This is a genomic window from Synechococcus lacustris Maggiore-St4-Slac (assembly GCF_024345595.1).
GTDB lineage: Bacteria > Cyanobacteriota > Cyanobacteriia > PCC-6307 > Cyanobiaceae > Synechococcus_D > Synechococcus_D lacustris.
Map to the genome: position 1 here is coordinate 53,968 of NZ_JAGQBK010000008.1, position 40,965 is coordinate 94,932.

The 40,965-nt window shown below is 55.6% G+C and carries 57 protein-coding genes and 1 pseudogene (1 of these 58 only partly in view); 26 read left to right on the forward strand and 32 right to left on the reverse strand.

What is annotated here, in order from left to right:
• The 9 genes in view from KBY68_RS07555 to KBY68_RS07595 are tightly spaced (at most 47 nt apart) and all read right to left on the reverse strand, a layout consistent with a single transcriptional unit that may run on beyond the window.
• On the reverse strand, positions 1-157 hold the 5' portion of the coding sequence (locus tag KBY68_RS07555; protein WP_255096586.1) for a CYTH domain-containing protein. Its footprint begins 314 nt before the window's first position; the window shows 157 of its 471 coding nt (coding positions 1-157); its start codon is at positions 155-157; its stop codon lies beyond the left edge, outside the window.
• 15 nt (positions 158-172) lie between these two features.
• The gene (locus KBY68_RS07560; RefSeq protein ID WP_255096587.1) at positions 173-1,120 is read right to left on the reverse strand and encodes an NAD(+) kinase; all 948 of its coding nucleotides are present in this window, start codon (positions 1,118-1,120) and stop codon (positions 173-175) included.
• Positions 1,121-1,126: 6 nt separating this feature from the next.
• Complete coding sequence (gene nuoK, locus KBY68_RS07565; RefSeq protein ID WP_161955792.1) at positions 1,127-1,447, reverse strand: NADH-quinone oxidoreductase subunit NuoK; 321 nt, start codon at positions 1,445-1,447, stop codon at positions 1,127-1,129.
• Positions 1,444-2,064 carry an NADH-quinone oxidoreductase subunit J gene (locus tag KBY68_RS07570; RefSeq protein WP_106498862.1) on the reverse strand — a complete coding sequence of 207 codons (621 nt, stop codon included), beginning with the start codon at positions 2,062-2,064 and terminating at the stop codon, positions 1,444-1,446. Before KBY68_RS07570 ends, nuoK begins: the two co-directional genes overlap by 4 nt.
• Complete coding sequence (gene ndhI, locus KBY68_RS07575) at positions 2,064-2,663, reverse strand: NAD(P)H-quinone oxidoreductase subunit I (RefSeq protein WP_255096588.1); 600 nt, start codon at positions 2,661-2,663, stop codon at positions 2,064-2,066. Before ndhI ends, KBY68_RS07570 begins: the two co-directional genes overlap by 1 nt.
• A 47-nt stretch (positions 2,664-2,710) precedes the next feature.
• Complete coding sequence (gene nuoH / locus KBY68_RS07580; protein ID WP_106498860.1) at positions 2,711-3,844, reverse strand: NADH-quinone oxidoreductase subunit NuoH; 1,134 nt, start codon at positions 3,842-3,844, stop codon at positions 2,711-2,713.
• 23 nt (positions 3,845-3,867) lie between these two features.
• Positions 3,868-5,049: a citrate synthase gene (locus KBY68_RS07585; protein ID WP_255096589.1), complete on the reverse strand. Its 1,182-nt coding sequence runs from the start codon at positions 5,047-5,049 to the stop codon at positions 3,868-3,870.
• A 38-nt stretch (positions 5,050-5,087) separates the two neighbouring features.
• Complete coding sequence (locus KBY68_RS07590) at positions 5,088-5,585, reverse strand: SixA phosphatase family protein (protein WP_106498858.1); 498 nt, start codon at positions 5,583-5,585, stop codon at positions 5,088-5,090.
• A 4-nt stretch (positions 5,586-5,589) separates the two neighbouring features.
• Positions 5,590-7,116, reverse strand: a complete 1,527-nt coding sequence (locus KBY68_RS07595) for a DUF3352 domain-containing protein (protein WP_255096590.1) — start codon at positions 7,114-7,116, stop codon at positions 5,590-5,592.
• A 48-nt stretch (positions 7,117-7,164) separates the two neighbouring features.
• On the opposite strand from KBY68_RS07595, the gene KBY68_RS07600 reads away from it, so the two are divergent.
• Positions 7,165-7,506 carry a rhodanese-like domain-containing protein gene (locus KBY68_RS07600; protein ID WP_255096591.1) on the forward strand — a complete coding sequence of 114 codons (342 nt, stop codon included), beginning with the start codon at positions 7,165-7,167 and terminating at the stop codon, positions 7,504-7,506.
• A gap of 18 nt (positions 7,507-7,524) precedes the next feature.
• On the forward strand, positions 7,525-8,556 hold the full coding sequence (locus KBY68_RS07605) for an HrcA family transcriptional regulator (protein WP_106498855.1): 1,032 nt from the start codon (positions 7,525-7,527) through the stop codon (positions 8,554-8,556).
• Here the strand turns inward: KBY68_RS07605 and trpB are convergent.
• Together trpB and KBY68_RS07615 are read right to left on the reverse strand one after the other, a co-directional pair.
• The gene (gene trpB, locus KBY68_RS07610) at positions 8,536-9,783 is read right to left on the reverse strand and encodes a tryptophan synthase subunit beta (RefSeq protein ID WP_255096592.1); all 1,248 of its coding nucleotides are present in this window, start codon (positions 9,781-9,783) and stop codon (positions 8,536-8,538) included. The two genes, KBY68_RS07605 and trpB, sit on opposite strands and share 21 nt — an antisense overlap.
• A gap of 24 nt (positions 9,784-9,807) precedes the next feature.
• On the reverse strand, positions 9,808-10,011 hold the full coding sequence (locus tag KBY68_RS07615; RefSeq protein ID WP_133165136.1) for a hypothetical protein: 204 nt from the start codon (positions 10,009-10,011) through the stop codon (positions 9,808-9,810).
• A 38-nt stretch (positions 10,012-10,049) separates the two neighbouring features.
• Between KBY68_RS07615 and KBY68_RS07620 the strand changes: the two genes are divergently transcribed.
• Positions 10,050-10,382: a translation initiation factor gene (locus KBY68_RS07620; protein WP_255096593.1), complete on the forward strand. Its 333-nt coding sequence runs from the start codon at positions 10,050-10,052 to the stop codon at positions 10,380-10,382.
• On the opposite strand, the gene KBY68_RS07625 is transcribed toward KBY68_RS07620, so the two are convergent.
• Positions 10,379-10,801, reverse strand: coding sequence for a hypothetical protein (locus KBY68_RS07625; RefSeq protein ID WP_255096595.1), 423 nt, complete (start codon positions 10,799-10,801; stop codon positions 10,379-10,381). The genes KBY68_RS07620 and KBY68_RS07625 overlap by 4 nt on opposite strands.
• Before the next feature lie 27 nt (positions 10,802-10,828).
• Here KBY68_RS07625 and cysC point away from each other — a divergent pair, with 27 nt between their 5' ends.
• Both cysC and KBY68_RS12365 read left to right on the forward strand, forming a co-directional pair.
• Entirely contained in the window at positions 10,829-11,440 is a 612-nt protein-coding gene (cysC, locus tag KBY68_RS07630; RefSeq protein ID WP_255096596.1) for an adenylyl-sulfate kinase, read from the forward strand.
• Positions 11,441-11,454: 14 nt separating this feature from the next.
• Entirely contained in the window at positions 11,455-12,069 is a 615-nt protein-coding gene (locus tag KBY68_RS12365; RefSeq protein ID WP_353091681.1) for a TIGR02466 family protein, read from the forward strand.
• A gap of 99 nt (positions 12,070-12,168) precedes the next feature.
• On the opposite strand, the gene KBY68_RS07635 is transcribed toward KBY68_RS12365, so the two are convergent.
• Positions 12,169-13,227: an AI-2E family transporter gene (locus KBY68_RS07635; RefSeq protein ID WP_255096597.1), complete on the reverse strand. Its 1,059-nt coding sequence runs from the start codon at positions 13,225-13,227 to the stop codon at positions 12,169-12,171.
• 1 nt (position 13,228) lies between these two features.
• The gene (purE, locus tag KBY68_RS07640; protein ID WP_255096599.1) at positions 13,229-13,753 is read right to left on the reverse strand and encodes a 5-(carboxyamino)imidazole ribonucleotide mutase; all 525 of its coding nucleotides are present in this window, start codon (positions 13,751-13,753) and stop codon (positions 13,229-13,231) included.
• Positions 13,754-13,791: 38 nt separating this feature from the next.
• On the opposite strand from purE, the gene KBY68_RS07645 reads away from it, so the two are divergent.
• From KBY68_RS07645 to KBY68_RS07660, 4 genes are read left to right on the forward strand one after another with little or no spacing between them, the layout of a single operon-like run.
• Complete coding sequence (locus KBY68_RS07645) at positions 13,792-14,958, forward strand: N-acetylglucosamine-6-phosphate deacetylase (protein ID WP_255096600.1); 1,167 nt, start codon at positions 13,792-13,794, stop codon at positions 14,956-14,958.
• Positions 14,959-14,969: 11 nt separating this feature from the next.
• Positions 14,970-15,674, forward strand: a complete 705-nt coding sequence (bchM, locus tag KBY68_RS07650; RefSeq protein ID WP_255096601.1) for a magnesium protoporphyrin IX methyltransferase — start codon at positions 14,970-14,972, stop codon at positions 15,672-15,674.
• A 54-nt stretch (positions 15,675-15,728) separates the two neighbouring features.
• On the forward strand, positions 15,729-15,935 hold the full coding sequence (locus KBY68_RS07655; protein ID WP_255096602.1) for a 2-oxoisovalerate dehydrogenase E1 subunit beta: 207 nt from the start codon (positions 15,729-15,731) through the stop codon (positions 15,933-15,935).
• The gene (locus KBY68_RS07660) at positions 15,911-16,183 is read left to right on the forward strand and encodes a type II toxin-antitoxin system HicA family toxin (RefSeq protein WP_255096603.1); all 273 of its coding nucleotides are present in this window, start codon (positions 15,911-15,913) and stop codon (positions 16,181-16,183) included. Before KBY68_RS07655 ends, KBY68_RS07660 begins: the two co-directional genes overlap by 25 nt.
• A gap of 3 nt (positions 16,184-16,186) precedes the next feature.
• Here the strand turns inward: KBY68_RS07660 and KBY68_RS07665 are convergent, their stop codons facing one another.
• The 3 genes from KBY68_RS07665 to KBY68_RS07675 are packed head-to-tail and all read right to left on the reverse strand — an operon-like array spanning position 16,187 to position 18,422.
• Positions 16,187-17,158: an RluA family pseudouridine synthase gene (locus tag KBY68_RS07665; RefSeq protein ID WP_255096604.1), complete on the reverse strand. Its 972-nt coding sequence runs from the start codon at positions 17,156-17,158 to the stop codon at positions 16,187-16,189.
• A complete protein-coding gene (locus KBY68_RS07670) occupies positions 17,155-17,919 on the reverse strand; it encodes a response regulator transcription factor (RefSeq protein WP_255096605.1) in 765 nt (254 codons plus the stop codon). The genes KBY68_RS07665 and KBY68_RS07670 overlap by 4 nt, the downstream gene beginning before the upstream one ends.
• A gap of 5 nt (positions 17,920-17,924) precedes the next feature.
• The gene (locus tag KBY68_RS07675) at positions 17,925-18,422 is read right to left on the reverse strand and encodes a hypothetical protein (protein WP_133165135.1); all 498 of its coding nucleotides are present in this window, start codon (positions 18,420-18,422) and stop codon (positions 17,925-17,927) included.
• Positions 18,423-18,481: 59 nt separating this feature from the next.
• On the opposite strand from KBY68_RS07675, the gene KBY68_RS07680 reads away from it, so the two are divergent.
• Positions 18,482-19,621: a cysteine desulfurase family protein gene (locus tag KBY68_RS07680; protein WP_255096607.1), complete on the forward strand. Its 1,140-nt coding sequence runs from the start codon at positions 18,482-18,484 to the stop codon at positions 19,619-19,621.
• 10 nt (positions 19,622-19,631) lie between these two features.
• On the opposite strand, the gene rsmH is transcribed toward KBY68_RS07680, so the two are convergent.
• Complete coding sequence (rsmH, locus tag KBY68_RS07685) at positions 19,632-20,519, reverse strand: 16S rRNA (cytosine(1402)-N(4))-methyltransferase RsmH (protein ID WP_255096608.1); 888 nt, start codon at positions 20,517-20,519, stop codon at positions 19,632-19,634.
• A gap of 94 nt (positions 20,520-20,613) precedes the next feature.
• Between rsmH and KBY68_RS07690 the strand changes: the two genes are divergently transcribed.
• Positions 20,614-21,798, forward strand: coding sequence for an NAD(P)H-quinone oxidoreductase subunit H (locus tag KBY68_RS07690; RefSeq protein ID WP_255096609.1), 1,185 nt, complete (start codon positions 20,614-20,616; stop codon positions 21,796-21,798).
• A gap of 106 nt (positions 21,799-21,904) precedes the next feature.
• The gene (locus KBY68_RS07695; protein WP_255096611.1) at positions 21,905-22,216 is read left to right on the forward strand and encodes a DUF2752 domain-containing protein; all 312 of its coding nucleotides are present in this window, start codon (positions 21,905-21,907) and stop codon (positions 22,214-22,216) included.
• A 6-nt stretch (positions 22,217-22,222) separates the two neighbouring features.
• Here KBY68_RS07695 and KBY68_RS07700 read toward each other — a convergent pair whose 3' ends face one another.
• Positions 22,223-22,897 (reverse strand): hypothetical protein, encoded by a 675-nt coding sequence (locus KBY68_RS07700; RefSeq protein WP_255096612.1) that lies wholly within the window; start codon positions 22,895-22,897, stop codon positions 22,223-22,225.
• An 85-nt stretch (positions 22,898-22,982) separates the two neighbouring features.
• Here KBY68_RS07700 and KBY68_RS07705 point away from each other — a divergent pair, with 85 nt between their 5' ends.
• Genes KBY68_RS07705 through KBY68_RS07715 form a run of 3 tightly spaced genes read left to right on the forward strand, consistent with a single transcriptional unit; the run spans position 22,983 to position 24,157 of the window.
• On the forward strand, positions 22,983-23,417 hold the full coding sequence (locus tag KBY68_RS07705) for an acyl-CoA thioesterase (protein WP_106498836.1): 435 nt from the start codon (positions 22,983-22,985) through the stop codon (positions 23,415-23,417).
• Positions 23,418-23,426: 9 nt separating this feature from the next.
• Positions 23,427-23,765: a nucleotidyltransferase domain-containing protein gene (locus tag KBY68_RS07710; protein ID WP_255096614.1), complete on the forward strand. Its 339-nt coding sequence runs from the start codon at positions 23,427-23,429 to the stop codon at positions 23,763-23,765.
• A gap of 20 nt (positions 23,766-23,785) precedes the next feature.
• Positions 23,786-24,157 carry a HEPN domain-containing protein gene (locus KBY68_RS07715; RefSeq protein ID WP_255096615.1) on the forward strand — a complete coding sequence of 124 codons (372 nt, stop codon included), beginning with the start codon at positions 23,786-23,788 and terminating at the stop codon, positions 24,155-24,157.
• Here KBY68_RS07715 and KBY68_RS07720 read toward each other — a convergent pair.
• Together KBY68_RS07720 and KBY68_RS07725 are read right to left on the reverse strand one after the other, a co-directional pair.
• Complete coding sequence (locus KBY68_RS07720) at positions 24,141-24,281, reverse strand: hypothetical protein (RefSeq protein WP_255096616.1); 141 nt, start codon at positions 24,279-24,281, stop codon at positions 24,141-24,143. The genes KBY68_RS07715 and KBY68_RS07720 overlap by 17 nt on opposite strands.
• Positions 24,274-24,540: a hypothetical protein gene (locus KBY68_RS07725; protein WP_255096618.1), complete on the reverse strand. Its 267-nt coding sequence runs from the start codon at positions 24,538-24,540 to the stop codon at positions 24,274-24,276. The genes KBY68_RS07720 and KBY68_RS07725 overlap by 8 nt, the downstream gene beginning before the upstream one ends.
• A 141-nt stretch (positions 24,541-24,681) precedes the next feature.
• On the opposite strand from KBY68_RS07725, the gene KBY68_RS07730 reads away from it, so the two are divergent.
• On the forward strand, positions 24,682-24,981 hold the full coding sequence (locus KBY68_RS07730) for a nucleotidyltransferase family protein (protein WP_106498832.1): 300 nt from the start codon (positions 24,682-24,684) through the stop codon (positions 24,979-24,981).
• Positions 24,982-25,133: 152 nt separating this feature from the next.
• Positions 25,134-25,304, forward strand: coding sequence for a HepT-like ribonuclease domain-containing protein (locus KBY68_RS12370; RefSeq protein WP_390634985.1), 171 nt, complete (start codon positions 25,134-25,136; stop codon positions 25,302-25,304).
• A gap of 7 nt (positions 25,305-25,311) precedes the next feature.
• Here KBY68_RS12370 and KBY68_RS07735 read toward each other — a convergent pair whose 3' ends face one another.
• Together KBY68_RS07735 and KBY68_RS07740 are read right to left on the reverse strand one after the other, a co-directional pair.
• Positions 25,312-25,506, reverse strand: a complete 195-nt coding sequence (locus tag KBY68_RS07735; RefSeq protein ID WP_255096619.1) for a hypothetical protein — start codon at positions 25,504-25,506, stop codon at positions 25,312-25,314.
• 89 nt (positions 25,507-25,595) lie between these two features.
• Positions 25,596-25,838: an AMP-binding enzyme gene (locus KBY68_RS07740; protein ID WP_255096620.1), complete on the reverse strand. Its 243-nt coding sequence runs from the start codon at positions 25,836-25,838 to the stop codon at positions 25,596-25,598.
• Between the two features lie 276 nt (positions 25,839-26,114).
• Here KBY68_RS07740 and KBY68_RS07745 point away from each other — a divergent pair, with 276 nt between their 5' ends.
• Together KBY68_RS07745 and KBY68_RS07750 are read left to right on the forward strand one after the other, a co-directional pair.
• Positions 26,115-26,369, forward strand: coding sequence for a type II toxin-antitoxin system HicA family toxin (locus KBY68_RS07745; RefSeq protein ID WP_193913882.1), 255 nt, complete (start codon positions 26,115-26,117; stop codon positions 26,367-26,369).
• The gene (locus KBY68_RS07750) at positions 26,366-26,698 is read left to right on the forward strand and encodes a type II toxin-antitoxin system HicB family antitoxin (RefSeq protein ID WP_255096621.1); all 333 of its coding nucleotides are present in this window, start codon (positions 26,366-26,368) and stop codon (positions 26,696-26,698) included. Before KBY68_RS07745 ends, KBY68_RS07750 begins: the two co-directional genes overlap by 4 nt.
• A 164-nt stretch (positions 26,699-26,862) precedes the next feature.
• Here KBY68_RS07750 and KBY68_RS07755 read toward each other — a convergent pair whose 3' ends face one another.
• Complete coding sequence (locus KBY68_RS07755) at positions 26,863-27,858, reverse strand: linear amide C-N hydrolase (protein WP_255096622.1); 996 nt, start codon at positions 27,856-27,858, stop codon at positions 26,863-26,865.
• Between the two features lie 487 nt (positions 27,859-28,345).
• Here KBY68_RS07755 and KBY68_RS07760 point away from each other — a divergent pair, with 487 nt between their 5' ends.
• Complete coding sequence (locus tag KBY68_RS07760) at positions 28,346-28,990, forward strand: class I SAM-dependent methyltransferase (RefSeq protein WP_255096623.1); 645 nt, start codon at positions 28,346-28,348, stop codon at positions 28,988-28,990.
• Between the two features lie 181 nt (positions 28,991-29,171).
• Here KBY68_RS07760 and KBY68_RS07765 read toward each other — a convergent pair whose 3' ends face one another.
• Positions 29,172-29,891: a class I SAM-dependent methyltransferase gene (locus KBY68_RS07765; protein WP_255096624.1), complete on the reverse strand. Its 720-nt coding sequence runs from the start codon at positions 29,889-29,891 to the stop codon at positions 29,172-29,174.
• Positions 29,892-30,091: 200 nt separating this feature from the next.
• On the opposite strand from KBY68_RS07765, the gene KBY68_RS07770 reads away from it, so the two are divergent.
• A complete protein-coding gene (locus KBY68_RS07770; RefSeq protein ID WP_255096625.1) occupies positions 30,092-30,652 on the forward strand; it encodes a hypothetical protein in 561 nt (186 codons plus the stop codon).
• Positions 30,653-30,723: 71 nt separating this feature from the next.
• Here the strand turns inward: KBY68_RS07770 and KBY68_RS07775 are convergent, their stop codons facing one another.
• Both KBY68_RS07775 and KBY68_RS12315 read right to left on the reverse strand, forming a co-directional pair.
• Positions 30,724-31,803 (reverse strand): hypothetical protein, encoded by a 1,080-nt coding sequence (locus KBY68_RS07775; protein WP_255096626.1) that lies wholly within the window; start codon positions 31,801-31,803, stop codon positions 30,724-30,726.
• An 8-nt stretch (positions 31,804-31,811) separates the two neighbouring features.
• Entirely contained in the window at positions 31,812-32,357 is a 546-nt protein-coding gene (locus KBY68_RS12315; RefSeq protein WP_255096627.1) for a DnaJ domain-containing protein, read from the reverse strand.
• A 287-nt stretch (positions 32,358-32,644) separates the two neighbouring features.
• Here KBY68_RS12315 and KBY68_RS07785 point away from each other — a divergent pair, with 287 nt between their 5' ends.
• From KBY68_RS07785 to KBY68_RS07795, 3 genes are read left to right on the forward strand one after another with little or no spacing between them, the layout of a single operon-like run.
• On the forward strand, positions 32,645-32,905 hold the full coding sequence (locus KBY68_RS07785) for an AbrB/MazE/SpoVT family DNA-binding domain-containing protein (protein ID WP_255096628.1): 261 nt from the start codon (positions 32,645-32,647) through the stop codon (positions 32,903-32,905).
• Between the two features lie 44 nt (positions 32,906-32,949).
• Positions 32,950-33,285 (forward strand): type II toxin-antitoxin system PemK/MazF family toxin, encoded by a 336-nt coding sequence (locus KBY68_RS07790; protein WP_255096642.1) that lies wholly within the window; start codon positions 32,950-32,952, stop codon positions 33,283-33,285.
• Between the two features lie 3 nt (positions 33,286-33,288).
• Positions 33,289-35,052, forward strand: coding sequence for a protein adenylyltransferase SelO family protein (locus KBY68_RS07795; protein ID WP_390634984.1), 1,764 nt, complete (start codon positions 33,289-33,291; stop codon positions 35,050-35,052).
• Here the strand turns inward: KBY68_RS07795 and KBY68_RS07800 are convergent.
• The 3 genes from KBY68_RS07800 to KBY68_RS07810 form a co-directional block, all read right to left on the reverse strand.
• Entirely contained in the window at positions 35,012-36,346 is a 1,335-nt protein-coding gene (locus KBY68_RS07800) for an MFS transporter (RefSeq protein ID WP_255096631.1), read from the reverse strand. The genes KBY68_RS07795 and KBY68_RS07800 overlap by 41 nt on opposite strands.
• Positions 36,347-36,482: 136 nt before the next feature.
• Complete coding sequence (locus KBY68_RS07805) at positions 36,483-37,139, reverse strand: L,D-transpeptidase family protein (RefSeq protein ID WP_255096632.1); 657 nt, start codon at positions 37,137-37,139, stop codon at positions 36,483-36,485.
• A gap of 19 nt (positions 37,140-37,158) precedes the next feature.
• Complete coding sequence (locus tag KBY68_RS07810) at positions 37,159-37,578, reverse strand: nuclear transport factor 2 family protein (RefSeq protein WP_255096634.1); 420 nt, start codon at positions 37,576-37,578, stop codon at positions 37,159-37,161.
• A 246-nt stretch (positions 37,579-37,824) separates the two neighbouring features.
• Between KBY68_RS07810 and KBY68_RS07815 the strand changes: the two genes are divergently transcribed.
• Together KBY68_RS07815 and KBY68_RS07820 are read left to right on the forward strand one after the other, a co-directional pair.
• Positions 37,825-38,580, forward strand: a complete 756-nt coding sequence (locus tag KBY68_RS07815; protein ID WP_153062442.1) for a glycosyltransferase — start codon at positions 37,825-37,827, stop codon at positions 38,578-38,580.
• Between the two features lie 13 nt (positions 38,581-38,593).
• Positions 38,594-40,045, forward strand: a complete 1,452-nt coding sequence (locus KBY68_RS07820; protein ID WP_255096643.1) for a polysaccharide deacetylase family protein — start codon at positions 38,594-38,596, stop codon at positions 40,043-40,045.
• 6 nt (positions 40,046-40,051) lie between these two features.
• On the opposite strand, the gene KBY68_RS07825 is transcribed toward KBY68_RS07820, so the two are convergent.
• Positions 40,052-40,717: an SDR family oxidoreductase gene (locus KBY68_RS07825; protein WP_255096635.1), complete on the reverse strand. Its 666-nt coding sequence runs from the start codon at positions 40,715-40,717 to the stop codon at positions 40,052-40,054.
• Positions 40,718-40,762: 45 nt separating this feature from the next.
• Positions 40,763-40,882, reverse strand: a pseudogene (locus KBY68_RS07830) (prohibitin family protein); the annotation flags it as partial.
• Positions 40,883-40,965 lie beyond the last annotated feature (83 nt).

A 40,965-nucleotide genomic window follows, 5' to 3' on the forward strand; every position in this document is an offset into this window, starting at 1 on the left:
ATGTGAGCCAGGCTTCCTCTGCGCTGCAGCGCACCCTTACGGTGAAACCACTGCTGCCTTGGCTGAGGTAGCCCTGCTGCAAGGGTTCTGACCGTTGCACCAATGGTTGCCAGCCATCATTAATAACAAAAAATCGCCGTTCAATTTCTAAGCCCATGGTTGGATTAGTTGCTTAGTTTTGAGATGGCATCGCATCACTGAGGCTGCCGGCCCAATGCAGCTTGTGGCTGAGATTACTGAAATAGGAGGGTTGTTGATCCAACGACACCAAGAGCGCGTGGTGATCAGCCTGACGAATCACACAGCGATCACCGGGTTCCAATACGGAAGCAAGGGCACCATCTTTCCAAAGCTTCACCCGCCGATTGCTTTCCCCTAGGGGCCAAATCGCCAACACCGAGCGGGGGGGCACCACCACCGGCCTGCTGGAGAGGCTCATCGGACAAATTGGGTTAACAACGATCGCATCAATTGAAGGATGCAGGATCGGCCCACCCGCTGCCATGGCATAGCCGGTGGAACCCGTGGGTGTGGCAATGATCAAGCCATCACCTTGGTATTGACCAACCACTTCCGCATCAATTTCTAGTTCCAACCTGCAGGTGGGCGACGACTCCTCCTGGGCCGGACGCATATAGAAATCATTCAAAGCCAGATGACAGGGTTGGCCTTGGCTGTCTTGATGGTCGCCACTATCAGGTATGCCATCGCCACGATCGATACTGGCCTGCAACATCAAACGGCGTTCGAGGGCGTAATGACAATCGAGCAGCCGTTGGCAAAGGCCATTGCCATCTTCCGCCAGCAGGTTGCTGAGCAAACTGCTTTCGTGGGTGAGAAAACCAAGGTGCCCGCCAACGTTGAAGCTGAGTAGTGGCACCCCCAAGGGCCCCATGTAGCGGGCGGCCCCCAGCACCGTGCCATCGCCCCCCAAAACAAGCACCAAATTTGGTAATTCCCCTTCGGCCAGTAGGCCTGGAAAGGGATTGGCATTTAAGCCACTCATGGCAATGGTTACTTGGGAACCGCGCAGCCGCAGCAGTTCAGCGCAACGGCGGGCCATGCGTTCAGCGCTTTGGCTACCGCTGCGAAACACCACCCAAACGTGGTTTAGTTCCATGCGGAATTACCAGCGCAGCAGGTTGAATTGCTCCATATCCACCGTGTCGCGGTTGCGATATAGGGAAAGCAAAATCGCCAAGCCCACCGCCGCCTCTGCTGCCGCCACTGTGATTACGAAAATTGCATAAACTTGGCCGCGAATTTCATTGCCATCTAGGTAGCTGGAGAAAGCCATTAAATTAATATTTACTCCGTTCAACATCAGTTCAATACTCATCAATACCCGCACCGCATTGCGGCTATTGATTAAGCCCCATACCCCTATGCAAAACAACAGTGCTGCCACCGTTAGATAGGCCTCTAGTGGCACTGAGAGGTTTGTCATCGTGTTGATTGCTCCATGGTTGTTTTTTCTACTAATAGGGGGCTGCGGGCTTTTTCAATTAGGGCTTGATCAACCGCTTCTCCAGTGCCCACATCGGTGGCAAACACATCCCTGCGGGCCAACACAATCGCGCCAATCATCGCCATCAGCAGCAGCACTGATGCAAGTTCAAATGGCAGTAGGTAGTCGCTAAAGAAATGCTCACCTAAGCGAATAACCGCATCTTCACCGATGGATTGGGGTCCGGGTGTTGCCCAAGGGGTGGTGAATGCCACCCGCAGCAGCAGAGTTAGTAAGCCAAGGCAAACACCACTTGAAAGCAAGCGCCTTAAGCCCATGCCAGGGGATGCAGCCATGGCTTCTTTTTTGTTAACGAGCATGATCGCAAACAGGATCAACACATTAACGGCGCCCACATAAATGAGCACCTGAGCTGCTGCAATAAAGCTGGCATTAAGCATTAAATAGAGCCCGGCCACCGCCAGGAACACACCACCCAGTAAAAAGGCGGCATACACAATATTGGGTAGCAGCACCACCCCTAAAGCACCAATAACAACGGCGCCAGCGAGCAGAACAAAAACAATTAGTTCTGTGATTTCAGCAATGGGTGGCATCAGCTTTGATCCTCAGATTTAGCCATGCCGGCTAGCAATTCAGCCGGTAGTTTGCCTGCCCTGGGGCGGCTTGGATCCACTCCATGGGGATCCATTTCACCTTTGGGCAGGTAGGCCAGTTCCCTAAGGGCTTGCACTGCCGGGTCGCTGGTAACGCTGGTGGGCAGCCTGCCAAGGGCCACGTTGTCGTAATTGAGGCTATGGCGATCAAAGGCGGCCATTTCGTATTCCTCAGTCATCGATAAACAATTAGTGGGGCAATATTCCACGCAATTTCCACAAAAAATACACACACCAAAATCAATTGAATAATTGCGCAGTTCTTTTTTCTTAGTGGCCTTATTCATCACCCAATCCACCACGGGCAGGTTGATTGGGCACACCCTTACACAAACCTCACAGGCAATGCACTTATCAAATTCAAAGTGAATCCTGCCCCGATAGCGCTCAGAGGGAATCAGTTTTTCGTAGGGGTATTGCACAGTTATCGGCCTGCGGCGCAGGTGATCGAAGGTTACCGATAACCCCTGGGCGATGTTTTTGCTAGCGCTCACCGCATCACGGGTGTAGTCGCCCACCTGTTTAAGAAAGCCGAACATGGAGTGGCAGCAAAGGGAAGGGGCTTAAAAGGAAGTGTGGTGAGGCCTTAGGAACTAATTCCACCCATGATGCCTGGAAAGGCTAATTTCAGGGCAGCTGTTAGCAGCAGATTCACAAGTGAAATTGGTAGCAGGAATTTCCAGCCAAAATTAAGCAGTTGGTCGATCCTCACCCTGGGCACTGTCCAGCGCAGCAGGATTGCTATAAACACCAGCAGATAGGCCTTTAATACTGTCATCACGATGCCAAGGGCTCCCGTGAATACCTGCAGCACGGGGTTATCAACCGATTGGCCAAGCCAATCAGCCAGGGTTTCAACCGGAATCGGGAAGCCCCAGCCGCCCAGGTAAAGCACCACCACCAGTAGGGCGGAAAGTACCAAGTTGATGTAGCTACCCAGGTAAAAAAGGGCGAATTTCATGCCGGCATATTCGGTTTGGTAACCAGCCACCAATTCCTCTTCCGCCTCTGGTAAATCGAAGGGCAAGCGTTCACATTCCGCTAGGGCGCAGATCCAAAACACCAGGAAACCCACCGGTTGGCGCCAGATATTCCAGCTCAAAATTCCAGCGGTGTTTTGTTGATCAACGATTGCAACGGTGCTGAGCGAATTGCTCATCATCACCACCGCAAGCACTGCAAGAGCAAGCGGAATTTCATAGCTGATCGATTGGGCTGCAGCCCTTAGGCCACCGAGTAAGGAATATTTGTTGTTGCTGGCATAGCCGCTCATCAACAGCCCAATCGGTTGGATGCTGCTGAGGGAGATCCAAAGAAATATGCCAACGCCCACATTGCTGATCAACAGGTGTTGGCCAAAGGGCACCACCAACCAGGAAAGGATCACAGGAACTACCACCAGCACAGGCCCGAGGCTGAAAAGCAGCCCGTCGGCCCTAGCGGGGATCACATCTTCTTTAAACAGCAACTTGAGGCCATCGGCCATCGGTTGCAGGATGCCTAGGGCGCCTGCGTATTCAGGGCCAATGCGTTGCTGGGCAGCGGCGGAAATTTTGCGTTCCAACCAAACGGTTACAAGCACCCCCACCACCGCTGAAATAAGCACCAGCAGCATCGGTAGGGGCAGCCAGAGCAAACGGCTGGCAGCAGGGCTCAGGCCCGCAGTTTCCAGCAGGCTGCGGAAGCCAGATTCCAGATCAAGTGTGAGGGCAGGGGCCATAGCGCCGATCCGATGGGGGCAACCTACCCAGGAGTAGGCCCAAGTGCTTCACCATTGTTGCTGCTCCGCTGCTCTAAAGGCAGCCAAGCGCGGTTGGCAACACCTGTATAAATCTGGGTTGGTCGATAGATACGGTTGGCCCCCAGCTGTTCTCGCCAGTGGGCTAGCCAGCCGGCAGCTCGGGCGATGGCAAAAACAGGGGTGAATAAATCGGTTGGGATGCCGAGCTTGCGATAAACCAAACCGGAATAGAAATCCACATTTGGAAAAATTCCTTTGGGGCCGAGGCGCTCGGTGGCCAAGTTTTCAAAGCGGCGTGCCACGTCATACATCCTGTCGTGGCCAAAGCGATCAAACAGCTGTTCCGCCAGTTTTTGCAGAATCGTGGCGCGGGGATCCTTCACCCGATATTCGCGGTGGCCAAAACCCATCACTTTGCGTTTTTCAGCAATCGCTTTGTTGAGATAGGCCTCAACGCGATCCTCAGTGCCAATCTCCTCAAGCATTAACAGCACATCCTCGTTTGCCCCGCCGTGCAGGGGCCCCGCCAAGGTGCCAACGGCGGATGCCACCACCGCATAGGGATCGGTAAGGGTGCTGGCTGTTACCCGGGCGCTAAAGGTGCTGGCATTAAGGGTGTGTTCGGCATGCAACACGAGGCAGGCATCAAAGATGCGGGCGGCAAGGGGATCCGGCTCCTGTTCCGTGAGCATGTATAGAAAATTTGAGGCATAGGGCAGATCTTCCCTGGGCTGGATTGGATCTTGGCCGCGGCGAATCAGTTGAAAGGCAGCCAGCATTGTGGGGATTTTGGCCAGCAGCCGCACCACTGCTTCGCTGATGTAATCGGGATCATCTAAGGCGCGATTTGAATAAAACAACCCCAAGGATGCTGCGCTTGCCTGCAGGGCATCCATGGGATGGCCGCTGGCGGGAAAGCACTTCATCATGTCGCGGATGCGAAAGCTCACCCGCCGGTGCATTTGCACGTTGTGTTGAAAGCTCCGCAAGCTTTCTGGATCGGGCAGGGTGCCCCAAATCAAGAGGTATGCGGTTTCTAAAAAACTGCTATTTGCAGCCAGATCGGCGATGTTGTAGCCGCGATAGCTAAGTATTCCCAACGTGCCATCGATGTTGCTGATGGCCGATTGGGTTGCGGGGATACCCTCTAGGCCTGGGCGGAAGCCAATGCTTTCCAAAGTCATTGCCAAAGGCTAGGCCGAACTTGGAAAAATAATTTGTGTTAGCCCTTACCGTCTAGCAGCACCTTGGGACTTAGCAGCAGCCGCAATTGGCCTGAGCCGGGTTCAAGCAGTGGTTCATCAAGGGCAAGAAGGGCAACACCCGCTTTTTTAAGTTGGAGGCCAAGGGTTTGGCAGCCCAGCAGGTGGCTGGCTAACTGACCCATGTCGGGTTCATGGCCAATCAGGCCCACACGCTCCCATGGCTCCTCCCACAGTTCCCGCAAAAGGGGCATCGGGTTTTGGCCAGGCGCAAGCGCTTCACTAAAAGAGAGGCTTTTGCCCAGTTTGCGCTCGAGGGCAAGTTCGGCCGTTTGACGGGCCCTCACCAAGGGGCTACTAACCAGTGGACCGCAGGCCAGCCCCAAGCGTTCAAGCCGCTCCAGCACCCGGCGGGTGCGGGCCCTGCCCTCTGAGGTGAGGGCACGCTCCTCATCGGTGGCGGTGCTGCCCCTTTCCACCGCGATGCCGTGGCGGATCAGTAGTAATTCACGGGCCATGGGTTTAGCTAAAGCGCAAGGTGGCCTTGAGGCCAAGGTTGGTTTGGTCCTCTTCCAAGGAATACTCCAATGCCCCTAGGGCTGGGCTAAGGGGACGGGCGGCCACCAATTGCAAGCCTTGCCAAAACGACCAGCTACCCAGCAGCTTTCTGGTTGGTTTTACACCCAGTTGAACTACAGCAACTGTGTTGCCAGCAAGTTGACCATTGTTTTTATTGCCGGCATTGGCTTCCAGCTGGTTTTGCAGCGCATCAAGATTGTTGCTCCACCAGCGCAGATCCGCTTTGCTGCCGCTGGCCCCAGCCAAAATTGCCTTCAGTTTGCCGTCGCGGTCGCTTTGGCCTGATAGGCGGCTCCAAACCTGGAGCTTATCGATGCTGGTGGGATCAAAGCCGGCTCGATGCAGCGGTTCATCAAGGGCAGCTGGGCTGGGCTGGGCTTCTGGTGTGGCCGCAAGCCATTGATCTTGGTTATCAAGCAATGCAAGTAACAGAGGTGTTTGGCCTTGGTTTTGCAGTTCAGTGAGCAGGGGGCCTGGTTGTTCAACCACCACAGGTAGGAAAGATTTCAGGCTGTTGTTGCTGATGCTGAGTTTGTTGAAGCTGGGTTTGAGCTGTTGCAGTAAATGGGTTGCTTGATTGCCTAAGGGCAGATCAGCGCGTTCTAGGCCTGTGCTGATTTCGGCTGTTAGCTGTAAACCCCTGCCCTTAAGGGCAATTGAGCCCACCAATTCCTCTAACTGTTCTGCCGCCACCAGCTGGGCTGGCAGGCCAAGCAATTCGCTGATGCCGGTGGCATCACTGCGCAGTAGGGCTACGCCTTTGCGTTGCTGTTGCAACCAACCTTGAAGTTTGGGGTCGCTGGCTTGATTTAGGGCATCAACCTGGGAGCTATCGAGGGCATCCTCAAGGGCTTCCCGCTGGGAGGCCAGCAACACCAGTTGATCGTTGATTAAGGCGGTTGCCAGCGGCGCCTTTGGATCGCTGCTGCTGATTAGGCCGAGTCCCCTGTAGCTGCTGATTTCAAGATCACCGCCAGCAAGGCTGCGGTTTTGCCAGAACCGCTGCAGAAATTCCCTTGCACCCATGGGGGTGCGGCTGGAGAGGGCAAGTATCCAATTCGGTTGCTCCTGGGGGTTGCTGTTAGCAAGCAGGGCTAATGCCGTTTCAGAACCGAGCCAATCGCTTAGTTCGCTGTTGTAGTTGAGCCCCGTAATGGCAAAAAGGTTGTTGCGTAATTCAGCCAAAGCCAGCGCGGCGTTTTTACGTTGCTTTGCAGTGGCAATGGCCCGGCCATAGGCAGGCAGTTGGTTGGGATCTAATTGCAGATAGATGCTGAGATTTGCTTTGCGGGGCAGAAACTTTGCTGCCGCTGGTGTGTGCAGTAGTTCAGCTTGAATATTTAGGGGGCTATTGCGCTGCAACCACCACCAACCCCCCAGGCCAATGGCGGCAAGGGCAATGGTGATGGCCAAAAGGATGGCCCCAAATTTGCTGCTGAAGTTTGGTAGCTGCAAGCGGAAATTATTCATAACCCGTTGTTGCCGTGATCATCCTGGAAGATCACTTACAACGATGCTATGGCCCAGCCCGAAACGATTTCAGCCAAGCAGCTGGCGCAGCGCTTAGCAACGGGAGAAGAATTTGTGTTGCTGGATGTGCGCGAGGCAGAGGAGTTGGCCTTGGCAGCCCTACCGGGGGTTATTCATCTGCCGCTCAGCCGTTCCCAAGAATGGTTGGAAACCTTGCCAGAACTCCTAAGCCAAGAAAAAAACCTAGTGGTGATCTGCCATGGCGGCATTCGCAGCTGGCATTTTGGCTGCTGGTTAATCGACACCCACGGCTACACAAAAGTGTGGAATCTGGAAGGCGGGATTGATGCTTGGAGTGTGCAGGTGGATCCAAGCCTGCCGCGCTATTGATGGCGCGGCGTAGCATCAATGGCGGTTGAATATCCCCTTGTGAAACCACTGCCTCGCCGCCAGCAGCAGGTGTTGCAGGCCACGGTGAGGCACTACGTAGACACGGTTGAACCGGTTGGCAGTCAAACCCTGGTGCGACGGTTTGGCTTGGATGCCAGCCCCGCCACGGTGCGTTCCGCCATGGGTGCCCTAGAGCAACAGGGTTTGTTAACCCAGCCCCACACCTCAGCAGGCCGGGTGCCAAGCCCAAAGGGTTATCGCCACTACGTTGATTGCCTATTACCTGCCCCGGGGCCAGCGGCGCAACAGTTGGATCGGGAATTGGCGGAACTCAGCCTGCAGTGGGCTGCCTTTGAGGATTTATTGCAACACCTGGCCCGCCGGCTGGCTGATTTCACCGGTTTGATGAGCCTGATCACCCGTCCGCAAAGGATTGAACCAAGGCTCAAGGCGATGCGTTTGGTTTCTAGTGGCGATCGCTTGCTGGTGTTTTTGGTGGAGAGTGCAGCTGTTACCAGCAGCCTCAACCTGCGCTTACCAGAGGTGGGAGCGGGCCAATTGGAAGCATTAGAGCGCTGGCTTGCCGAGCAGCTTGAACATCCAGCTGGTTTGCCGGGCAGTTCAATTCCTTGGAAAGCTCTGCCACCTCAATTGCAACCGAGTGGGGCACCGCTGCGGCGCGCTTTAGATGGTCATAACCGCAGCCGCAATCGCTCTGCGGAGGGTGCCCTAACCATGGGTTTAGCCGGGCTGCTGGGCCAACCTGAATTCAGCCAAACCGCCAGCTTGCGGCCCCTGTTGCAACTGGTGGAACAACGGCCTCATGAATTACTCAACCCCCCGGATTTGATGGCACCTGGGGGTGTGTGGATCGGCGCCGAACATCCAGATCCCGCCCTAGGTAGTTGCGCGGTGGTGCAGGCCCCCTATCGCGCTAAGGGCGGCGCTGAGGGCAGGGTTGCCTTGATTGGCCCGATGCGAATGGCCTATGCCACGGCCCAGGCGGCGGTGCGCAGCGTGGCGGCCCGTCTAGAGCGCTTGCTTTCCTAAGGCATCAGCAACGGTGTTTACGTCTTTATCGCCACGGCCGGAGCAGTTGATCACCACTTCACTGCCTGGGGCCAGCGTTGGGCAGAGCTGTTCAAGCCAAGCAAAGGCATGGGCTGTTTCAAGGGCGGGGATGATCCCCTCTAATTGGCTCACAAGTTGCAGGGCCGTTAGTGCCTCGCTGTCCGTTACGGCGGCATATTCGGCCCGGCCGATCTCATTGAAATAGCTGTGTTCGGGGCCCACGCCGGGGTAATCAAGGCCAGCGCTGATCGAATGGGCTTCGATTACTTGGCCTTCGCTGTTTTGTAGCAGCAAGCTCATGGCACCGTGCAGTACCCCCACCCGCCCTTCAGTGATGGTGGCGGCATGGCGACCGCTGGCAACGCCATCACCGGCGGCTTCCACGCCGATCATTCGCACGCTGGTGTTGCCCACGAAGGGATGAAATAGGCCCATGGCATTGGAGCCACCGCCCACACAGGCCAAAAGCACATCGGGCAGGCGGCCAAAGGCTTCAGCGCATTGACGTTTGGTTTCTTCACCGATTACGGCATGGAAATCCCTCACCAACATCGGATAGGGGTGGGGGCCAGCTACGGAACCAAGGATGTAGTGGGTGGTTTCCACATTGGTTACCCAATCGCGGATCGCTTCACTGGTGGCGTCTTTGAGGGTGGCGCTGCCGGCGGTAACAGCTTCTACCTTGGCGCCTAACAGGCGCATGCGAAATACGTTTAATGATTGGCGCCGCATGTCTTCAGCGCCCATATAGATCACGCATTCGAGGCCAAAGCGCGCGCATACGGTTGCTGTGGCAACGCCGTGTTGACCAGCCCCGGTTTCAGCGATTATTCGCTTCTTGCCCATGCGCAGGGCGAGCAACGCCTGGCCAAGGGCATTGTTGATCTTGTGGGCACCGGTGTGATTTAGGTCTTCCCGTTTCAACCAAATGCGTGGTCCCCCTTCGGGCCTGCGGTAGTGGGCGCTGAGGCGCTCTGCCTCGTATAGGGGGGTTGCCCTACCCACATAGGTTTTAAGAAGGTGATTTAAACGGTTTGTAAAAGCCGGATCAGCCCAGGCTTCAGCAGCTGCCTGTTCCAGTTCGGCCAGGGCTGGCATCAAAGTTTCTGGCACATATTGGCCGCCAAACCTGCCGAAACGACCCAGGGCATCTGGCCGCACCGAACGATCTAATTGGGCCGCAGATAACAATTCGGTAGGGGTCATTTTTATAAAAGCTCTTAGCGCAGCCTAAGGAGCGGGTGGGGTTAGGGGTGGCCAGCCATAGGGTTCAACGATGCGAATGCCGCCTTTACCTTGGCGGCAAGTGCTCGTGGCCTTTGGGCCGATGGGGGCATTATTTAGTTTCAGGCCCACTTCAGCGCAACTCTCAGGGCCATGGGGATCTGCAAAACGCAGATTCACCACATTTAGGTTCATCGGGGGCATGTCCATAGCCAATATTAGCTGGGGTTTGCAATAGGGAGAAGCGGATGGAACCCAAATCCCGCAAAGGGCCATGGCAGGAATTCAGCAGCGATATGGGCGCCCTGCAGCGGCCTGATATCGAACCTTTGCCAAAGGCCCAACAGGTAGTTCGGGTGCAGCGCACAAAAGCGGGTAAAGGCGGCAAGCTTGTAACGCTGATCAAGGGTTTGGCAGCTCCTGAAGCAGAGCTAAAACAGCTGTTAAAGCAGCTCAAGGCAGTTGCTGGCACTGGCGGCACCCTGAAAGAGGGAGTAATTGAGCTGCAGGGCGATCAAATAGCAGTGGCGCTAGCAGCACTGGAAAAAGCCGGCTACCGGCCAAAACAAGCTGGCGGCTAGGTTTTACAGCGTTGCCGCAATAGTTTCACAAGAATTGAAGGGGCAGTGGTTTGGCCTTGCAAGCTGAAGGCTTCCTGTTCCAAAACCCGATCTTTTACGTGGTAGTTACTAAAAAGAATTGAGATGATTTCCTGGGCGATTAAGGGGCTAACAGGCGCAGCAATGCCAAGCCTGGTGAGGTTGCCTTGGGGGCAACTTTGGGCTGCATGCACCGCCTCGTGCAGGAGCGTTTGACGGCTAATGCCAAGCTCAAAAGTGATTGGATGCACCCAAAGTGTGCGGCTGCGCGCCTCGAATAAGCCATAAACCCCAATTTTTGGAGGTTGCTCAAAGCGAACCTTGAAACCATGGGCTTTAAGTTCCCGCAATAGGGGCTGCAGATTTGCTGCGATTGGTTGGGGTGGTGCTGGTTGATCCACAATGGCGTTCCGTTTTCGCAGAGAGCTATGGGTGCCGCCACCAATATTGTTTGGCATGAGGCCTCCGTTGATCGGGGTGCCCGGGCCCAGCAGCGGGGCCACCGCAGCGCGATTTTGTGGTTCACGGGGCTTTCCGGCTCCGGTAAAAGCAGCCTTGCAAATGCCGTGAATGCGGTGCTGTTTGAGCGGGGCTTAGCCACCTATGTGCTCGATGGCGACAACGTGCGCCATGGCCTCTGCAAAGACCTTGGTTTTAGTGATGCTGATCGAGAAGAAAACATTCGCCGCATCGGCGAGGTGGCAAAGCTGTTTTTAGATGCCGGCGTAATCACCCTCACCGCATTTGTGTCGCCATTTCAAGCCGATCGAGCCCAGGCCAGAGCCCTGGTGGCAGAGGGTGATTTTATTGAGATCTACTGCGCTGCTGATCTTGCTGTGTGCGAGGGCCGAGATCCAAAGGGTCTCTATGCCAAGGCGCGGGCTGGGGTAATTAAAGACTTCACCGGAATTTCAAGCCCCTATGAGCAGCCGGAAGCGCCTGAGCTGCGTGTTGATACCGGCAGCCAAACCCTGCAGGAAAGTGTTGCCGAGGTGGTTGATTATTTGGTAAGACATGGTTACATAACCAATGCTTCTTAAAAATTGCTGGAATGATGGCTTCCGATATTATTTTTCCGACGCTCTTATGGTCATTTAAATACCCTGATACAGGCCAGCTGGCGGGGTATGGCTCCCGGGTGATTGAGCTGAGAAAAGGTGACCCCCAAGGCATTTCAATTACCAATTTGGGGGGTTGGCATAGTAAGACTAATTTGCTTGATGACCAGGCTTTTTCACCGTTATTTCAGTGGATTGCAGCTTGTTGCCAGCAAGCATTTACGGAAATCGGTTGGGATTTTAGCGTGGCTGCGCCCACATTTAATAATGCTTGGGCAATGGTGAATGAGCCGGGCAATAGCACCCGCGCCCACATTCACCCTAATTCGCTTTTTAGTGGGGTATTGTATCTCCAAGCTAATTCTCAATCGGGGGCAATCGCTTTTCTTGATCCTCGGGCTGGGGCCCAGATGTTGACCCCGCCACTGGGGGATGGGGCTTCAGAAGCCTTGGGGGGGCGAGTGCTAAGGCAGCCTTCTCCAGGGTTGCTATTGATATTTCCATCCTGGCTTTGGCATGAGGTGGAGCCAGGACCTGCAGGCTCGGAGCCAAGAATTTGCATTTCCTTTAATGTGGGTTTAAGGAAAATTGTTGGCACCGGAGATGCTTAAATTAAAAATATTAACTGATTGATTCTAAGGAGGCTTGATTGTCATGCTACTGAGGTTTTGATTACTTAATAATTGAATAGGCTATTCCAAGTTTTTGGTCTACTTGTCGACTGGTTCTGTGGAGATCTGTGTATACAACTCATCAAAAAAGGTTTTAAGCACGCTGGCAACCGGCACCGCTAGTAATAAGCCCAACAGTTCTCCAAGCCCCAATAAGTTGCCAGCGCGGGCGCCTAGCGGTAAGCAAAATAACAACCAGGCTGGTTGCAAACCCACAATGCTACCCATCAAACGGGGGCTGATTAGTTGATCCACTACTTGGCCCACACTTATGGCTGCGGCGAGCACTTCAAGGCCCGTGCGGGGATCCTCCACTGCCAACACAGCGCTCACCAGGATGATCGTGAGTGCACTGGCATAGGGCACCAGGGTGGTGAAACCAATAAGTAGTGCAAACACCACCCCGTAGGGAATTTGCAGCAGGGTAAAAACCACCAACTGCAAGCCGCTAAGGATTAAGGCAATCAAAACTTGGCCGGCAAAGTAACCACGAAAGGTGCGATTAATAGTGCTTGTTACCAATTCACGCCAATCGCTCGGCAGCCAACGGGCAAGGCCAGCGGCAATACTTTCGCCACCTAATAATAAAAATACCGCTAAAACCAACACGATCACTGTATTCACGGTGAGGCCAAGGGTGGCGCTAAGCAAGCTAAGTAGTTGTTGGCTCACACTCCGTGCTACGCGGCTACTGCGGGCTAATAAATCATCGCTAAGGGGGCTGAAATCCGTGGGCCAGCCCCTAGCTTCTGCCAAGGATTGCAGTTGGTTTAATAGCTCTTGGGCCTGCACTAACCAGCTGGGTATTGCATTTACTAGTTCTGCTAATTGTTCGATTAAACGGGGCACTAACCATGTGGCGGCCAGGCTTACGCCCCCCAGGGTTATGCCTAATACCAAGCTGAAACTTAGCGGACGCGCTAAGCCCCGTTGCTGCAGCCAGCGGCTTGGCAGATCTAGTAGAAATGCAATTAAAGCTGCAGTAACAAATAGGGCTGGAAATGGTGCTAAAGGCAACAATAATTGCCGCAAAACAAATAAATTAAGCACCACCAGAGGTAGGGCAAGGCTTAGGCGCAACCAACGGGGAGGCCACATTTTAATTGCGCTCAGCTAAGTAGCTGCTACTGCCCAATTGCTGCAGCCTTAGATCTTTTGCTTCCACATTGGTTTGTAATTCCCGCCTATGGGTTTGCAGGGCTTCAGCTAGGGCCTGATCTTGCAAAGCAAGGATTTGCAAGGCCAAGAGGCCCGCATTGCAGGCATTGCCGATTGCAACTGTGGCAACGGGTATGCCGGCTGGCATTTGCACAATTGAATAGAGGGAATCGAGGCCGTTTAGGGCTTTGCTCGCCACGGGTACACCGATTACCGGCAGGGTGGTGAGGCTCGCCACCATCCCAGGCAGGTGGGCAGCACCGCCGGCCCCGGCGATCAACACCTGCAGGCCCCGCCCTCGGGCGGATTCGGCATAGCTAACCATTGCCTTTGGGGTGCGATGGGCAGAGAGCACCCTCACCTCATGGGTAACGCCAAATTCCTCTAAAACATCAACCGCTGCCTGCATACAGGGCAGATCTGAATCACTGCCCATCAACACCCCTACCCGCGGATCCCTAGCCATCGGCAGACTGCCACTGTGTGCATTTTCACCTTGATTCCATGCAGACGCCCACAAACAGCAATTGGCACACGAATCTGCGCCTGCCAAGCGCTTGCAGTGGGCAGGATCAACGTTGGCGTTTGTTGATTGATCAAAGCGGCAGGATTAGTTGCCTAGAGCCTTTGGCAAGCCAGGCCGCTGGTGCTGGTTTGAATTGGCATGGGGCCTGGTTAAGCCCGCCAGGGGTGGATTTACAAATCAATGGCGGCCTTGGCTTGGCTTTCCCTGAATTGAAAACAGAGCATCTGCCCAAGCTGCTGGAGCTGTTGGATTTGCTCTGGCGTGATGGCGTAGAAGCGATCTGTCCAACTTTTGTTACCTGCGCTGTGGCGCCCCTACGCGAGGCCCTTGCCGTATTGAGGCAAGCCAGGGAAATGCATCAACCTGGGCGCTGTGCCCTGCTGGGGGCCCACCTGGAAGGCCCATTTTTGGCTCCAGAACGGCGCGGTGCCCATCCCCTGGAGCATTTATGTGCCCCATCGATTGCCGCCCTCCATGAACGCATAGGCGGTTTTGAGCGGGAAATTGCCCTAGTAACCCTGGCACCGGAGCTGGAGGGTGCCCCAGAGGTAATAGGAGCCCTAAGGCAATTGGGCATTCTTGTGAGCCTTGGCCACAGCCGTGCCGATGAAGATCAGGCCGCAAAGGCCTATGGCGATGGGGTGGGGATGCTCACCCATGCTTTTAATGCCATGGCTGGTTTGCACCACCGCGCCCCGGGGCCGATTGGAGCGGTGTTGGCCGCGCCCCATGTGGGCTTGGGTTTAATTGCAGATGGCATCCATGTGGCACCCACCATGGCGGTGTTGCTACAGCGGCTTTTGCCGGAGCAGGTGTTGCTTGTGAGTGATGCCTTAGCTCCCTATGGCCTAAGGGATGGCAACTACCCCTGGGATGAACGGCTTATCAATGTGGAGGCAGGCACCTGCCGCCTAAGTGATGGCACCTTGGCGGGCACCAGTTTGCCCCTATTGGAGGGCGTTAAGCGCCTAGCGGCTTGGGGTGCCATGCCGGCCGCGGCAATTCGGTCGGCCACGGTGTTACCCAGGCGTCAGCTTGGTGATTTGCGCCCTGTGGAGCAACAGCTATTGGGAATGGCCTGGGTTGACACGTTGAAATGGCAATTAGATGCTGATAACAAGCTCAGTTGGCAGCGAAACGGGTAGGGTCCCCGGCAATGAGATCCAAACCGATGGGAAATCAAGAAAAAGCTGAAGTGAAGGGTTACTTCGAAACCACTGGCTTTGAACGTTGGAATCGCATCTACAGCACCAGTGATGATGTGAATCGGGTGCAGCGCAATATCCGCATTGGCCATCAAAAAACCGTAGATAACGTGTTGGCTTGGTTGCAAGAAGATGGCGATCTGGCTAGCCGCAGCTTCTGTGATGCCGGTTGCGGCGTGGGCAGCCTCAGCCTTCCCTTAGCCCAATTGGGTGCGGCGAGCATTGCCGCCAGCGATATTTCTGAGGCAATGGTGAAGGAAGCCACCAGGCGGGCAACCGAGGCAGGCCTCGAGGTTGCCCGTGTGCAATTCAGCGCCTCCGATTTGGAAAGCCTTGGCGGCACCTTCAACACAGTTATCTGCCTTGATGTGTTTATTCACTATCCCCAGCCCCAGGCGGAGGCGATGGTTAAACATTTGGCAGCGTTAGCCCAGCGGCGCCTAATTGTGAGTTTTGCGCCCTACACACCATTACTGGCATTGCTTAAAAGCATTGGTTCTTTGTTCCCAGGGCCAAGCAAAGCAACCCGCGCCTACACACTTAAGGAAAGTGGCATCATTGCGGCGGCGGCTCAAGCCGGTTTTAAACCACTGCGGCGCAGCCTCAACCAAGCACCTTTTTACTTCTCTCGATTGATTGAATTTGAAAGGATTTAGCTTGTATTAGCTTGGTTTACATTGGAAGTGACTTCTACCCTATTGAGCAAACCTATGAATGAAATCTTGTTTGTTGTTGAAGAGGCCGATGATGGTACCTTTCGTGCAAGTGCTGTTGGGGAATCAATCCATACCGAGGCTGAGAATTTGGAAATTTTGCATCAAGAGATTCGTGATGCTGTGCACTGCCATTTTGAAGATGGTAGAGCCCCAGCCTTGATAAGACTTCATCACGTTTGGCAAGAATTGATAGCGCTGTGAAGATTCCAAGAAATCTGAATGGATTAGAGCTTGCTAAAAAATTGGAGTTCTTTGGGTATGCAATTACCCGTCAAAGTGGTAGTCATATGAGGCTTAGTCGAAAGGTTAATAATATTACTCAACATCTCACTATTCCTGCGCACAAGCCGTTGCGTATTGGAACTTTGCGACAAATATTAAAAGATGTATCTGGCCAAATCGGGATCGATCTGCATGAATTGATTGAAATGTTGGTTGACACTATTTAGTTTCTAAGCCTGCAATATTTTTGGTAGTGGCGCCTCCAAGTTGAGCTGTTCGCCATTTGCAAGGGGTATTTGCAGTTGGTGGGCGTGGAGCTGATAGCCGCCATCGCCTGGCAGTGCTTGATCGCAGGCTTGGCCCCCCAGTTTGTAGAGGGGGTCCCCCACTAATGGGGCGCCGGCAGCGGCGCAATGTATGCGGATTTGATGGGGGCGTCCGGTGGCAATCGTTAACTGCACCAGCCAGCCAGCAGCTTGCTTTTCTATTAATTTCAGCTGGCTGGAGGCAGGCAGCGCTCCCTGTTGCTGAGGGCTTGCGGCGGCCCAAATAGTGCCAAGGCGGCCATGGGGCCGCAGGCCGATTGGGGTGTTGAGCTGGCATTCGATCCCAGGCTTTAATTGCAGCAATGGCGAACCCTCTGCTGGCTGTTGCAGTAGCGCCCGATAGATCTTGATGCAGCCATTGGCGCTTTGGTGATTGCGCAAAAGGGCACTAAGCCAGGCGCGACTCTCACTTGAGCGGGCGCACACCAGCAGCCCTGAAGTGAAGCGTCCAAGGCGATGCACGGGTTTGGGCAGCCCATTGGGATCAGCTCGATATTGTTTTTTGAGTAATTCGAGCAGGGTGTGTTCAAGAAAGCCGCCGGCTGGTAATACGGGTAGGCCGCTGGGTTTATTAATTACTAGCAAATCATTATTATCATAAATAACATCCCATTTATCCGGCACCGCCTCCTCAAGCCACGGCGGCCGCCGCCATTCCAAATAAAAGCCATTGCATCGGATTTCACCATTGCTCAGCCGTTGTTGCCAATCCTCTATTGAGCTATGGGGCCAACGGCTTGCGTAGAAATTGCAAATTAAATCTGCATAAGCACCAAGGTTATTGTTAATATCTATGTGATGATTTATGCCACTTTTTATCCCTAGATGCGTTAGGCGATCCCTGTATGTGTGACCTTGATTGTAGGCAGCTTTCACTCCACCAAGGCATTTTCAAGGGCATAGCGAACAAGTTCAGTGCGACTCGATGTGCCAGTTTTGGCAAATAGCCTGCTCACATACTTCTCCACATTGCGGATTGATGTTTCTAGCTGCCGGGCAATTTCTTTATTCATTAATCCTTCAGCCACCAATTGCAGAACGCTCGCTTCCCTTGGGGTGAAGGAATGGTTGGCCGGTGCAATCCCTTTCTTGTTATTTCCCCCCTGGAGCATTGAACGAATTTCTGTTATTTGTTTAGCCATTTGCCCCATATCTGTGTCGGCATATCGGGCGGCTTCCCGCAATAGCCGCTCCTGCCGTTGCACCACATTGCGCACCCGTGCCACTAATTCATCGGGGTCGAACGGTTTGGGGATGTAGTCGTCTACGCCGGCTCGAAAACCAGCGATGCGATCGGAGGTCATCCCTTTGGCGGTTAGAAAAATCACCGGAGTGCCACCTAGCCGTTCATCTTCCCGCAGGCGTTTGAGCAGGCCAAAGCCATCCATGCGCGGCATCATTACGTCGCTTAACACCACATCAGGCATCTCCGCCTGGGCCTTTTGCCAACCCTCTTCCCCATCGCTTGCGGTGCTAACGGCAAAACCTTCATCTTCGAAGTAGGCCTGCACAGCTGTGCGAATGCCGGGTTCATCGTCTACCAAAAGCACCCGCGCTGGCCCTGTGATTAGGGATTCAACGGGATCAGGGCTTGGGTTTTGACTGGGGTTTGGATTTGGGGGATTTGAATTTTGCATTGGATTTAGCGGGGATTCCCCGGTAGGAGATGTTCCCGTTCGATGAGATTGCCACTAAAGCCCAATTTGCGCGCCACCGCTTGCAAACTATTGGGGTCTTTACCGGCCTGTTCCGGTACGCAGGCTGCCCACCAGATCAAATGGGATAGGCGGTTATGGCTGCCAACAAATCCGCCAGGATTTAGTTCCAGCATCATCAATTGGCTGCCATTACTGGTAACGCGGGCGGGGGCTGTGGTGTCGCAGCGCAAGGTTTCATTGCGCACTTTTACGTCGTTTACCAGTTCTTGCCACACCTTCAGGCGCTTGCCCCCTGGGATGTCGCTGGCGGGGCGGATTGCATAGATGCCGATCACCTCTTTGCCATAGGGAATCGTGCGCTCCTGCAGGATCAGCATTCCTGGAGGGCGATAGTTTTCTGGTTTTTGCAGGTCGAGGCTTTGCGCTTGGCAGGAGCCTGCCAACAGCAACGCTGCCAGCTGGGGCCGCAAGAAAGGGGCCATCAAACAAACCAGCAAGTTGTTGCCAGCATGGAGCCAACATGAACCCCTGGGTGTTGTAAGTGGCCGCTGCGCCGATCTACCTCGACCATCAGGCCAGCACCCCCTGTGATCCAGCGGTGGTGGCAGCCATGGCGCCCCTGTGGGGTGAGGATTTTGCTAACCCCTCCAGCCGCGGCCATCGGCCTGGCCTTAATGCAGCCCTGTTGGTGGATCAGGCCAGGGAAAGTTTGGCTGCTGCTTTAGCGATCCCGCCCCACACCCTGGTGTTTACCAGTGGTGCCACCGAAGCAAACAACTTGGCCATTAAGGGTTTATGTGAAGCGCGGCTGGCCAGGGGCCGTCATGTGATCACGGTGGCAACTGAACACCGGGCGGTGTTAGATCCCTGCCGCTACCTGGAGCGCCTCGGTTTCAGTCTCACGGTGCTACCGGTGGCAGCCGATGGACTTTTGGATCCTGCCCAGCTCGAGGCGGCCATGGGGCCTAGCACCGTGTTGGTGAGTGTGATGGCAGCCAACAATGAAATAGGTGTGCTTCAGCCCCTGGAGGCCATTGCTGCCATCTGCCGCCGCCATGGAGCCGCCTTCCATTGCGATGCAGCCCAATTAGTGGGCCATCAATTAATCAAACCCTTGGAATTAGGCATTGATCTATTTAGCTTTAGTGGCCACAAGTTCTATGGCCCAAAGGGCATTGGTGCCCTTGTGGTGGCAGAGGATTTGGAATTAGCAGCCCAGATCCATGGCGGCGGCCAGGAGGGGGGGCGCCGCAGCGGCAGTTTGAGCACGCCACTGATTGTGGGTTTGGCAACCGCCCTTGATTTAGCCCTTGCTGATGCCCCTGGCCGCGCCCAGCGCTTGGGGCAGCTGCGGGATCAACTTTGGAGCGGCCTCGAGCAGCTGGGGGGCATTTGCGTGAATGGTGCCCTAGAGCCTCGCCTAGCCCACAACCTCAATGTTTCTGTGGCTGGGGTAGACGGTTCCCGGCTGCACAGTGGTTTAAGGCGTGGCTTAGCCGTTAGTGGTGGTTCGGCCTGTAGCAGCGCCTCCGGGGAGCCGTCCCATGTGCTGATCGCTTTGGGCCGCAGTCGCCAGGAGGCAGCAGCTTCGGTGCGTTTTGGCTTGGGGCGCTCCACCACGGAGGAGCAGATCAAAGAAACCTTGGCTTTTATCAACCAGCTACTGGCAAAGCTGCGCTGAAAAGTGAATGCTATTCAGGGCCCAATAACTTCTCGCTAACGCGCAATTTGGCAGACCTGGAGCGGCTATTGCTGGCTTCCTCTGCCTCATCTGCCACCAGGGGTTTTCGGGTAATTACCCGCAGGGCAGGGTTGCTTTTAAAGCTGTTTTTTACCAAGCGATCCTCTAAGGAATGAAAACTGATCACAGCAAAGCGGCCGCCGGCTTGCAGCCAATGGGGCGCTTGCTTCAACAATTGCTCAAGTACCCCGAGTTCATTGTTCACAGCAATGCGCAGGGCTTGAAAACTGCGGGTGGCAGCATGGATGCGGCCATGGCGCTGTTTAGGTGGATAGCAACCGGCGATTGCATAGGCCAGGGCGGCAGTGCCCCGTTCGCCGTTATCCCACGGACCCTCCGCCACCAACTTGCGGGCAATGCGCCTGGCTAGTTTTTCTTCTCCGTAGTGAAACAGCAGATCAGCCAGTTCCGTTTCGCTGAGTCGATCGATTAAGGCCGCTGCCGTTTCCCCTAATCCCTCAGGATTCATGCGCATATCGAGGGGTCCATCGCTGCGGAAGCTGAAACCCCGCTCCGCCTGATTTAACTGGTGGCTGCTAACGCCTAAATCAGCAAGCACTGCCACCACTGGGCTGGTTGCTTGATAGCTGGCGAAATTGGTGGCAATTATTTGTACCCGTTCGCCAAAAGGGGCCAATTTTGTAGCGGCAGCCTTGCGGGCCTCTGGATCTTGATCAAGGCCGATCAGCTGCCAGCCGGGGTGGGCCTCGAGCAATAGGGAGCTGTGGCCCCCTCCCCCCAAGGTGCAATCGAGCAAAACCCCCTCCGCTGGTAAGGAGGCAAAGGCTTCAAGCACCTGGTGGGCTAGCACCGGTTCATGGTTAAAGCCAGGCTGCAACTGGGGGATCGAACTATCCAGGGATTTTGATTTTGGTTAATGCAATGAATGCTCCCACCCCTTCCTAGGATCAGCACAGCAAAGCCTTCGGCCCATGACGCAGCTGGAAACGCGCACCGAGCCGATGGTGCTCAATTTTGGGCCCCACCACCCCTCTATGCATGGGGTGTTGAGGTTGGTGGTAACCCTGGATGGGGAGGACGTGGTGGATTGCGAGCCGGTGATCGGCTACCTGCACCGCGGCATGGAAAAGATCGCTGAAAGCCGCACAAATGTGATGTTTGTGCCTTATGTGAGCCGCTGGGATTATGCGGCTGGCATGTTTAATGAGGCGATCACAGTAAATGCGCCAGAGCGTTTGGCTGATGTGAAAGTACCCCGGCGGGCCAGTTATATCCGGGTGTTGATGTTAGAGCTGAATCGTATTGCTAATCACCTGCTTTGGCTTGGACCATTTCTGGCTGATGTGGGTGCCCAAACGCCATTTTTCTACATCTTCCGCGAGCGGGAGATGATCTACGACCTCTGGGAGGCGGCCACCGGTCAGCGGATGGTAAATAATAATTATTTCCGTATCGGCGGAGTTGCTGCTGATCTTCCCTACGGATGGCTGGAAAAATGTGAGGATTTTTGTGATTGGTTTGGCCCTAAGGTTGATGAATATGAAAAATTAATTACCAATAATCCAATCTTTAAGCGCCGCATAGAAGGGCTCGGTCGCATCAGCCGTGAGCAGGCGATTAATTGGAGCCTTTCGGGGCCGATGTTGAGGGCTTCTGGGGTGGAATGGGACCTGCGCCGCGTAGACAAATATGAGTGCTATCACGAATTTGATTGGCAGGTGGTAACAGCACAGGAAGGTTGCTGCTATGCCCGTTATCGAGTGCGCATTCAGGAGATGCGTGAATCATTGAAGATTTTGCGCCAAGCCTGCCGCCAAATTCCTGGTGGGCCCACCGAAAATCTCGAAGCCCGCAGGCAGCTGGAAGGTAAAACCAGCGAGTTCTATGGATTTGATTATCAAATAGTTGCTAAAAAAGTGGCACCAACATTTAAAATTCCTGAAGGGCAGCTCTATACCAGGGTTGAATCTGGTAAAGGTGAATTGGGAGTGTTTATTATTGGTAATAACGATGTAACACCTTGGCGCTGGAAAATTAGAGCTGCAGACTTTAATAATCTACAAATTTTGCCCCATCTACTCAAGGGTGTGAAAGTCGCAGATATCATGGCAATCCTTGGCTCAATTGATGTGATTATGGGTTCCGTTGACCGTTGATTAGGGGGTTGATCTGAACCCTTTCCTAAGCCGCTTAAGGCAAGCCGGTTATTTATTACCCCTCGGCCTTAGTGGTTATTTAATCCTTAAAGGTGCCCACGGGCCATTGCTCGGTTGGCCCTGCCCCCTACGGGCCTTAACCGGTATTCCCTGCCCCACCTGTTTCCTAACCAGGGCAACGGTTGCCGCCTTACGTGGCAACCTCAGTGAATCAATCCAATTGCATGCTTTTGGACCCTTGGTGGCGGTTGCCCTGATCGCTTGGTGTTTTACGGCCATTAGCCAGCGGCGCTTAATTCCCAGGGAAATTCCCGCATGGCCATTGGCCGTGGGGGCTGTTGTTTTATTTGCCTATTGGTTAATGCGCCTAATGTTTAGTTATGGCTTAGGTTTTCGCGGTGCACCTGGCTTTCCCTAGCTGGGTTCAGCTAATTAAACCTTTGTGGTAGGCGGCATTTTGTAGATAAAAGCTGCTCACAGGCACTGCCACAAGGGCGCCAAGGCCGCAGGTGCAAATTGATACCAAAGCAACCAATAGCCACGCCAAAATTTCAATTCCAACGAAATTCATACCATTTGGTGAACGGTATACAGCTTGAAATGAACCGCTAAAGGCATCGAGGATTGGTTCATTGCCAAGGAAGATTCGGTTCACATATACGGGCATTGTAAGGGCGATAACAATGCCGGGAATAACACAAACTAGAAAACCGATAGTGGTGGCAGCAGAAAATAAAATACCCGCCAACAGATAACGCAAGGGCCTCTGTAATAATGCTGAGAAGGCAGCATTTATGGTGATCACTTCACCGCTGTTGTAGTAGAGGGCAGGCACAGCAACAAATAAAACACCAAGCAAACTTGAAATTATTAGAAACGGAAACTGCCCAGCTATTCCAAATAGGGAAGGCAATGCAGCATCGCTTGAATTTCCGCTTAGCCATGCTGTTGTAATTGTGATAGCCAGTGATGCAAGGAAGCCCAAAACCCCCACTGCAACGCTGGCGATCCAAATCAGCAGCATGGTGGGTATGTGGGCAATAAAGTCTTCCCAAGCTCTATTGATAGTGGGTTGTTCATAGGCCTGGGGCGATGCCATGGATGCTGGTTGAAATCAGTTCCATCTTGGCAACCTTTCCTTTTTTGTCTGCAGAATTAACTAGGAAATTAACTAGGATTGGCGGATGAAATCCAGTGATTTTTTACTGCTCTGCCGCAGCGTGCGTTTTGGCGACACCGATGCCGCAGGGGTTATGCATTTCCATCAGTTACTGCGCTGGTGCCATGAGGCCTATGAAGAAAGCCTCGAAAAGTTTGGCGTTAGCCCGGCTGATTTATTTCCGCGACCTGGCCTGAACCTTGAGCTGTTGCTTCCGATCGTGCATTGCAGCGCTGATTACCTTGCCCCCTTGAGTTGTGGCGACCCATTGGCGATTGCCCTGGTGCCCAAGGGGTTGAATGCCCATAGTTTTGAAGTGAGCTACAGCTTTAGCTCAAGGGGGGAAGCGGTGGCAAATGCTTGTATTCGTAGTGTGTGTATCACCGCTATTGATCGCAAGCGCGCGCCATTGCCTGCGCCGATCAGCCGATGGTTGGCAGCAGCAGCAGTTACGGATTAATTTGTTTTTATGGCAAGCCTTGCAGCTATTCGTGATCGCAGTTATCGCCTTCGATTGGCTGGCCTGCGCAGGGAGATTGCTGATTTAATGCGCCAGTTCCCGGCTGCCGAGGTGTGGTTATTTGGTTCGCTAGCCCGCGGTGACTGGGATGGATTTTCAGATGTTGATTTACTGGCAATCGCCCTCACTGCAAGCCAAGCAAATAATTTGGCTGATGCCCTTTTAGGCAATGGCATAGCCGATGATGTGATTGCACTAACTCAAGCTGATTGGCAGTGTTTTCGAAATAGTACTGATCCCTATTGGCGTTCTATTGGCAATGATGCTTTCAGATTGGATCAGCCATGACTCCGCGAGTTAAAGCTTGGATGCGTCAAGCGGAAAGTGATATGGCTGTGGCCAAGCTAAATGCAGAGCAAGGGTTTCATTCCCAGGCTTGTTATCACGCAGGCCAAGCGGCTGAAAAAGCTCTTAAAGCTTTGATTGTAGAAGCTGGCAATCCACCTCCCTATAGCCATTCACTCGATCGACTTGTTGAAACCCTTGTTGAATTGGGCTTCAATATGGAGGCGCTGCAGCAACTTCATCTCAAGGCTCTTAGCCGTATGAATACTGAAACCCGATACCCACGGGCAGACGAAGCTCCTACCGATTTATATGATGCAAGAGATAGCCAAACTTCGCTTGTAATAGCAAATAAAGTGCTTGAACATATAAAGTTGATTATTTCTGCAAATTAATTCTTATTTCATTAAGTATTGAATTTAAATAGGTAACAATTTTTCTGGCAATGGTGGTTACCAAATCAGCAATGCCACCTGTAGCTACGGTTTCAATTGCTGCGCTTATCTTTAACTCATCCATAGGGGATATCGTTTGAGGATTGCTGCCATTGCGGCCGCTTCAGCAAATATTTGCTCAATGCAATTGGTGCCATGACCCCCTCATACCCCCCGCGACGGTGCACCTCATACAGGAACTCGAGTCGCTGCTGCAGCGCCCCATTGACCTTGCGCGCTTTCATAAGCGTATGAACCCCTCCCTGCGTGCGGCCATCCTTCAGGAAGGCGTCACCGCGTGAGTTGCGATTTACTTCTGCTGCAAACGCCTCTTCGGCAGGCAATGAAGAGGATCAAACGAAGGGCACAGCCGCTCTTTCCTGTTCTGCGGGCGCCACGGCTACTGCCCCTTAAGAACTGAGGCAATTGCTGCTCACCACGTGCTAGTCGGTTTAGCCTAATTTTGTGCCCAGGTTGTTCTTTCTATGGCTACCCCCAATCGCCAAGAAGTGCTTAACCTGTTGCAGGAACGTAAGGATCTATGGCGGCAGCGCTATGGCATAACCCGTTTAGGACTTTTTGGTTCCCTTGCAAGGAACGAAGCTGGTCCAGATAGTGACATTGATCTTTGCATCAGCCTTGATCCGCCCAATCCCTTCTGCCTAGTGCATTTCAAACAGGAAGTGGAACAGGCACTACAGGTACCTGTTGATGTGATCAGCCTCTGGGATCGCATGAATCCAGCGCTACGCCGCAGGATTGATCAGGAGGGTATGTTTGTCTAACGAGAAACAATTTAGCCAGGATCTGTTAGAGCAAATTCTGAACCTTGTTGAATCGGTAATAAACCGAATGGCGGCACTTTAGATGCTGTGTGCGTGCAATATTTAGCTTTAGGTGAGACTATAAAACAACTCGATAAGCACACCCAGGGGGAATTACTTACACGTCACCCAAACCAGGATTGGAAAGGGATAATGGGTTTCGTGATGTACTTGCCCATCAATATTTTAGTGTTGATCCCGCTCAAGTTCTGTGGATCAGCCGCCAAGCCATGCCGCAATTGCGACTCGAAATCCTGCTGATGATCCAGCAATTAAATAACTAATAGCAGCTCATAGAGACGTTGGTGCAACGCCAGCTATATCTCCTAACCATTGCCGCAATGCCTGCACGCTGATAATTCCCTTCTCTTGCAGCTGCAACATTTCAGCTACTGTTGGAGATGGCTTTGGAGCAGGGGCCATTGGTGATATTTCAACCTCCACCGCCGCCGGAGGCTGCTGCACGATCAAGATGGGCTGAGCCATTAGAAGGGAAAGCATGAATATGTTGCCTTCAGCTATCATAAGCGCTGATTGTGTTGGCGTTAGGCAACATGAAATGATTTGTTCAGGATTTAATAAATCTCACAATCTTTCTTTTGGGCCCATTCAAGCCAGCGTTTGCGTTCCCATTTACCTTCACGGTTAGTTTCAAGTTGCGGTGATAAAAACCATTTTTTTGGCCGTTCTGCCGGCGGTAATTTGTTCGCCTCAATGCATAGCTCCTTGATCACCAGCTGCTGATCTGCTCCAGGTTTAATGCGCACTAATGCCACAAGTTTCTCACCCCATTCGGGATCTGGAAGGCCAACTATCAATCGTTAATGGTAATGGCATCTTTGCCGAGAGAGGAAGGAGCTATATTCTGTTGGCTTCAACATGATTTAGTTTGGATTGATAAGTTATTAGAGACATTAAAAATGAGCCTCCAAGCCATTAACGCAATAAGCATAAACACCTCCAAAAGGCCTCATCATTTTTGGCAGTTGTCGAGAATTGATTCATTGATGGTTGCGTGGAAGCTCTAAATGGCGTTATGCGGCACCTATTAACAGAAAGTCATGCCTGGTACTGGAATATAGTACTATGATTGGATGAAGCGGAAGCACCAGCGCACCCTTGAGCTGATCTTCTCCCGTCCCGTAAGCGGCAGCTTGCCTTGGAGGGACATCGAGGCCCTCTTTCAGGAGCTTGGTGGGGATGTCAGTGAGAGGGCGGGCAGCCGAGTTGCGGTCGTTCTGTTTGGCGAAGTTAGGGTTTTCCATAGACCCCACCCATCGCCTGATACAGACAAGGGTGCTGTTGCTTCGATCCGCAAATGGTTTGAAGAACACGGAGTAACACCATGAATCTCATGAATGTGGATGGCTACCACGCAAAAATTGACTACGACGAGGAGACGGATCAGTTTCGCGGGGAAATTCTTGGACTTTCTGGAGGAGCAGACTTTTATGGGTCTAGCTCTGAGGAACTTCGCCGAGAATTCAAAAAGTCATTGGACGTCTTTCTTGAGGTATGCAAGGAGCAAGGAATCGCCCCCCGTAGACACTATTCAGGTAAGTTCAATCTTCGGATTCCGCCTGAACTACACGAGAAATTGGCGATGACTGCGGAGGTGCAGGGAAAGAGTCTCAATACGCTCGCGCAAGAAGCACTCCAGAGAAGTGTCACGGCATAAAGGAACGGATAACAAGCCCCTGGAGTGGACAGGCCACCACCCTTTTTCCGTTTCGCAATTAGTCCTTGCCTGCCACTCAGGGGCAGCGTTCGAAGGATGGTCAGTGGAACTGGTGCGTGGAGAGAAGTAGCCGTTAGAAGTGAGTTGAACTTAGGGCCGCTGGCTTAGGGTTTTGGAGCCAGGAAAGAGATCGGGGGTGCAACTTTGAGCTGGGCGTTGAGATTGCCCTGAAGGGATGGATTGCTCTCGATAGCGATGGCGCGGACACCGCTGCCGGGGCTGAAATCGATTTGGCGCAGATTCAGCCAGACCATCTGTGGGGAGAGGGCTGAATCGAAGTAATAAACGCCGTTCTTCTGATCGAGCAGGGTGCGCCACCAAGTGGGAGATATGTTGGGGTGCTCGGGATCGGGGGTGCCCCAGGGAACGGAGATGTTGCGCATCACGCTCATTACGCCGGCCAGGGCTTGGCGTGGATCGGTGGTGGGCGGCAACTGCTCGTTGTAGTACATACCCCGCACAAAGCGGTCGGGTGACTGGATCGAGCCAGGAAGGTCGTGAGTACGATCCTTGGTAGCCCAGAAGGCATTAAGCTTCAACTGCTCGCTGTACACCGGGCTGTTCGTCATCACCTGATACTGTCGGCCATGGTGAATCACCGGTTTGCCACTGAGGTATTCGATCACCGCCGAATCACCGCTAGCATCCGATACCGCCATATGGACTGTGGCCTTTGCCTTTCCACCGGGCCCGAAGGGCACTGGAACGATCTGGATGCGGTCCTGTTGCACAGCCACCACTAGCTCCTTCACTGTGGCGTATTGGCTGAGCAGATAGAGGGTCCAGGCAGCAAAGGAGAGGCGAGGGCGTTTTGCCCCAGCAGTAGCGAGACCGAAGTCGTTCTCGGCCAAGTAAAGAAGGTTGGCGGCCAGTCCTTTCTCGTTCATGCCATCGAACACCGCATCCACGGCTCCGCCGGGCTCAGTGCTGCCACTCACCAGCACGGCACCATAGCGGCTGTTGAAGCGCAGGCTGTTGATGCCGCCGGCACCCTCGATTGCCTCGCCGCGGGGGATCACATGGAAGTGGGAGTTGAAGCCGTAGGGCCAATCCATCGACCGTCCTGTGATCACCTGCTGATTTGGGCCGGTCCAGGTCACCCGGGAGCAGGCCAAGGAAGCGGCAGGCGTGGCGGCTAGGACCAGGGTGGCGCCAATGGTCAAGGCCTGCCGAAAACGTTGGAGCGGCATAGGAGGAAGGCACTCTCCAGAATTATGACCAGTGCTGCAGGATCTGGCAACAAGAGTAATCACTTGCTTGAATTATCGATATCTTCAGCCAATAATGAGATTGCTCATTGCCTGAATTTATGCGGCTTGTCTACCCTTGGCAGACATAGAGAACCAAGTTGATAAAATAAGATAATAACAGAAGGTCTTTATTGTTCTAGCATAATTATGCTTCGCGGGTATGAAATAAAGAATGGACTGAAAGCACCTCAACGCATTTAAGACAGCCTAATTTATTGACCATGCTCCCTCCGAACAAGCCCCTCGAGTGGACAGGCCTCCATCAACCCTCTACTGCGCCACCCCAGGCTCCCTGCCTGCCACTCAGGGGCAGCGTTAGGCCATTTCGCGCATACACATGACGAGCACCCCTGATCTCAACGAATACGCAACAGCCGAGCACGCGCTTAAATATTTGGCGCGGGCCGATCACATTCCACATCGCACGGAAGGCGAGGCTGTTTTACTGGAGTTCATCCCGCATAAGGTCAAACGAATTCTCGATCTGGGAACCGGAGATGGTCGCTTGCTGGCGCTGCTCCGGATTGAGCGGCCCGACGCAGAGGGCATTGCACTCGACTTTTCTGCCAAGATGCTGGCGTCCGCAGGCGAGAGATTTCGCGGGGACCCCAAGATTCAGCTTGTAGAACATAACTTGGACGACCCCCTCCCTGATCTTGGCCGCTTCGACGCGATCGTATCCAGTTTTGCTATTCACCATTGCACAGATGATCGGAAGCGGACGCTTTATTCCGAGATATACGCCGCCTTATCGCCCGGCGGAGTTTTCTGCAATTTGGAGCATGTGGCACCACCGTCTGCCGAGCTTCACGTAAGATTTCTGCGTTTACTCGATATCACTGAGGCTGATGAGGACCCGTCTAACAAGCTCATCAGTGTAGAGGCCCAGGTTAGGTGGCTTCGCGAGATCGGATTTCAGGATGTTGACTGTCACTGGAAGTGGCTCGAACTGGCCCTTTTTGGAGGAACCAAGAAAAGATGACTTTGACGTGCCCTAACTATGCGCGGCAGCGAACCAGGCCATCACGTCCAGGTTGCAATCGAACGCCCTCGTGGGCCGGGTCGCTGAGCTTGGGTCGTTAGATGAAAGGATGCTGAGGCGGGTCAATTACTCCATCTCAGCTCGGGTTCACCTGCGGCTACGGATTTGGCAGCCGCGGGCGTCATTGCTTCGACCGGCACGTGGCGTAGAGGAAGTAGGCCGCCTCGTCTGGTCGGCGACTACTTGTTTCCCTTTCCGTCACCACGCTGATCTCGTCGAACCCCGCCGCTTCGAGGAGGCTCGTTAGTTCGTCCACCGTGAAGTGGTGGGTCAGGTAGAGCACCTTGCCACGGTCGTTTCGCGAGAGGTAAGTGTGTCGCTCGCCGGTCAGCGGAAGGTCTTCGGCGTAGAGCCGCGCGTAGCCGGCGTTGATCGTGTCGGAAACGCCCGAGGCCGACAGGAAGAGCTGACCACCTGGCCGGAGATTCTCTCGCGCATGCCGGAGGAGGTTTGCCCGATGGCGCACGTCGCCGATGATCGAGATCACAAGTTGGCAGACGACCACGTCGAACGGCCCGCCGTCGAGCTGCGGCGAGGCATCCTCGGCGAAGTCGGCCACCGCAAATCGCAGCGAGCGACCAACGGCATCGGCGGACGCTCCGTTGTGCTCTGCGGCATTAAGAGCGCCCGCATTGATGTCCACGCCGAGTACGGAGAACCCCTGCTCGAAGATCCTCCGACTCAGCCGCCCGCTGCCGCAGCCCACGTCGAGGAGCATGAGCGGCCGGCCCGCCGCTTCGGTCTTCACCTCGTGCAGGAACAAGTCGAGGTTCGGCGTGGATTCCTTGCTCGGAATCGCTGCGGCGTCGAAACGCCGCCAGTCGTCGCGAGGGTCGCGCATGACGGGCTTTTCTCGTAAAGGATATTGTCGGGGCGTTCATTGAGAACGCAGTCGCTTTAAGACTAACAACAATATTCAGAAGGCTGGAGCGAATGGAACTTTCTATGCAAACAAGCAATGCCCGCTTCTGATCTTGAGCGTTAGCCCTTTTCACTCCGGTACACTCGACAGCAACTACATCAACCAAGGAGCCATTGTTCATGCCAGAAATCATGATCAAAACAGAAAGACCTTTCGTCGAAGATCTATTCGCCCGATACGAGGTGTTGATTGGCAGAGATTTTCCCGGCTATCGCAACCATGTGTATCGCACCATCACTTATGCAATGCATTTTCTAGGCAATGCCAAAGAACATGAGAGGCTTGTCGAAGCTGCATTTGTCTATCACGACATCGGTCTTTGGACGGATCACGAATTAGCCTATCTAGAGCCATCCGAGGCTGTAGCAGTTTCCGACAATCAGAAGTTGGGGCTTGGGTTGGATCCTGATTTGCTTCGCGCCGCCATTCATTGGCACCACAAGATTTTTCCCTACACGGGTCCACATAGAGCAATCATTGAGGCCTGCCGTAAGGCTGACTGGATCGATGCTTCTAAAGGAATGCTCCGTAAGGGTATTAGCAGAGCTGCGATAGCAGAAGTCGAGTCGGAGTTCCCAAATTTAGGTTTTCATGACTCATTGATGCGCCTTGCAAAAGATTATGGAGGCTCAACACTTGTTGGTAGCATCAAGGTAACTCTTGGCATCGTAAAGTGGTGATCGTAGCCTTGATTTCGAGCTAACAATATATCTAAGCCGACGCCGCTTTGTGGCGCCGCTCGATTCAACCGTTAGTACAGCAAGTGATTTCCTTCAAATCTGGCCTGTAGCAGCTCAAGCCGATTCATCAGCTTTTGGAGCTTCTGCTCCTTCCTCTTTTTGACACTAGGTGACCCATCAAAATGGCTCATCTCATTGCCCAAGAGATAGTCAACAAAGTCTTTTGGCTCGCAAGGCTTGGCTCCCATCCACTTGTGGAAGTTTCGATGAATACTGCTGCTGATGGCGATAAGGTTTTCTTCATAGGCTGCCAAATCGGGGCGTGAGCTGGCATCGAACAGATGATGTGCTTCGAGTTCAACTGAATGCTGATCGGATTCAGATGGTTTGTGGCCGGAGACGGCACAGCCAGATCCATCTTTGCGTAGTGCCCTTTGACGAACCTTGTCCTTCGCTGCCTTAACCCTGGCTTCGTGGCTTTCGAGCAGCTTTCGCTGGACTTCAAAGCACTCTTCTGCCACATCGGCCACTGCTTTAACCCATGCCTTTCGTGCCTTGGTGATCCTGCCTTTATCCCTCATTGTCTTCGCCAGGCGAACGATTCCGCGCTGGCTCCAGTGCCGCTGGTCTTTGCCCTCAAAGCTATCAAAATGCACACCTATCTCTAATCCCTCAGCACCTTCTAGTCCAGAACTTTCTTCTTGAATTCTTGTAATTGTGCCAGCGATCCCTTTGCCGTTGGTGCCCAGTACCCTCACAACAGACCGCTGCTCCAGAAAAACCAGATCACCTCGAATCTGGATGGAGCTTCGATCTTGTGTGACTTGAATGATGCGCCGTTTAACGAGCGTGCGTGTCACCCGCGCTCGATGCTGGGTGAAGAACTCATAAATCTTGGCCAGTATGCTTCCACCTTCTTTTTCCTCCAGATACTTGGCGATAGCCATCACGCCTTCTTCGTAAAAGCGGCGGCTGCGAGCTTGGCCAGGTTCGTATTCAAAGAATTCACCTTCGATTAGCTCCCATTCATCATCAGCATCGGCATCAAAGAACTGGCAGATACCGCTGAGTTTCTTCGCGCTGATACCAAGTATTCTTGCTGTCTCCTGAAAGGAGAAGGCATCACGTGATCGGTTGGGTGTAGTCGTCATCTGCTTTTTTACAGGAAGGCAAGGAGGGAGTCACGCATTTTTTGGAGCCGCTCCATCACGCGCGGATCGCCGCCAACATCGGGATGGTGCTCCTTGGCAAGCCTGCGAAAGGCCTCTTTGATGTCTTCGGCGCTGGCTGTTGATGGATCAAGCGAGAACACATGCCACGGCCTAAAATTTTCCAAAACATCTACTCCGTTAATGGATGTTTTGCTCGTTTTGGCACGCTCGTTCTGGGGAACTCCAACCCACTCGCGATAGAGCTTGAGCCAATCAGCCTTTGTTTTTAGATCAAATGTTCGGCCCGCCATCGCAAGGTTGAATTCACTTGATTTGCGCAGCTCAGCAGCGTTCTTGCTACCAAATACCTTGCAGACTGATGCTTTGAGCTCGGTCAGTGTGATAACTGGTTCTGGGAAAGGCTTTCCGTTAATTAACTCTGCAAACGCCAACAGGCTTTTGGCATCCGGAGCCCCAGCCGAGAGTATCTCTTCGATCCTTGCTAAGACCGCAGTCCGATCGAGCTTCTTGCGCGTTGGCGTCTTGGTGGCCACGGCTCAGTAGGGCTGATTGCCTTTGATAACCCACCGAACGCCTCCACGGGGGGATTTGTCATCACCTGTTCGCCGGGGGATTAGAAGCCAATGCGCATGAAATACCGAATGCCCCGGCGCCTCGCCTGATCTCAGCCCCCCCCCCCTTGCGTAGAGCAAGCCTTCCCGTCGGCCTTATGACGACCCGGGATAGCCAGGCTGTGCCCCTCGCTCACCGGGTAGATGTCGCTGCTGTGCCGCCCCATCGAGCTGAGGCGTTTATCCTTTTGTTTATACGTCTGATTCTCATGGCCGCCACCCCTTCCCGGCAGGCCCTGCGCCGCTGGGGCAACAGCCTCGGTATCCGCTTGCCCGCATCCATCGCCCGGGAGGCTCAGCTGCAGGAGGATCAGGCCGTGGAACTCTCCGTTGTGGAGGGAGGCGTGATGATCAGGCCCGTGCAGCGACGCCTGTCTCTGGCAGAGAGGCTGGCAGCGTACGAGCCCATGTCTGGCGAACCCACCGAAGCAATGGCCTTCCATCCGCTCGGTGCTGAGGTCACCGAGTGAGTCCCCGCCAAGTGGTTCAGGGCTGGGTGCCCGATCGCGGCGACGTGATCTGGATCGACCACAACCCCCAGGCTGGTCGGGAGATGAACGATCACCATCCCTTTGCCGTCTTGTCCACAGCTTCCTTCCACACCAAGGTGGGCTTAGTGGTGGGCTGCGCCATGACTTCAGCGCCCTACAACCGTGGTTCTACCCTTGCTGTGGACCTGGGCCCCATCCCCGATCGGCCCGACTCCCACAGCTATGTGCTGTGCCAGCAACTCAAATCCTTCGACTGGCGCGCCAGGGGCGCTCGTCCCCATCCGATTGGGCGACTGCAGGACTCCCAGCTGGAGGAGGTGTTGGCGGTTGTTGGGCAAATCCTTGGGTTTGTCGTCTGATCCATGGGACGCCCAATCGCTCAAGCTGAACCCCCATCCCTAGCCTCCACTGATCCCTGCCGGCCAGAACCCGCGAGCCCTGTGAGCACCACTTCGATCACATCCTTCGCTGAGTTCGTGCAACGGGCTGATTATTCGCTGCTGGAGTCGCTGCAGCCGGATCCCCAGGCCACGCTGGATGGCCACGATCACCGCCCCCGCCAGGTGTTCTCAGGCCATTACGTGCCGGTCACACCCACGCCCCTGCCAGTACCTGCCTACCTGACGCACAGCTCCGCCCTGTTCAAGGAGCTGGGCCTGAGCGATTCCCTGGCCCACGACGAGGCCTTTCTGCGGCTGTTTTCCGGCGACATCAGCGTGGCGCGGCAGCCCATGCGCCCCTATGGCTGGGCCACCGGTTACGCCCTCTCCATCTACGGCGCTGAATACATCCAGCAGTGTCCGTTTGGCACCGGCAATGGCTACGGCGATGGCCGGGCCATTTCCGTGTTCGAGGGCGTGTTCAACGGTCAGCGCTGGGAGCTGCAGCTCAAGGGCGGCGGACCTACGCCCTACTGCCGCGGTGCAGATGGTCGGGCCGTGCTGCGCTCCAGCGTGCGCGAATTTCTGGCCCAGGAGTTCATGGAAGCCCTGGGCGTTCCCACCTCCCGCTCCTTGACCCTCTATGGGTCTGGCGCTGAAACCGTGCGCCGGCCCTGGTATGCGCCGGGGTCCACCTCCTTTGATCCCGACGTGCTGGTCGACAACCCAGCGGCGATTACAACCCGTGTGGCGCCGTCGTTTCTGCGGGTGGGCCAGCTGGAGCTATTTGCCCGCCGCGTGCGCCGCCAGGCTCATCCGGAGGCACTGAACGAGCTGCGCCTGATCGTGGCCCACCTGATTGAGCGCAACTACCGGCCAGAGATCGATCCGAGCCTGGCCTTCAGCGACCAGGTGCTGCAGCTGGCCGGCTTGTTTCGCACGCGGCTGATTGCCTTGGTGGCCCACTGGATGCGGGTGGGGTTTTGCCAGGGCAATTTCAACAGCGATAACTGCGCCGCCGGTGGCTACACCCTCGACTACGGCCCGTTTGGTTTCTGCGAACGGTTTGATCCCGGCTTCCAGCCCTGGACCGGTGGCGGCGAGCACTTCAGCTTCTTCAACCAACCCGTGGCCGCTGGAGCCAACTACCAGATGTTCTGGTCGGCCGTGCGGCCCCTGCTGGCTGACAACAGCGAGGCCCTGGCCCAGCTGGATCTCATCCGTGACGGCTTTGCCGGCGCGATGAACCAGGAGCTCGAGGCGATGTGGGCCCGCAAGCTGGGCCTGGCTGCCCCTGATGCCGCCTTGGTGAATGAGCTGCTGGAGTTGATGCTGCGCTCCCAGGCGGATTACACGATCTTCTTCCGAAGGTTGTCGGAGATTCCTGTCACCACCCCCGAGCACCTCTCAGCCCTGAAGCAGAGCTTCTATGAGCCGAGTTCGGAAGCCCTCGATGCGGCATGGAGCGGCTGGCTGGAGCGTTGGCGTGCCCAGATTGGCGACCTCGTCGAGACATCCGCAGCGATGAAACGCTGCAACCCAGCTATCACCTGGCGCGAGTGGCTGATTGCACCGGCCTATCAACAGGCGGAGCAGGGCGACACCGCCTTGCTTCAGGAGCTGCAAGCGGTGGTCAGCCATCCCTACGACGCGCCCTCAGCGGAGCTGGCGGCGACCTACGACCGCCTCAAGCCCAGGGAGTTCTTCAACGCCGGGGGGGTGTCGCATTACAGCTGTTCGTCTTGAGTTGATCAGCCATCCCCTGCGTGCGCGGCAGCAATAGAGCAAGCGCCGAGGCCAGCAACAGCACAACCGCTAGCCCAGCTAGCGCCAGGCTGTCTCCACCTGGCCTCATCATCAGCCGCCCCATCACGATCGGCGCCAGGAAGCCGCCGATATTGCCAACCGAGTTGATCCAGGCGATGCCGCCCGCCGCCGCTCGGCCACCTAGGAACTGCGACGGAATCGTCCAGAAAGGTCCCAGGCAAGAGAAGGTGGCGGCAGTGGACACGCTGATCATTGCCAGGCGCACCAGGCCGCTGCCGGCGATGGCCAGGCCCAGCGACACGGCCGCGACCGCCAGGGCCACCGCCACATGCATGCGCTGCTCTCCGGTCCGATCGGAGGAGGCTCCCACCAGGAGCATCGCGGCCACCGCCAGGGCATAGGGAACCGCACTCACCAAATTGGCCAGCACCGGTGAGCCCACCGCCGGTGACAGAGCCTCGGCCACGAAACGCGGGATCCAGAAGCTGAAGCCGTAGAACCCGGTGGCGATCGCCAGGTAGAGAATCCCCAGCAGCCAAAGCCGAGGTTGGCGCAGGCCCGCCAGCAGGCCATGCACCTGCCGGCCACTGCCCTGGAGTTGGATCTGCTCCTCCTGCAGCACCTGCTCCAGGGCTGAGGCCTCCTCAGCCGAAAGCCAGCGCGCCTGATGGGGGCGGTCGGGCAGCCGCCGCCAAACCACAAAAGCCAACACGATCGCCGGCAGGGCCTCCAGCAGGAATAGCCAGCGCCAGCCGGCGAATCCGCCCACACCATGCAGCGACAGCAATCCCGCCGAGATCGGACCACCCAGCAGGCCCGCCATCGGGATCGCCAGCATGAACCCCGCCAGGGTGCTGGAGCGCTGCGCGGCAGGCACCCACTGGCTGAGATACAGAACGATGCCGGGGAAGAAGCCAGCCTCCGCCACGCCGAGCAACAGCCGCAGGCCGTTGAACTGCTGGGCGCTGACTATGAAGGCCATCAGGCCAGCCACCACCCCCCAACTGAGCAGGATGCGGCTGATCCAGCGGCGCGCGCCCACCCGCTCGAGCATCAGATTGCTAGGGATTTCGAACAGCACATAGCCGAGGAAAAAGATGCCGGCGGCGACGCCATAGCTTGCGGTGGTCAGCCCCAGGTCTGCGCTCACACCGGCGGCGGCAAAGGAGATGTTCACCCGGTCGAGATAGGCGACTAGGTACAGCAGGAATAGAAACGGCAATAGGTGCCGGCGGATGCCGACTAGCGCGCGATCTAGGGGGGCGGAGGACAAGGAAGAGCGGCTGCAGATTGGAGCTCCCAGTCTCGCTGCGGCCTAAGGATTTGCCTACGGAGTGTGCAGGTGGCGCATCCACTCCAGGCCCATCAGCATCGAAGTAGAGCTCGAAGCGGCCGCGGGGAATCGCTCATCACGGTGTGCAGGGGCCTGCGGCGTTGATCAGCACCTCATCGCCGAGCTTCACGGCTGAGAGCAGGAGCTTCAAATCTGGTTCGGCCACGTTCACGCAGCCGCCGGTCACCTTCTGGCCGATGCGGTTGTCGTTGTTGCTGCCGTGAATGGCGAAGCTGTACCAGCGAAACTTGCCGTCGTAGGTGTTGAAATCGAAGGGCTGCTTGACGCTGCCTAACGGCTCCAGGCTTACGTAGCCGCTGCCGTATTCGCCCTTTTCGCCATCGACGTCGAAGTCGATGGCGTTCATGTTGCCAAAAAGCGTTTTGCGCAGCTCGGCCTCACTCTTGCCCGACTTGGCGATCAGGGCGGGATCCATCACGAAGGTGTTGCCGCTGAGGATGGCATTCACCCGGAAGCGGCCCAGGGGTGTGTAGCCCTCCTCGAAGCGGCTGCCCGCGCAGGTGATGCCGTTGCGGCCGAAACCCACCTTAAAAATGGTGCGGTCCTCGCCCCGTGGCAGCACCCCGAAGCTCCTGGAGGGATCCTTTGGGTCGAGCTCGATCCGGATGGGACCGGTAACGGCGGCCGCTCCTGGCTTGGGTTGCTTGTTGGCGGCGCAGCCGAACAGCCCCGTAGCCAGGGCGAGCAGAGCGAGTGTGGAGAAAGGGCGCATCACGGCTCCTGCAGCTGCCTCAGCCCACAAAGCGCTTGTAAAGCCAGCGCACAAAGCCGCCGAGCACAGGCACCGGTCCGAAGGTGGGGCCCACGAAGTCGAAGTAGTCGCGGTGGTCGCAGATTTTGCCCTCGCTGTTGAAAAGCAGCCGGGAGGTGCCTGGATACACAAACTCAATGCCCTTGATCTTCAGACCCATCTCCCACTCCACGAAGGCCGAATTTGCTTCGATCGCAATCGCGCCAGGGGTGAGGTAGGTGTCGTCACAGCGTTTCAGCAGGCCCTCCTGGGCTTTGATGTAGGCCGAAATGCCATCCCTCTCTTGAGTGGGATCGCTGAAGTGCACGTCCTCGGCGTAAAGCTGCCGCCATTGCGCCTCGCTCGGGCCGGGGGCGCCGTAGGGCTTGTTGAACAAGGCGCGCAGCTGGGCAGCGTCCACCGTGGGTAGATCAAGGGCTCAACCCAGGATGCCGCAGGCCTGGTGGTGCGCAAAGGTCCAGGGCGACATCCGTGCTGTGTGCCTTGCGCTCAAGGCTGGGCGCCTTTGCGCTCAAGTTTTGGAAAGTTTGATTTGATCAGTTTTCGTGGTCAAATCATTCGGATTTTGCCTATTTGATCATCGAGCAAAGGGCTTGGGGTCTCCAGGGTCGACTAGGATGGATGGGCTCGCAATAATTCAACTAATTTGACGACCGTTAGCGTCATTACTCCGACCAGGCTTTTGCCTGATCGATTGCCTATGCTGAGCAAGCTTAATCGTAGCCTGAACGAAAATAATTGCAGTATTGAACATGTGATTGTCGTTGATGGCAACGACCTCGAAGCCCTGCCTGCCGAGCTCGCCGCCAACGCCACAGTGATTGCTTCTGCCCGGCCGATTGGTCAGGCGGCAGCGCGCAATCTTGGCCTGCTTGTTGCTCGGGGGGAGTGGATCACCAGTGCCGACGACGACGACTGGCTTTACCCCCATTCCATCGACAAGCGCCTGGCCGCAATCAATGGCCAGGCAGGGGCCCAGTGGGCAGCCGGTTATTGCACTGACGATCTCAAAAATGATCCTGCCATTGTGGCCGCTGGGCCATGCCTAGCGGGTGATGTTTGGCGAGCCTGGCCATCCCCCCATGACAGCATTCCCCTGGGGCCAACAACCCTGCTTGTCCAGGCTGCCCTACTCAAGCGTGTCGGTGGCTGGATGGGCCTGCCACAAGGTGAAGATGTAGGCATGATGATCGCGGTTACAAGTAGTGCTCCAGGCGTACTTATTTCCGATTATGTCTATCACATACGCCTACATGTTGGCCAGATGACCAAGTCGGCTTGGTTTGATGATTTGGAGCTTTTGTCGCGCCGATCTGCTTGGGAGCGCGGTCAAACCATTCTTTCTCAGCAGCTTGCAAGTTCATCAGTGCCGCTGATTCGCCAGCGCATTGCCACTCTTTGACTATCTCAAACCTGTGAGCAACCCCTCCCTGCCGCCGATCGCTGGCCGCGAAGCAGAAATCCTCGCCCTGGTGCAGCAGCAGCAGCCTGTATTTCTGCCCACCACCAATCTCAAGCTAGAGCAGCTTCGTTCAGGCTTCGCCTGTGCCCTGCACATGCACCAGCCCACGATTCCAGCTGGTGTCAATGGAGAGCTGATCTCCCACCTCCAATACATGGTTGAGCATCCCGGCGAGGGTGACAACCACAACGCTGAAGCCTTCGCCCATTGCTATCGGCGTTTGGCCGACATCCTCCCCCAGTTGATTGCGGAGGGTGCCAATCCCCGGATCATGCTGGATTACTCAGGCAATTTGCTGTGGGGATTCCAGCAGATGGGCCGCCACGACATCCTCGAGGCGCTGCAGCGGCTGGCCTGTGATCCTGCCCTTCAACCCCATGTGGAGTGGCTCGGCACCTTTTGGAGCCATGCCGTGGCCCCCTCCACGCCAATCCCCGATCTCAAGCTGCAGATCCTGGCCTGGCAGCATCACTTTGCGGCCATGTTTGGTGATGCGGCCCTGCAGCGGGTGAAGGGTTTCTCGCCGCCGGAGATGCATCTACCCAACCACCCAGACACGCTCTACGAATTCATCAAGGCCCTTCGGGAATGTGGCTACCGCTGGCTGCTGGTGCAGGAGCACAGCGTTGAAAATCCTGATGGTTCCGCTCTTAGCCAGGAGCAGAAACTGGTGCCCAACCAATTGGTGGCACGCAGCTCCAGCGGTGAGGTGGCCTCGATCACGGCGCTGATCAAAACCCAAGGCTCCGACACCAAGCTGGTGGGGCAGATGCAGCCCTACTACGAAGCCCTGGGGCGTGGCCCCATACCTCTTGGCGGCAAGTCCGTGCCGGCCCTCGTCTCCCAGATCGCCGATGGCGAGAACGGTGGCGTGATGATGAACGAATTCCCCCAGGCCTTCATCCAGGCCCATCAGCGCATCGCCGCCGAGGGCGGTGGTGCTGGCACGGTGGCGATCAACGGAACTGAATACCTGGAGATGCTCGAGGCCGTTGGGGTGTCAGCCTGCGATTTCCCGCCGATTCAGGCGGTGCAGCAACACAAGCTCTGGCAGCAGCTGGGCGAGCCACCCAACTCTGCAGATGTTGAGCCGGCCATCGCCGAGCTCCAGGCCCGTGATCCCTCCTTCTCGATGGCTGGCGCCTCCTGGACCAACAACCTCAGCTGGGTGGAGGGCTACGCCAACGTGCTGGAGCCGATGACCAGCCTCAGCGCCGCCTTTCACCAGCATTTCGATCCCCTGGTGGCGGCTGATCCCTCAGTTACCCAGTCCCAGCCCTACCAGCAGGCGCTGCTGCATCTGCTGCTGCTGGAAACGAGCTGCTTTCGTTACTGGGGCCAGGGGGTCTGGACCGACTACGCCAGCGAGATTCACCGGCGCGGCGTCGTCAGCTTGGGCGGTTGAGCCTCATTACCAAGGCAGCACCTCGCCGTTGGCGTGCCAGAAGCCTCCGCTGGTTTCCAGGCTGAGAGCATCAATGCGGGCCAGCAGGCCCCGCACCGCCTCCTCGGGGCTGATGCCCTGGGGGTTGAAGTTGACCATGCGGGTGCGCACCAGCCCCGGGTGCAGCAGTGCCAGGGCGATGCCTCGGGGCCGCAGGTCGATCGCCAGGGATCGCCCCGCCATGTTCAGCGCCACCTTTGACATCCGGTAGCCGTAGGAGGAGCCGGAGCTGTTGTCGTCAATCGAGCCCATGCGGCTGGTCATCAGCGCCAGCTTGGAACCGGGCTGCAGATTCGGCAGCAGGGCGGCCACGAGTCGCAGGGGCGCCAGGGCATTCACCTCAAACTGGCGCCTGAGGCTGTCGCTGTCGAGATTCTCCAGGCGGTTGCCTTCGAGGATGCCGGCATTGAGGATCACCCCATCAAGCGGCTGGCCAGCTAGCCGTTGCACCAGAGCATCAAGATCCTCTTCAGCGGTGAGCTCGATCCCCGCCTCGAGGCGCTCACCCAGAGCCTCCAGTTCTGGCGACGGTGTGCGGCAGACGGCGATCACCTGATCGCCGCGGGCCTGTAGTTGTCTGCAGTACTCGAGGCCGATGCCGCGGTTGCTGCCGGTAACTAGGAAAGTTGACATTGCTGGCCTGCGCAGTTGCTCAAGACTGGCTGATTCAAGCCGCCATCAGCGCCGTCCGTTGACGATCACCGAGTTGCCGCTGCCCCCAGCCGTACCAGGCAGGGCCAGCACCACGGAGGTCTGGCCATCCCACTTGTCGAGGAAGAGCTTGTAGAGCACGGAGTTGCAGGCTCAAATACTGTCGCCTTGGCCAGTTATGGCAGGGGGTTTTGAGGAATCAAGAGCCTTTTTTCATTGCTAGCCCACCG

Bases quoted from the DNA above. Each gene is read 5' to 3' on its own strand.
- KBY68_RS07805 (WP_255096632.1), bottom strand. From the start codon at position 37,139: ATGCGCCCTTTCTCCACACTCGCTCTGCTCGCCCTGGCTACGGGGCTG.
- KBY68_RS07770 (WP_255096625.1), top strand. From the start codon at position 30,092: ATGCCAGAAATCATGATCAAAACAGAAAGACCTTTCGTCGAAGATCTA.
- KBY68_RS07730 (WP_106498832.1), top strand. From the start codon at position 24,682: ATGGCTACCCCCAATCGCCAAGAAGTGCTTAACCTGTTGCAGGAACGT.
- KBY68_RS07595 (WP_255096590.1), bottom strand. From the start codon at position 7,116: ATGAATAATTTCCGCTTGCAGCTACCAAACTTCAGCAGCAAATTTGGG.
- KBY68_RS07795 (WP_390634984.1), top strand. From the start codon at position 33,289: ATGGGACGCCCAATCGCTCAAGCTGAACCCCCATCCCTAGCCTCCACT.
- KBY68_RS07585 (WP_255096589.1), bottom strand. From the start codon at position 5,049: ATGACTTTGGAAAGCATTGGCTTCCGCCCAGGCCTAGAGGGTATCCCC.
- KBY68_RS07785 (WP_255096628.1), top strand. From the start codon at position 32,645: ATGGCCGCCACCCCTTCCCGGCAGGCCCTGCGCCGCTGGGGCAACAGC.
- trpB (WP_255096592.1), bottom strand. From the start codon at position 9,783: ATGACCCCTACCGAATTGTTATCTGCGGCCCAATTAGATCGTTCGGTG.
- KBY68_RS07620 (WP_255096593.1), top strand. From the start codon at position 10,050: ATGGAACCCAAATCCCGCAAAGGGCCATGGCAGGAATTCAGCAGCGAT.
- KBY68_RS07600 (WP_255096591.1), top strand. From the start codon at position 7,165: ATGGCCCAGCCCGAAACGATTTCAGCCAAGCAGCTGGCGCAGCGCTTA.
- KBY68_RS07590 (WP_106498858.1), bottom strand. From the start codon at position 5,585: ATGGCCCGTGAATTACTACTGATCCGCCACGGCATCGCGGTGGAAAGG.
- KBY68_RS07605 (WP_106498855.1), top strand. From the start codon at position 7,525: ATGGCGGTTGAATATCCCCTTGTGAAACCACTGCCTCGCCGCCAGCAG.
- KBY68_RS07715 (WP_255096615.1), top strand. From the start codon at position 23,786: ATGCGTCAAGCGGAAAGTGATATGGCTGTGGCCAAGCTAAATGCAGAG.
- KBY68_RS07645 (WP_255096600.1), top strand. From the start codon at position 13,792: ATGCAGACGCCCACAAACAGCAATTGGCACACGAATCTGCGCCTGCCA.
- ndhI (WP_255096588.1), bottom strand. From the start codon at position 2,663: ATGTTCGGCTTTCTTAAACAGGTGGGCGACTACACCCGTGATGCGGTG.
- KBY68_RS07735 (WP_255096619.1), bottom strand. From the start codon at position 25,506: ATGGCTCAGCCCATCTTGATCGTGCAGCAGCCTCCGGCGGCGGTGGAG.
- KBY68_RS07745 (WP_193913882.1), top strand. From the start codon at position 26,115: ATGAAGCGGAAGCACCAGCGCACCCTTGAGCTGATCTTCTCCCGTCCC.
- KBY68_RS07720 (WP_255096616.1), bottom strand. From the start codon at position 24,281: ATGGATGAGTTAAAGATAAGCGCAGCAATTGAAACCGTAGCTACAGGT.
- KBY68_RS07705 (WP_106498836.1), top strand. From the start codon at position 22,983: ATGAAATCCAGTGATTTTTTACTGCTCTGCCGCAGCGTGCGTTTTGGC.
- nuoH (WP_106498860.1), bottom strand. From the start codon at position 3,844: ATGGCCCCTGCCCTCACACTTGATCTGGAATCTGGCTTCCGCAGCCTG.
- KBY68_RS07690 (WP_255096609.1), top strand. From the start codon at position 20,614: ATGACGCAGCTGGAAACGCGCACCGAGCCGATGGTGCTCAATTTTGGG.
- KBY68_RS07710 (WP_255096614.1), top strand. From the start codon at position 23,427: ATGGCAAGCCTTGCAGCTATTCGTGATCGCAGTTATCGCCTTCGATTG.
- KBY68_RS07765 (WP_255096624.1), bottom strand. From the start codon at position 29,891: ATGCGCGACCCTCGCGACGACTGGCGGCGTTTCGACGCCGCAGCGATT.
- nuoK (WP_161955792.1), bottom strand. From the start codon at position 1,447: ATGACAAACCTCTCAGTGCCACTAGAGGCCTATCTAACGGTGGCAGCA.
- KBY68_RS07760 (WP_255096623.1), top strand. From the start codon at position 28,346: ATGACGAGCACCCCTGATCTCAACGAATACGCAACAGCCGAGCACGCG.
- KBY68_RS07775 (WP_255096626.1), bottom strand. From the start codon at position 31,803: ATGACGACTACACCCAACCGATCACGTGATGCCTTCTCCTTTCAGGAG.
- KBY68_RS07655 (WP_255096602.1), top strand. From the start codon at position 15,729: ATGAATGAAATCTTGTTTGTTGTTGAAGAGGCCGATGATGGTACCTTT.
- KBY68_RS07615 (WP_133165136.1), bottom strand. From the start codon at position 10,011: ATGGACATGCCCCCGATGAACCTAAATGTGGTGAATCTGCGTTTTGCA.
- KBY68_RS07560 (WP_255096587.1), bottom strand. From the start codon at position 1,120: ATGGAACTAAACCACGTTTGGGTGGTGTTTCGCAGCGGTAGCCAAAGC.
- bchM (WP_255096601.1), top strand. From the start codon at position 14,970: ATGAGATCCAAACCGATGGGAAATCAAGAAAAAGCTGAAGTGAAGGGT.
- KBY68_RS07825 (WP_255096635.1), bottom strand. From the start codon at position 40,717: ATGTCAACTTTCCTAGTTACCGGCAGCAACCGCGGCATCGGCCTCGAG.
- purE (WP_255096599.1), bottom strand. From the start codon at position 13,753: ATGGCTAGGGATCCGCGGGTAGGGGTGTTGATGGGCAGTGATTCAGAT.
- KBY68_RS12365 (WP_353091681.1), top strand. From the start codon at position 11,455: ATGGCTTCCGATATTATTTTTCCGACGCTCTTATGGTCATTTAAATAC.
- cysC (WP_255096596.1), top strand. From the start codon at position 10,829: ATGGGTGCCGCCACCAATATTGTTTGGCATGAGGCCTCCGTTGATCGG.
- KBY68_RS07670 (WP_255096605.1), bottom strand. From the start codon at position 17,919: ATGCAAAATTCAAATCCCCCAAATCCAAACCCCAGTCAAAACCCAAGC.
- KBY68_RS07635 (WP_255096597.1), bottom strand. From the start codon at position 13,227: ATGTGGCCTCCCCGTTGGTTGCGCCTAAGCCTTGCCCTACCTCTGGTG.
- KBY68_RS07750 (WP_255096621.1), top strand. From the start codon at position 26,366: ATGAATCTCATGAATGTGGATGGCTACCACGCAAAAATTGACTACGAC.
- KBY68_RS07675 (WP_133165135.1), bottom strand. From the start codon at position 18,422: ATGGCCCCTTTCTTGCGGCCCCAGCTGGCAGCGTTGCTGTTGGCAGGC.
- KBY68_RS07570 (WP_106498862.1), bottom strand. From the start codon at position 2,064: ATGCCACCCATTGCTGAAATCACAGAACTAATTGTTTTTGTTCTGCTC.
- KBY68_RS07700 (WP_255096612.1), bottom strand. From the start codon at position 22,897: ATGGCATCGCCCCAGGCCTATGAACAACCCACTATCAATAGAGCTTGG.